Source organism: Polaribacter uvawellassae (genome assembly GCF_039748955.1).
GTDB classification, from domain to species: domain Bacteria; phylum Bacteroidota; class Bacteroidia; order Flavobacteriales; family Flavobacteriaceae; genus Polaribacter; species Polaribacter uvawellassae.
Map to the genome: position 1 here is coordinate 346,028 of NZ_JBDIZN010000001.1, position 57,671 is coordinate 403,698.

General features: G+C 29.2%; 55 protein-coding genes (2 of these 55 running past the window's edge). 33 read left to right on the forward strand and 22 right to left on the reverse strand.

Going from position 1 to position 57,671, the window contains the following annotated elements; genetic code table 11:
- The 3 genes from ABDX67_RS01600 to ABDX67_RS01610 form a co-directional block, all read right to left on the reverse strand.
- A protein-coding gene (locus tag ABDX67_RS01600) for a TonB-dependent receptor (protein WP_347173051.1) crosses the window boundary here: on the reverse strand, window positions 1-1,625 show its 5' portion. It extends 982 nt beyond the left edge of the window; only the first 1,625 of its 2,607 coding nucleotides appear in the window; the start codon lies at window positions 1,623-1,625; its stop codon lies off the left edge, out of view.
- 2 nt (window positions 1,626-1,627) lie between these two features.
- Window positions 1,628-2,536, reverse strand: a complete 909-nt coding sequence (locus ABDX67_RS01605; RefSeq protein WP_347173052.1) for a FecR family protein — start codon at window positions 2,534-2,536, stop codon at window positions 1,628-1,630.
- Window positions 2,537-2,598: 62 nt separating this feature from the next.
- Window positions 2,599-3,108 (reverse strand): RNA polymerase sigma factor, encoded by a 510-nt coding sequence (locus ABDX67_RS01610; RefSeq protein WP_347173053.1) that lies wholly within the window; start codon window positions 3,106-3,108, stop codon window positions 2,599-2,601.
- Window positions 3,109-3,218: 110 nt separating this feature from the next.
- Between ABDX67_RS01610 and ABDX67_RS01615 the strand changes: the two genes are divergently transcribed.
- On the forward strand, window positions 3,219-4,217 hold the full coding sequence (locus ABDX67_RS01615; RefSeq protein WP_347173054.1) for a hypothetical protein: 999 nt from the start codon (window positions 3,219-3,221) through the stop codon (window positions 4,215-4,217).
- A 112-nt stretch (window positions 4,218-4,329) separates the two neighbouring features.
- Window positions 4,330-4,728 (forward strand): DoxX family protein, encoded by a 399-nt coding sequence (locus ABDX67_RS01620; protein WP_347173055.1) that lies wholly within the window; start codon window positions 4,330-4,332, stop codon window positions 4,726-4,728.
- Window positions 4,729-4,873: 145 nt separating this feature from the next.
- Here the strand turns inward: ABDX67_RS01620 and ABDX67_RS01625 are convergent, their stop codons facing one another.
- The 4 genes from ABDX67_RS01625 to ABDX67_RS01640 are packed head-to-tail and all read right to left on the reverse strand — an operon-like array spanning window position 4,874 to window position 11,395.
- Complete coding sequence (locus tag ABDX67_RS01625) at window positions 4,874-5,743, reverse strand: class I SAM-dependent methyltransferase (RefSeq protein WP_347173056.1); 870 nt, start codon at window positions 5,741-5,743, stop codon at window positions 4,874-4,876.
- Window positions 5,744-5,784: 41 nt separating this feature from the next.
- Window positions 5,785-7,662, reverse strand: coding sequence for a tRNA uridine-5-carboxymethylaminomethyl(34) synthesis enzyme MnmG (mnmG, locus tag ABDX67_RS01630; RefSeq protein WP_347173057.1), 1,878 nt, complete (start codon window positions 7,660-7,662; stop codon window positions 5,785-5,787).
- A gap of 42 nt (window positions 7,663-7,704) precedes the next feature.
- Window positions 7,705-8,118 carry an rRNA maturation RNase YbeY gene (gene ybeY, locus ABDX67_RS01635; RefSeq protein ID WP_347173058.1) on the reverse strand — a complete coding sequence of 138 codons (414 nt, stop codon included), beginning with the start codon at window positions 8,116-8,118 and terminating at the stop codon, window positions 7,705-7,707.
- Window positions 8,111-11,395, reverse strand: a complete 3,285-nt coding sequence (locus ABDX67_RS01640) for a hypothetical protein (RefSeq protein ID WP_347173059.1) — start codon at window positions 11,393-11,395, stop codon at window positions 8,111-8,113. The genes ybeY and ABDX67_RS01640 overlap by 8 nt, the downstream gene beginning before the upstream one ends.
- A gap of 143 nt (window positions 11,396-11,538) precedes the next feature.
- Between ABDX67_RS01640 and gltX the strand changes: the two genes are divergently transcribed.
- From gltX to ABDX67_RS01665, 5 genes are all read left to right on the forward strand, one after another.
- Entirely contained in the window at window positions 11,539-13,086 is a 1,548-nt protein-coding gene (gltX, locus tag ABDX67_RS01645) for a glutamate--tRNA ligase (RefSeq protein WP_347173060.1), read from the forward strand.
- Window positions 13,087-13,109: 23 nt separating this feature from the next.
- Entirely contained in the window at window positions 13,110-13,853 is a 744-nt protein-coding gene (locus ABDX67_RS01650; protein ID WP_347173061.1) for a DUF481 domain-containing protein, read from the forward strand.
- 111 nt (window positions 13,854-13,964) lie between these two features.
- Window positions 13,965-14,879 carry an SPFH domain-containing protein gene (locus ABDX67_RS01655; protein ID WP_347173062.1) on the forward strand — a complete coding sequence of 305 codons (915 nt, stop codon included), beginning with the start codon at window positions 13,965-13,967 and terminating at the stop codon, window positions 14,877-14,879.
- A 4-nt stretch (window positions 14,880-14,883) separates the two neighbouring features.
- Entirely contained in the window at window positions 14,884-15,201 is a 318-nt protein-coding gene (locus ABDX67_RS01660) for a heavy metal-binding domain-containing protein (protein ID WP_347173064.1), read from the forward strand.
- 13 nt (window positions 15,202-15,214) lie between these two features.
- Window positions 15,215-16,084 carry a LytR/AlgR family response regulator transcription factor gene (locus ABDX67_RS01665; protein ID WP_347173066.1) on the forward strand — a complete coding sequence of 290 codons (870 nt, stop codon included), beginning with the start codon at window positions 15,215-15,217 and terminating at the stop codon, window positions 16,082-16,084.
- Between the two features lie 203 nt (window positions 16,085-16,287).
- On the opposite strand, the gene tatA is transcribed toward ABDX67_RS01665, so the two are convergent.
- From tatA to rnr, 3 genes are all read right to left on the reverse strand, one after another.
- Entirely contained in the window at window positions 16,288-16,479 is a 192-nt protein-coding gene (gene tatA, locus ABDX67_RS01670) for a twin-arginine translocase TatA/TatE family subunit (RefSeq protein WP_347173068.1), read from the reverse strand.
- A 75-nt stretch (window positions 16,480-16,554) separates the two neighbouring features.
- Window positions 16,555-17,898 carry a T9SS type A sorting domain-containing protein gene (locus ABDX67_RS01675; RefSeq protein WP_347173070.1) on the reverse strand — a complete coding sequence of 448 codons (1,344 nt, stop codon included), beginning with the start codon at window positions 17,896-17,898 and terminating at the stop codon, window positions 16,555-16,557.
- A gap of 91 nt (window positions 17,899-17,989) precedes the next feature.
- The gene (rnr, locus tag ABDX67_RS01680; RefSeq protein ID WP_347173072.1) at window positions 17,990-20,203 is read right to left on the reverse strand and encodes a ribonuclease R; all 2,214 of its coding nucleotides are present in this window, start codon (window positions 20,201-20,203) and stop codon (window positions 17,990-17,992) included.
- A 115-nt stretch (window positions 20,204-20,318) separates the two neighbouring features.
- Between rnr and ABDX67_RS01685 the strand changes: the two genes are divergently transcribed.
- From ABDX67_RS01685 to ABDX67_RS01700, 4 genes are all read left to right on the forward strand, one after another.
- Window positions 20,319-21,233: a diacylglycerol/lipid kinase family protein gene (locus ABDX67_RS01685; RefSeq protein ID WP_347173073.1), complete on the forward strand. Its 915-nt coding sequence runs from the start codon at window positions 20,319-20,321 to the stop codon at window positions 21,231-21,233.
- A gap of 104 nt (window positions 21,234-21,337) precedes the next feature.
- On the forward strand, window positions 21,338-21,508 hold the full coding sequence (locus ABDX67_RS01690; protein ID WP_347173075.1) for a hypothetical protein: 171 nt from the start codon (window positions 21,338-21,340) through the stop codon (window positions 21,506-21,508).
- A gap of 543 nt (window positions 21,509-22,051) precedes the next feature.
- Window positions 22,052-22,483 (forward strand): ribose 5-phosphate isomerase B, encoded by a 432-nt coding sequence (rpiB, locus tag ABDX67_RS01695; protein WP_347173077.1) that lies wholly within the window; start codon window positions 22,052-22,054, stop codon window positions 22,481-22,483.
- Between the two features lies 1 nt (window position 22,484).
- A complete protein-coding gene (locus tag ABDX67_RS01700) occupies window positions 22,485-22,925 on the forward strand; it encodes a GNAT family N-acetyltransferase (protein WP_347173079.1) in 441 nt (146 codons plus the stop codon).
- Window positions 22,926-23,488: 563 nt separating this feature from the next.
- Here ABDX67_RS01700 and ABDX67_RS01705 read toward each other — a convergent pair.
- Both ABDX67_RS01705 and ABDX67_RS01710 read right to left on the reverse strand, forming a co-directional pair.
- Window positions 23,489-24,058 carry a pseudouridine synthase gene (locus tag ABDX67_RS01705; RefSeq protein WP_347173081.1) on the reverse strand — a complete coding sequence of 190 codons (570 nt, stop codon included), beginning with the start codon at window positions 24,056-24,058 and terminating at the stop codon, window positions 23,489-23,491.
- Window positions 24,059-24,061: 3 nt separating this feature from the next.
- Window positions 24,062-26,869, reverse strand: coding sequence for a T9SS type A sorting domain-containing protein (locus tag ABDX67_RS01710; RefSeq protein ID WP_347173083.1), 2,808 nt, complete (start codon window positions 26,867-26,869; stop codon window positions 24,062-24,064).
- A 102-nt stretch (window positions 26,870-26,971) separates the two neighbouring features.
- Here ABDX67_RS01710 and recA point away from each other — a divergent pair, with 102 nt between their 5' ends.
- Window positions 26,972-27,979, forward strand: a complete 1,008-nt coding sequence (recA, locus tag ABDX67_RS01715; protein WP_347173085.1) for a recombinase RecA — start codon at window positions 26,972-26,974, stop codon at window positions 27,977-27,979.
- 72 nt (window positions 27,980-28,051) lie between these two features.
- On the forward strand, window positions 28,052-28,591 hold the full coding sequence (locus ABDX67_RS01720; protein ID WP_347173087.1) for a GNAT family N-acetyltransferase: 540 nt from the start codon (window positions 28,052-28,054) through the stop codon (window positions 28,589-28,591).
- Window positions 28,592-28,595: 4 nt separating this feature from the next.
- Here the strand turns inward: ABDX67_RS01720 and ABDX67_RS01725 are convergent, their stop codons facing one another.
- Genes ABDX67_RS01725 through ABDX67_RS01735 form a run of 3 tightly spaced genes read right to left on the reverse strand, consistent with a single transcriptional unit; the run spans window position 28,596 to window position 30,664 of the window.
- Complete coding sequence (locus ABDX67_RS01725) at window positions 28,596-28,745, reverse strand: PspC domain-containing protein (RefSeq protein WP_347173088.1); 150 nt, start codon at window positions 28,743-28,745, stop codon at window positions 28,596-28,598.
- 29 nt (window positions 28,746-28,774) lie between these two features.
- The gene (dut, locus tag ABDX67_RS01730; protein WP_347173090.1) at window positions 28,775-29,206 is read right to left on the reverse strand and encodes a dUTP diphosphatase; all 432 of its coding nucleotides are present in this window, start codon (window positions 29,204-29,206) and stop codon (window positions 28,775-28,777) included.
- Window positions 29,207-29,209: 3 nt separating this feature from the next.
- Complete coding sequence (locus tag ABDX67_RS01735; protein ID WP_347173091.1) at window positions 29,210-30,664, reverse strand: MATE family efflux transporter; 1,455 nt, start codon at window positions 30,662-30,664, stop codon at window positions 29,210-29,212.
- Between the two features lie 93 nt (window positions 30,665-30,757).
- Between ABDX67_RS01735 and ABDX67_RS01740 the strand changes: the two genes are divergently transcribed.
- Window positions 30,758-31,753, forward strand: coding sequence for an NAD(P)H-dependent glycerol-3-phosphate dehydrogenase (locus ABDX67_RS01740; RefSeq protein WP_347173092.1), 996 nt, complete (start codon window positions 30,758-30,760; stop codon window positions 31,751-31,753).
- Between the two features lie 45 nt (window positions 31,754-31,798).
- On the opposite strand, the gene ABDX67_RS01745 is transcribed toward ABDX67_RS01740, so the two are convergent.
- Window positions 31,799-33,151, reverse strand: coding sequence for an aspartate kinase (locus tag ABDX67_RS01745; RefSeq protein ID WP_347173094.1), 1,353 nt, complete (start codon window positions 33,149-33,151; stop codon window positions 31,799-31,801).
- 99 nt (window positions 33,152-33,250) lie between these two features.
- On the opposite strand from ABDX67_RS01745, the gene ABDX67_RS01750 reads away from it, so the two are divergent.
- Genes ABDX67_RS01750 through ABDX67_RS01760 form a run of 3 tightly spaced genes read left to right on the forward strand, consistent with a single transcriptional unit; the run spans window position 33,251 to window position 36,537 of the window.
- Entirely contained in the window at window positions 33,251-33,910 is a 660-nt protein-coding gene (locus tag ABDX67_RS01750; RefSeq protein WP_347173096.1) for a hypothetical protein, read from the forward strand.
- A 4-nt stretch (window positions 33,911-33,914) separates the two neighbouring features.
- The gene (locus ABDX67_RS01755; RefSeq protein ID WP_347173098.1) at window positions 33,915-35,192 is read left to right on the forward strand and encodes an MFS transporter; all 1,278 of its coding nucleotides are present in this window, start codon (window positions 33,915-33,917) and stop codon (window positions 35,190-35,192) included.
- 13 nt (window positions 35,193-35,205) lie between these two features.
- A complete protein-coding gene (locus ABDX67_RS01760) occupies window positions 35,206-36,537 on the forward strand; it encodes a Kelch repeat-containing protein (protein ID WP_347173100.1) in 1,332 nt (443 codons plus the stop codon).
- A gap of 11 nt (window positions 36,538-36,548) precedes the next feature.
- Here the strand turns inward: ABDX67_RS01760 and ABDX67_RS01765 are convergent, their stop codons facing one another.
- Window positions 36,549-37,091, reverse strand: coding sequence for a pyridoxamine 5'-phosphate oxidase family protein (locus ABDX67_RS01765; RefSeq protein WP_347173102.1), 543 nt, complete (start codon window positions 37,089-37,091; stop codon window positions 36,549-36,551).
- Between the two features lie 97 nt (window positions 37,092-37,188).
- Between ABDX67_RS01765 and ABDX67_RS01770 the strand changes: the two genes are divergently transcribed.
- Entirely contained in the window at window positions 37,189-38,664 is a 1,476-nt protein-coding gene (locus ABDX67_RS01770; RefSeq protein ID WP_347173103.1) for a Na+/H+ antiporter NhaC family protein, read from the forward strand.
- A 126-nt stretch (window positions 38,665-38,790) separates the two neighbouring features.
- On the opposite strand, the gene ABDX67_RS01775 is transcribed toward ABDX67_RS01770, so the two are convergent.
- Together ABDX67_RS01775 and pheS are read right to left on the reverse strand one after the other, a co-directional pair.
- Window positions 38,791-39,186, reverse strand: a complete 396-nt coding sequence (locus ABDX67_RS01775; RefSeq protein WP_347173105.1) for a hypothetical protein — start codon at window positions 39,184-39,186, stop codon at window positions 38,791-38,793.
- Between the two features lie 103 nt (window positions 39,187-39,289).
- On the reverse strand, window positions 39,290-40,309 hold the full coding sequence (pheS, locus tag ABDX67_RS01780; protein WP_347173106.1) for a phenylalanine--tRNA ligase subunit alpha: 1,020 nt from the start codon (window positions 40,307-40,309) through the stop codon (window positions 39,290-39,292).
- A gap of 182 nt (window positions 40,310-40,491) precedes the next feature.
- Here pheS and gdhA point away from each other — a divergent pair, with 182 nt between their 5' ends.
- The 7 genes from gdhA to ABDX67_RS01815 all read left to right on the forward strand — a co-directional run bounded on the left by gdhA (window position 40,492) and on the right by ABDX67_RS01815 (window position 46,769).
- Window positions 40,492-41,835, forward strand: a complete 1,344-nt coding sequence (gdhA, locus tag ABDX67_RS01785; RefSeq protein ID WP_347173107.1) for an NADP-specific glutamate dehydrogenase — start codon at window positions 40,492-40,494, stop codon at window positions 41,833-41,835.
- Between the two features lie 99 nt (window positions 41,836-41,934).
- Window positions 41,935-42,561 (forward strand): LysE family transporter, encoded by a 627-nt coding sequence (locus tag ABDX67_RS01790; protein WP_347173109.1) that lies wholly within the window; start codon window positions 41,935-41,937, stop codon window positions 42,559-42,561.
- A 6-nt stretch (window positions 42,562-42,567) separates the two neighbouring features.
- Window positions 42,568-43,407 carry an alpha/beta hydrolase family protein gene (locus ABDX67_RS01795; protein ID WP_347173110.1) on the forward strand — a complete coding sequence of 280 codons (840 nt, stop codon included), beginning with the start codon at window positions 42,568-42,570 and terminating at the stop codon, window positions 43,405-43,407.
- 116 nt (window positions 43,408-43,523) lie between these two features.
- Window positions 43,524-44,606, forward strand: coding sequence for a DNA polymerase IV (gene dinB / locus ABDX67_RS01800; protein WP_347173111.1), 1,083 nt, complete (start codon window positions 43,524-43,526; stop codon window positions 44,604-44,606).
- A gap of 62 nt (window positions 44,607-44,668) precedes the next feature.
- On the forward strand, window positions 44,669-45,124 hold the full coding sequence (locus ABDX67_RS01805; protein WP_347173112.1) for a GNAT family N-acetyltransferase: 456 nt from the start codon (window positions 44,669-44,671) through the stop codon (window positions 45,122-45,124).
- A 1-nt stretch (window position 45,125) separates the two neighbouring features.
- A complete protein-coding gene (locus ABDX67_RS01810; protein WP_347173113.1) occupies window positions 45,126-46,238 on the forward strand; it encodes an NAD(P)/FAD-dependent oxidoreductase in 1,113 nt (370 codons plus the stop codon).
- Between the two features lie 81 nt (window positions 46,239-46,319).
- Window positions 46,320-46,769 carry a 3-oxoacyl-ACP synthase gene (locus ABDX67_RS01815; RefSeq protein WP_347173115.1) on the forward strand — a complete coding sequence of 150 codons (450 nt, stop codon included), beginning with the start codon at window positions 46,320-46,322 and terminating at the stop codon, window positions 46,767-46,769.
- Window positions 46,770-46,781: 12 nt separating this feature from the next.
- Here ABDX67_RS01815 and ABDX67_RS01820 read toward each other — a convergent pair whose 3' ends face one another.
- Window positions 46,782-47,564 (reverse strand): hypothetical protein, encoded by a 783-nt coding sequence (locus ABDX67_RS01820; protein ID WP_347173117.1) that lies wholly within the window; start codon window positions 47,562-47,564, stop codon window positions 46,782-46,784.
- Window positions 47,565-47,686: 122 nt separating this feature from the next.
- Window positions 47,687-48,616 (reverse strand): ABC transporter ATP-binding protein, encoded by a 930-nt coding sequence (locus ABDX67_RS01825; RefSeq protein WP_347173118.1) that lies wholly within the window; start codon window positions 48,614-48,616, stop codon window positions 47,687-47,689.
- Window positions 48,617-48,724: 108 nt separating this feature from the next.
- Here ABDX67_RS01825 and trxA point away from each other — a divergent pair, with 108 nt between their 5' ends.
- Complete coding sequence (trxA, locus tag ABDX67_RS01830; RefSeq protein WP_347173119.1) at window positions 48,725-49,084, forward strand: thioredoxin; 360 nt, start codon at window positions 48,725-48,727, stop codon at window positions 49,082-49,084.
- A gap of 193 nt (window positions 49,085-49,277) precedes the next feature.
- Here the strand turns inward: trxA and ABDX67_RS01835 are convergent, their stop codons facing one another.
- Window positions 49,278-50,267, reverse strand: a complete 990-nt coding sequence (locus ABDX67_RS01835) for an aspartate-semialdehyde dehydrogenase (RefSeq protein ID WP_347173121.1) — start codon at window positions 50,265-50,267, stop codon at window positions 49,278-49,280.
- Between the two features lie 288 nt (window positions 50,268-50,555).
- On the opposite strand from ABDX67_RS01835, the gene trhO reads away from it, so the two are divergent.
- The 7 genes from trhO to ABDX67_RS01870 all read left to right on the forward strand — a co-directional run.
- Window positions 50,556-51,587 carry an oxygen-dependent tRNA uridine(34) hydroxylase TrhO gene (gene trhO, locus ABDX67_RS01840; RefSeq protein WP_347173122.1) on the forward strand — a complete coding sequence of 344 codons (1,032 nt, stop codon included), beginning with the start codon at window positions 50,556-50,558 and terminating at the stop codon, window positions 51,585-51,587.
- 65 nt (window positions 51,588-51,652) lie between these two features.
- On the forward strand, window positions 51,653-52,186 hold the full coding sequence (locus ABDX67_RS01845; RefSeq protein WP_347173123.1) for a hypothetical protein: 534 nt from the start codon (window positions 51,653-51,655) through the stop codon (window positions 52,184-52,186).
- 18 nt (window positions 52,187-52,204) lie between these two features.
- Window positions 52,205-52,834: a hypothetical protein gene (locus ABDX67_RS01850; RefSeq protein ID WP_347173125.1), complete on the forward strand. Its 630-nt coding sequence runs from the start codon at window positions 52,205-52,207 to the stop codon at window positions 52,832-52,834.
- Window positions 52,835-53,153: 319 nt separating this feature from the next.
- Window positions 53,154-54,491: a PSP1 domain-containing protein gene (locus ABDX67_RS01855; RefSeq protein WP_347173126.1), complete on the forward strand. Its 1,338-nt coding sequence runs from the start codon at window positions 53,154-53,156 to the stop codon at window positions 54,489-54,491.
- Window positions 54,472-54,963 carry a gliding motility lipoprotein GldH gene (locus ABDX67_RS01860; protein WP_347173128.1) on the forward strand — a complete coding sequence of 164 codons (492 nt, stop codon included), beginning with the start codon at window positions 54,472-54,474 and terminating at the stop codon, window positions 54,961-54,963. Before ABDX67_RS01855 ends, ABDX67_RS01860 begins: the two co-directional genes overlap by 20 nt.
- A 2-nt stretch (window positions 54,964-54,965) precedes the next feature.
- Window positions 54,966-57,269, forward strand: a complete 2,304-nt coding sequence (locus ABDX67_RS01865; protein WP_347173129.1) for a transglycosylase domain-containing protein — start codon at window positions 54,966-54,968, stop codon at window positions 57,267-57,269.
- A gap of 10 nt (window positions 57,270-57,279) precedes the next feature.
- Window positions 57,280-57,671, forward strand: partial view of a CoA transferase subunit A gene (locus ABDX67_RS01870; RefSeq protein ID WP_347173130.1) — the 5' portion only. 307 nt of this gene lie beyond the right edge of the window; the window shows 392 of its 699 coding nt (coding positions 1-392); its start codon is at window positions 57,280-57,282; the stop codon falls past the right edge of the window.

Sequence of the window (57,671 nt, forward strand, 5' to 3'; positions counted from 1 at the left end):
GTACTATTTTCTGCACTTAACAATTGGTTATTTGGAGTAGCAAAATTAGTGTTATACGTATATAAAATGTTTGTTTTAGAGATTTGATAACCTCCGCTAAATTGAAAATCAGTATTTAAATAATACGTAAAATCATAATTAATTCCGTTGTTTTTTACATGATTAACTATTTCAAATTCTCTGTTTCTGTTGTTGTTTGCATTGTTTCTTGTTTCTTCTCTATTTCCAAAATAATCAAACTCATAAGCCGATGTATGAAAATCGATGTTTTGTATAAAAATATCCGACGTTTTGTGATTCCATAGAATTCTAGTTCCTTTATTTTGATAGGTAATATTATCAACTATTTTTTCTCTAAATTTATTATTTTCAGAAGAGAATTCTAATTGATTTTTATTAAATAAATTACTAATAGAAAACTTGCTTTTTTCTGAAATATCTGCAACAAGTTTTAAGTTATAATCTTGAAAATAAAAATCGTTATTTACATTAGATAGTTTGTTTGAGTCATTAATTGCGCCATCTAAAATTCGTGTATTTTGAAAAACACTTTCAGAAAAGTTTTTATAGGTAATTGTTTCAACCAAATCTGTAATTGATCTTCTCATAGAAAAAACTAAACCTGCTTTATTATTAAACAAAGGTGTTTTAACAAAAGCATCTGCGTGTGTTAAATTTATACCAAAACCAGCTTCTAAAGTAGGAACATTATCGCCAGAAGAAATGTCTAAAACTCCACCAATTCTATCTCCATATTTTGCGTTTGTTCCGTTTCTATACAACGTAACTTTTTTAGTAACGTATGGATTAAAAGAAGAAATCAATCCAAAAAAATGTCCGCTTTGATACATTTTAATCCCATCGAACAAAACCAAGTTTTGATCTGGAGAACTTCCTCTAATTTGCAAACCAGAAGCGGTTTCTGACGGACTTTGAATTCCTGGTAATAATTGTAAACTCAATAAAACATCAGGTTCAATTAATCCTGGTAAAATACCTAACTTTTTTGGCGAAACTTCAACAGCGCCATCTTGCTTTTTAGAAATTCCTTGCGTAATATAATCGCTAATTAATACTTCTTCTAAATGTATATTATCTTCTACCAATTCTATCGTTAAGTTCGGTTGATTTAAAAATTGATAGACCGGAATTGTAATTGAATTAAAACCAATACTTTGAATTACAATTTGCTGATTTGAAGAAACATTATCGAGTATAAATTTTCCGTTTTCGTCTGCTGTTGTTCCACGTGTGGTTCCTTTAATTACCACGGATGAAAAAGAAGCGAATTCTTTGCTTTTAGCATTGATTAAAGTTCCACTAATTGTAAGGTTTTTTGTGATTTCTTTTTCTGCAATCACAATATATCTTGCATCAATTTGGTTGAAATTTAAATACGTTTGTTTACTTAGGATTTCTAGTTTTTCTTTTAGTGTTTTTTTATTCTTAAAAGGAAAACACAATGTGTTTTTTATCAAGTTAGAATTATATGAAAACTTTACATCGTGTTGCTTTTCAATAGACGTTAAAATTTCTACTAAAGGAATTTTTTGAGGTTGATTTTGCGCAAAAACAACTCCGACCACAAAAAGAAAACAGCTAGAAAAAAAGGTTTTTTTAAACATCCTTATTTTTTGGAAAGCACCACACTCGCATCATTAATTGTAAACTGAATCGCTAAAGGAGCACAGATTGTTTGCAGGGCTAAATTTAGGTTTTTATTTGTAAAAGTCCCTGTAAACAACGTATTTACATCAATATTTTTAGAAGTTATTTTTATTTGATATTGCTTTTCTAATTCTTTTAAAACAAATTGTAAAGGTGTGTTGTTAAAACTACTTTCTCCGTCGATCCAATTTGGTTTTGAGTTTGAAAAAGTTCCTTTTTCAGTTGCTTTATTTTCTATTTTCCTAAAGGACAAACCTTGAGTTAAAATAGCCGTTTCTGAGTTATTTTTAACTTGTACTTTTCCTTCATAACACAACACTTCAAAATAAGAAGGATTTGTTTTTACATTAAATTGTGTTCCTAAAACGCTTACTTTCCCGTTAATTGAATTTACACTAAAAGTAGATCCTTTTTTGACTTTAAAATAACCTTCTCCTTGTAGTTCTAACGTTCTTTTTCCATCAAACCAATTGCTTTTTTTATAGGAAATTGAAGATTTTGAGTTTAACAAAACTTCAGATCCGTCAGGTAAAACCAACGCTAATTGTTCTCCGAAAGACGTTGAAAAAGTTTCATTAGATCCAGTTAAATAAAACACAGTACTTAATAATATTACAACAGAAGCTGCTGTTGCATACATCCAATTCGGAATTAACTTTCTTACTTTTTTATTGGTAATTTTTTGAGTAATTATTTCGAAAACTTTCTGTTTATCAAAATTTGGCGCGTAAAAATTTTCTGTAGCATCAATAATTTTTTGATATTCTTTAAACTCTTTTGTTTTTTGAAAAGAAACCAATTCATCATTCGTTAAATCGTTATGTAACCAACGTGATAAAAATGTATCGTCTGTTTGTTCGTTTTTCATTTTTAGTTCCTTTGTAAGTATAACAGTTTAATTGTTAAATACCCTACTTTTATTTTTAATCATTAAATATTACCAACTTTTTCTCTTAATTGTATTAATGCTAGATGCATTCTTTTTTCAACAGCTTTTACAGATATAGAAAGCATTTCGGCTATTTCTTTATACGTTTTTTTGTCTATTCTACTTAATAAAAAAACTTCTCTTTGTCCTTCTTTTAAATCTGAAATGGCACTTTGAAGCTTATCCATAAACTCTTTTTCTTCCATTAAAAATTCTGGGCTTTCGTTTGTTGCTTCTTTTCCTCCATTTAAATTGTAGTTTAATACTACTTTTTGATGCGCAACTTGATTTAAAAATAAATTATTAACGACTGTAAATAGGAAGGATTTTGCTTTTTCAAAAATAATTTTAGCACAATTGTTCCACATTTTTATAAATGCTTCTTGAACTAAATCTTCAGATTTTGCTGAGTTTCCTGTTTTATAAAAAGCAAAATTATATACAGATTTTGAGTGCTGAGAATACAATTCTTCAAATACTTTTGACTCACAAACCGATTTTTTTTCTGACATGAAACCCTTATTATTTCTCAAAAATAGAAGAATTTTTTATTTTTTTTGATTTTTGGGTAGGGTATTCTTTTATTTAACTGTTTTATTAGTGAACATTAAAAATAAAAATCATGAAAGTATTTGTAAAAAAATTAATCGCTTTAACAATAATAGTTAGTTCAATGGTTGCTTGTCAAGATTCAACTATAGAAGATGCTGATATTTTTGAAGCACAAACATCACTTAATAAAGAAGAGGTTTTAAGCATGGTAGAAACCATGATTATTACATATCCAGTTACTGCAATAACTAATGCAGCAGCAACTACTACAATTAATAGTGATTACGATATGGAAGATTATGCTGCTAAAACAAATAGGCCAAAAATTACTTTTCCGTTTGAAATAACTATTGATAATGAAGTAATTACAGTAAATGATATGAGACAATTAAAATTGTTGATTAAAAAAAACAGAGGAAGAAAAAAACCTAAATTTGTTTTTCCAATCTCTGTGGTATTGGAAGATAATAGCACTCAAGAAATTGCAGATAAGGAAGCATTAAGAGCATATTTAGATGCTTTGGATGAAGGTGTAAAACCAGTATTTGTATTTCCTTTATCATTAACTATTAAAGGACAAACGGTAGAAGTTTCTGATGAAAACGAACTAATAGCGTTGATGGGAAAACCAGCAAAAGGAAGAAGACCTCATTTAATATTTCCATTATCTGTTGTTTTAGAAGACTCAAGCACTTTAGAAATAGCTAATAAAGAAGAGTTTAAAGCATATTTAGATACATTAGCTGATGGTGTAAAACCAGTATTTGTATTTCCAATCTCGGTTGAAAAAAATGGAGAAACCATTGTTGTAAACACTCAAGAAGAGTTTGATGCTTTGGTTAAAAAACCAAAAAAAGGGAAAAGACCAGAATTTGTATTTCCTATTTCTGTAACATTAGATGATAATACTACAAAAGAAATTGCCAATAAAGATGAGCTAAAAGCATATCACAAAAGTTTAGCAAAAGGAGTTAGACCAACTTATGTGTTTCCTCTATCAATAATTAAAGATGGATCTACAATTATGCTAAATAGCCAAGAAGAATTAGATGCGTTGTGTGGTAAATAATACATAAATGTAAATCATAAAAATATGTTTGGTGGTCAGAAAAGATGCGAGTTAATAAATATATTGCTCGCATCTTTCTTTTTAGTAGTTTTGCTAAATAACAAATCTACTTATGGAAGTATTAAAAAATTACCCAACAGAAATATTTATTCTCCTTTTTTTAATTGTCACTTTTTTACAATCTGGAATTGATAAACTTTTAGATTGGAATGGAAATTTATCTTTTATAAAAGGTCATTTTTCTAATTCTCCTTTAAAAAATATGGTTCCATTATTATTGGCTATAATTTTAATTGTAGAAATTATTGCAAGTTTTTTTATGATAATTGGAATTTATCAATTAGCAACAAACGGAACTAAAACCTACGCACTTTTAGGAGCAGAATTATCTGCCTTAACTTTGATCTTTTTATTAATTGGACAAAGGTTAGCAAAAGATTATGCTGGCGCGATGACATTAGCCGTTTATTTTGCAACAACAATTTTTGGAGTTTATTTATTAAGCAAATAACCTATATCAATTATATTTATTGTTGCTAACACCTAAAATAAATACAATCTATTTAAAAACGCCTTAAAAGCAATGTTTTAAGGCGTTTTTTTAATTTTCACAACAAATAACACTCTTAGGTGTCTGATTGTTTCTAAAAGGTGTTTTAAATGCTGTTTTCTGTGTTTTTAATCACATAAATAAGCGATGAATACTCAGATGTTGATTTAGCTTTTAAGTTTGAAAGAAATCCAATATAAAATGCTTTTATAAAATTAGTGCTACCAGATTTATATTTTTCACTCAACATAGAAACATAATACGAATCGTATTTCATCGGAATTGTTTTTTCTACTTTCATAGAAACCTTTGCAAATAATTTTTGTATCGATGTTTGAGAGAAATGCCAAAGATGTCTTGGAACATCAAAAGCTGCCCAAAACTCTTTATAATATTTTGCATCAAAGCTTTTGTAATTTGGAACCGCAATTAGTAAAATTCCATTTGGTTTTAATTTAGATTTTAAAATTTCTATATATTCTAATAAATTTTCTACATGTTCTAAAACATGCCAAAGTGTAATTACATCAAAATTAGTTTCTTTTAATTCTGAAATATCACTGATGGAATTTATTCCATTATCGTCAGAAATAGTTCTAGCATTTTCGTTTGGTTCCACTCCAAAAACATTCCAATTATTTTTTTTACAAGTTGCTAAAAAATCTCCTGTTCCGGACCCAACGTCTAAAACTTTTTTATCTATAAAATTAAATGAATTTAGAATTCTTAATTTATTTTGTAAAGTGCGCTTTCTTACTTTTTGGTATATTTTATCGACAAGACTTTTACTAGCATTTGTGTGAGAAATATACTCTTCACTTTTGTAATAATTTTCTAAATCTGATGGAACAGGCGAAGTAACCATCATGTCAAAATCTTCATTTAACAAAAGCTCATATGACTCTTTAGAAACGGTATGATCTACACAACTCATAAAAGATTTTAATCCTTTATATAGTTCTTTTTCTTTTTTCATTTTAAGCAATATTTATAATGTTCCACATGGAACTTACGTTTTTATCTTCCCATATACACCAATAAAACAGATACGTCACTTGGCGATACTCCACTAATTCTACTTGCTTGCGAAATAGAAGTTGGTTTAATTTTATTTAGTTTTTCTCTAGCTTCAAAGGAAAGAGATTTTACTTTTGTATAATCAAAAGTTTGTGGGATTGTAACGTCTTCAAGTCTATTTAACTTGTCTGCATTATTCTTTTCTTTTTCTATATAACCAGAATATTTTAAATATATTTCCACTTGTTCTATTACTTCTGCATCGATATTATTTTCAGAAATAAAGTTACTTAATTTATCAAGATGTATAAAATCTGAAAACGATAATTGTGGTCTGGCAGCAACTTTAAAAAGTTTCATTGATTGAGAAACTAAAGCTAAATTTTTCTTCTCTAAGATGCTATTTAAAGCTTCTTTTTTAACACTTAAGTTGGTTAAAAAATCAATTAATAAAGCTGTTTTTTCTCGCTTTTCTATCACGCGCTTCATACGTTCTTCAGAAGCCAAACCTAACTCATAAGACCTTGGGGTTAATCTTAAATCTGCATTATCTTGTCTTAATAAAGTTCTATATTCAGCTCTAGAAGTAAACATCCTATAAGGCTCTTCTGTTCCTTTTGTAATTAAATCATCAATTAAAACTCCAATATAAGCCTCGTTTCTTTTTAATATAAACGGCTCTTTATTATTGATTTTTAATACTGCATTTATTCCCGCCATTAATCCTTGAGAAGCAGCTTCTTCATAACCTGTTGTTCCGTTAATCTGACCTGCAAAAAATAAATTTTCTACTAACTTTGTTTCTAAAGAATGTGTTAATTGTGTTGGCGGAAAATAGTCATATTCTATTGCATAACCGTAACGTAAAAACTTTACATTTTCAAATCCTTCAACCGCTCGAATTGCTTTGTCTTGAATGTCTTCTGGTAAAGAAGTTGAAAATCCGTTTACATAGATTTCAACCGTATCCCAACCTTCAGGTTCAATAAACATTTGATGTCTTTCTTTTGAAGCAAAACGATCTACTTTATCTTCAACAGATGGACAATATCTTGGACCTGTAGATTGAATTCGACCATTAAACATTGGAGACCTATCAAAACCTTCTTTTAATAATTCATGAACTTTTGGATTTGTATAAGTCAAATAACAAGATCGTTGTTTTGTCAACGATTTTGTTGATGGTAAAAATGAAAATTTTTCAGGATTTTCATCACCAGGTTGTTCTATCATTTTAGAAAAATCTAAAGAACGAGCATCAACTCTTGGTGGCGTTCCTGTTTTCATTCTTCCAGATTCAAACCCTTTTTTCACTAAATCTTCTGTAATTCCTGTTGAAGCTCCTTCACCAGCTCTTCCTCCTCCAAACGTTTTGTCTCCAATATGAATTAGTCCATTTAAAAAAGTTCCTGCGGTAATAATTACCGTTTTTGATTTTATTTCTAAACCTAAAACCGTTTTTACACCAACAATTTTATCGCCATCAAACAATAATCCGTTTACAGAATCTTGATAAAAATCTAAATTATCTGTTTGCTCTAAAACTTTTCTCCATTCTTCAGAAAAACGCATTCTATCAGATTGAGCTCTCGGACTCCACATTGCTGGGCCTTTTGATTTGTTGAGCATTTTAAACTGAATTGCTGTTTTATCTGTAACAATTCCGCTAAATCCACCAAGTGCATCAATTTCTCGAACAATTTGTCCTTTTGCAATTCCTCCCATTGCAGGATTGCAACTCATTTGCGCAATCGTTTGCAAACTCATTGTTATTAGCAAAGTGTGTGCGCCCATATTTGCGCTTGCTGCCGCTGCTTCACTTCCTGCGTGACCACCGCCAACTACAATTACATCATATGTTGTTGAAAAAAGACTCATTTTACATGTTTCACGTGAAACTTTGTTTTATTTATTTGATTATCAATTATTTAATGTACTTAAACATTGATTTTCTTTATCTCGCATTATTAATTTTTCATCTGTTGTTTTATCTTTATAACCCATGTAATGCAAAATTCCATGAATCATAACACGATGTAATTCTGTATCAAAAGAAGTTTTATAAGTTGAGGCATTTTCCGCTACTCTTTCAACAGAAATAAAAATATCTCCACTTATAATTTTACCAAGCGTATTATCAAAACTGATAATATCTGTGTATGTATCGTGTTGTAAAAATTCAATATTTAATTTGTGCAAATAAGCATCATCAGAGAAAATATAATTAATTTCTCCAACTTTAAATTCTTCACCTTCAATACAGTTTACAATCCAATTTGTAAGTTGTATTTCATTAGATAATTTAAAATCTGTTTCGTAATTAAACTCAATCACTTTTCTTTTTGCTTTTCGAATTACTAAAATACTCTTGTACTTTCTTTTTGTAATTTTTTTGCAAAGGTAATGATTGTCTGTTTAATATTTCTGTTTGATTGTAAAACAGTTTTTTTATCAACAGTTTAGCGTTATTTGAGTTGTATTGTTGCTGATTAGAATTTGATTTTCTTTTGGTGTCTTTATCTTGTTCAAAAGCTGCTTTCTCTAATTTTAAAAGATTGTATTTAAGTAGCTGCATTTTTTGAAGTGTAGAATTATTAAAACCTTTTTCTAGAATTTCGTTTTCCAATTCTTCCATTGATTTTAGCACTTTTTTAGCTGCTGGATTATTTCCTAAACCTTTTTTTTGGAGTGCATCTTGCAACTCTTGTCTTAATTGAGATTGCTGTTGATAGGTTTTATACAAATCACCATCTAATTCATTAGTTCTATTTCCTTTACTTTCTCCTTTTTGATCGCCTTTCTTTTGTCCGTTTTGTTGTTCACCTTTTTTCTTTCCTTGCTGCATTTTTTTAACAATGTCTTCTTGCTTTTGAATAATATCTGGCAAGCTAAATGACTTTCCTCCTTTTTTTCCTTTTCCAGGTTTAGAGTTTTTAGGCTGTTGCATATTATCTAAAATATCACTTAAAAAATCTGCTAAATTATTTACAGAAGTCATAACGTATTGTTGGTTTGACAGTGCATTATTAAACCTATTTTCTGCAAAATTATCTAAAGTTTGATCTAAATTATAATGCGCACTTGTTAGATCTTTTTGCACAATTGGCGATATTTCTGGCAAACGCATAGACAAGACATATAAACTATCATCAATATGTTCAAAATAGGTTTTTAAGGTGTTCTGGCTTTTTAATTCTTTACCAAAATCTGGATGTTGAACACTTAGTTTTGAAAACGTATTCATCAGGTTTTCTTGCTTAAAAGAAAAATTTAAAAGGTTTTCTAAAATAATTCGTAACGATTTCTCATTCGCTTCTTTCATTTCTCCTTCCATATCAGACATTGCTTGTTGCATTTTCTGACTCATTTCTTGCATTTTTTGAGAAGCTTTTTTCTGACTTTTTTGCTGTTGGTTTTTATCTGACGAATTATTATCTTCTGCTTTATTTAATTGATTGTTAACTTCTTTTTGTGCTGCTTTTGTATCAGGAATTTGCATTGGTTCTTTTAGCGCTTTATTGTCTTTTTCTAAATTTTTAAGTTCTTTTTCAATTTCTTTAAATTCTTTCTTTATCTCTTTTTGTTGGTTTAAATCAAATTTTGGCGATGTAGCAACACTATCTTGTTTCTTTGAAAGTTCTTCTAATTTATTCGCAATTTGCATGGTTTTTTGCTCAACATAAAATCGTTTTGTAAGTTCTAATATTCTTTCTAAACTTCGTTCTTGTTGTTTGTTTTGCTCTGTTAATTGCTTTACTTTTTTAAGCAATTCATTTTTATTTAATTTTTCTGCTAATTTTTTTAATTCTTCTAACAATTTTTGTTCTTTTTCTAATTTTTTAAGCTCTTCTATTCTTTTTTTAAGTTGCTCTTTCTTTTCCTTAATTGTTTCAGAATCTTTTGGTAAATCTTTAATGTTTTCTTGCAGTTTGTCTGTTTGACGCTGCATCATTTGTTTGTATTGTTCTTGACGTTTTATATAATTGTCTATCTTCTTTTTATCGTTCCAGTTAACATTTTTATTATTCTGTAAATTTTGCTTTATTTCTTCTAATTCCTTCTTTTGATCTTTCTTTTTTTGAAGCGTATTTTCTATCGATTTAATTTGTTTACGTTGTTGTAAAACAGATTCTTCTTCAATTTCGTTATCCGTTTTTTTTCTAAAACTAAACTTTTTGCTTTCACTTTTTTTACTTCCATTTACAGCATCATTATCAAAAACCTGAAAATAAACTTCGTAATTAATCCCTTTATTGATTTTTAAATCTCCCGGGAAATTATAATAAAACGTTTGATTTTGTTCTTTATCAAAGGCTATTTTTTGAGTCCTTTTTTCTGTCGGATTTTCCTCATCATAAAAAACAATTTCTAGTTTTTTAATTCCATAATCATCAGAAAATTTTCCAGCAAATTGCGCTGTATTATTTAAACTATCAATATCAGACAACACTTCTATTTCTGGAAACTCATCTTTTACAACATCAATTGTAAAATAGAGTTTTTCAAACTCTTTTAATTCAGAATTTGATGTTGCAATTTGATACGTCAGCGGTTTTAAAATCCGTTTAGAAAAAGTGAATACATTGTTTTTAGACTCATTAAAAAACACTTTATTTTTTACAGAAATAAAAGCAACTGAATCAGTTTGATTTGTTGCAACGTTCCACGTGGTTTTTGTGCCTTCTGGAATTAAAATTGTTCCGGTATTATTAATAGTTTCGTTCTTTTTACCAATATATTTTGGATAGTTTAAATCAATAGAAATATGCTGAATTGTTGGTGTTTTGATCACATTTAATTCGTAATTTTCTGAAGTAATTCCGTTTGCTTCTACATAAAAATTAATATTATTTCTAGTATCTGTAAACGTGTACGAAAAAATTCCGTTTTGGTTTTGTAAAAAATAGCTTTGATTGTTGTAAAAAATCGTAACATCTGTTGGTGTTACTTTTCCTTTTGTTTCGACCTCTAGCGTAAACGGTTTTCCTTGAATTACTTTTAGATTTTGGTTAATCAAATGAAAAGAAAAAGGAGCTGGTGGCGCAAAAGCCGTTCTGTAATTCACAACTCTTTTAAAAGAAGTATCAAACATGTTAAAATTACCCGTAATTGTAATAATTAACCAAATAAAAACAGGAATTGCTGCATATTTTAAATACTTACTATTTTGTTTGTAATTAACTGCTTTTGTAAACGGAATTGGTTGTAATTCCTTGGATTTTTGCTCAATACTTGCAATTAATAAATCCGATTGATTCGTTGCTTCTTTAAGTTGTAAAACATTAATTAATTTATCTGCAACATTCGGAAAGTGATTTCCAATAATTTTTGAAGATTCTGTAAATGAAATTCCTTTTTTTAAACCAATCAATTTAAAAATTGGTGTTAAAATAAATCGAAATACCAAATACGATTCAACCAGGATAAAAAATACAAAAAGAATCGTTCTAGCTGTTGGCTTCAACCATAAAAAATATTCGATAAAAAGTGTGAAAAAAAAGTACAAAAAACCTAACGAAAGAAACAAAATAGTCCCTTTTATGAGTTCGTTTGTGTAAAATTTTCGCACAAACTGATGTAGTTTTTCTTCTATGTTTTTATATGAATCCATAATCTAACCAATAAAAATAGTCATTTTAAAAGATTTTGCTAGAAAGAAAGTGTTAAACCTTACTAAAAACCTATCTTTTTTCTTTTATCTTTTTCTCTTCTCATCTAATAAAAAGTATCTTTGCGGCATCAAAAAAAGAAAAAATGGAATCTACAGTTCGCGTTCGTTTTGCGCCAAGTCCAACCGGACCTTTACATATTGGTGGTGTAAGAACCGCTTTATTTAATTATTTATTTGCTAAAAAACATGGCGGAACTTTTGTGTTGCGCATCGAAGATACCGATCAAACTCGTTATGTTAAAAACGCAGAACAGTACATTATTGATGCACTAAATTGGTGTAACATTCCTTTTGATGAAGGTCCTGGAAAAAACGAAAAGTTTGGTCCTTACAGACAATCAGAACGTAAAGAATTGTACAAACAATATGCAGATATATTAATAGAAAATGGTTGGGCATATTATGCTTTTGATGCTGCAGAACAATTAGATTTTCATAGAAAAGATCACGAAGAAAAAGGGAAAACTTTTATCTACAATTGGCACAACAGATTAAAACTAAACAATTCGTTAAGTTTATCAAAAGAAGAAATTCATGCAAAATTAAATGCTGGCGATAAATATGTAATTCGTTTTAAAACACCACAAGACGAAACATTAATCATGAATGATGAAATTCGTGGAACAATAAAAATTGACACGAATACATTAGATGATAAAGTATTGTTTAAATCAGACGGAATGCCAACGTATCATTTAGCAAATATTGTAGATGATCATTTGATGGAAATTACACACGTAATTCGTGGTGAAGAATGGTTGCCTTCAATGCCGTTACACATTTTATTATACAAAGCTTTTGGTTGGGAATCTCCAAAATTTGCGCATTTACCGCTGATTTTAAAACCAGTCGGAAAAGGAAAATTAAGCAAACGTGATGGCGATAAATTAGGATTTCCTGTTTTTCCGTTAGCATATACAAACGAACAAACTGGCGAAGTTTCTCGTGGATATAAAGAAGATGGGTATTTTGCTGACGCATTTATAAATATGTTGGCGTTATTAGGTTGGAATCCAGGAACTGAACAAGAAATTTTTTCGTTAGAAGAATTGGTTAAAGCGTTTGATTTACAAAGAGTTAGTAAATCTGGAGCAAAATTTAGCCCAGAAAAAACAAACTGGTTTAATCAGCAATACATGCAAACAAAATCTGATGCAGAGTTAACAGAATTATTTTTACCAATTCTATCAGAAAAAGGAATTGTCATTGCGAGTGAAACGAAGCAATCTGTTTCTAATGACGAGAATTCTTACGTTCAAAAAGTAGTTTCATTAATTAAAGAACGTGCTGTTTTTGTCACAGATTTCTGGAATTTATCTGATTTCTTTTTTCAATCTCCAACAGAATATGATGCAAAAGCATCAAAAAAGAACTGGAAAGAAGGAACACCAGAATTAATGCAAGAATTAATTTCTATGATTTCAGATATTCAAGATTTTTCATCAGCAAACACAGAAACTGTAATTAAAGAATGGATTACTGCTAAAGAAATTGGTTTTGGTAAAGTGATGCAACCGTTACGCTTAAGTTTGGTTGGCGCTTTAAAAGGTCCACATTTGTTTGATATTATAGAAATGATTGGCAAAGAAGAAACAGTAAAAAGAATTGAAAACGCTATTCAAAAATTATAATTGGTGAAATCGTGTTTAAAAAAGTGCTTTTTTTAGGATTTTTAGGATGCAATTTTTTACTTAATGCACAAGTAATTAATGTTGAGGGTGTTAGAAATTCAGCTGATTCTGCACGTTTTATTGGTAAAGCAAGTTTAGATCTTGAGCTTACAAAAAATGTAAACAAAGAGTTTAATTTAAGTAGCGATTTAACGCTTCAGTATTCTTTTAAAAAAAACACTTTTCTTTTTCTTAATAAACTCGAATTTAAAGAAGCTAATGGTAAAAATTTTACCAATAAAAGTGTACAACATTTAAGGTATAATTATCGCTTTCATAAAAAAATTGCATTAGAAAGTTTTGTGCAATTTCAAAAAGACCAAGTTTCGTTTATCAATTATAGAACGTTAATTGGTTTAGGAACGCGCAATAAAATATATCAATCTAAAAAAAATACATTTTTTTTAGGTACATTAATAATGTATGAACATGAAAATTCTGTTGGTATAAATGCTGATGTTATTGAAAAAAATATGCGAGGTGATATTTATTTTTCATTTATTTTACGTCCAAAAAAAGTGCTTTCAATAACTAGTACAACTTATTATCAGCCAAAATTAGATGCATTTAGCGATTATAGAATTTCTAGTGAAACTTCATTAATAATATCGCTTTTTAAGAATTTAGATTTAACAACAACTTTTTCTTATCAGTTTGATACTTTTCCTGTAATTGGAATTCCTAAAGAACAATACAAATTAGAAAACGGAATTACTTTTAGCTTTTAACTAAAAGAAAAAGCACACTTTGTTGTAACAATTCTTAAAAATTGCGTCTCGTAAATGAGAGGTATTATTTTGTATCTTTAAGAAAAATTTCTAATTATAAAACAAAAAACCATGGATCCAACTCTTATAATAATTTTAGTTTTAACCATTTTATTTTTATTTGCTTCATTTTTTACCGTGAAACAGCAAACATCCGCAGTAATTGAGCGATTTGGAAGATTTCAAAGTATTCGTCAATCTGGTTTGCAATTAAAAATTCCTATTGTTGATAGAATTGCAGGAAGAATAAGTTTAAAAATTCAACAATTAGATGTAATTATAGAAACCAAAACCTTAGATGATGTTTTTGTAAAATTGAAAGTTTCTGTTCAATTTATGGTGATAAAAGATAAAGTATATGACGCTTTTTATAAGTTAGATTATCCACACGATCAAATAACTTCTTATGTATTTGATGTTGTAAGAGCAGAAGTTCCAAAAATGAAACTAGATGATGTTTTTGTAAAGAAAGATGATATTGCAATTGCAGTAAAAACAGAATTAAACGATGCGATGTTAAATTACGGATATGATATTATAAAAACTCTAGTTACAGATATTGATCCAGATGCGCAAGTAAAAGCTGCAATGAACAGAATTAATGCTGCAGATAGAGAAAAAACTGCCGCGCAATATGAAGGAGATGCACAACGTATATTAATTGTAGAACGTGCAAAAGCAGAAGCAGAAAGTAAACGTTTACAAGGAAAAGGTATTGCAGATCAACGAAGAGAAATTGCACGCGGTTTAGAAGAATCTGTAGATGTTTTAAATAAAGCAGGAATTAACTCACAAGAAGCATCTGCATTAATTGTAATTACACAACATTATGATACGCTACAATCTATTGGAGCAGATACTAATAGTAATTTAATTCTATTACCCAACAACCCAACAGCAGCGAGTAATATGTTAAATGATATGGTAACAAGTTTGGTTGCTGCTAATAAAATAAACGAGAGTTCTTCTAATTCAAAAAAATTATAATAAAATGATTGTATCAACAACAAATACACTAGAAACACATAAAATAAAACAATATTTAGGTATTGTAACTGGTGAAACCATTATTGGAGCAAACCTTTTTAAAGATTTTTTTGCAGGAATAAGAGATATTGTTGGGGGTAGATCTGGTTCTTATGAAAAAGTATTACGAGAAGCTAAAGATATTGCATTAAAAGAAATGCAAGACGAAGCAATGCGTTTAGGTGCTGATGCCGTAATTGGTGTTGATTTAGATTATGAAACTGTTGGTGGTTCTGGCGGAATGTTAATGGTTACAGCTTCTGGTACTGCAGTAAAAATCTAAAAAAATTGTATTTATGAAAACCATATTTTCTTGGCTTTCAGCTCCATATTATTTCAATCCTTCAATATTATTTAAGTTAAAAGTAAGTTTTTCTTTTGGTTTTTTTGTGTTTATATTTTTATATATTTTTAAACCTTTTAACTTATATTCTATAGTAGATTTCGTTTTAGAATACACAATCCTTTTAGGGATTATTACAACTTCTGGTGTATTTTTTATGTTAATTGTTCCGCCATTACTCTTTAAAAATTATTTTGATGAAGATAAATGGACTGTAGGAAGAAATCTTTTTGTAATACTAATTGGTTTAATTATTATTGGATCTTTTATGTGGTATTTAGGTAATTTATATAAAAGCACATTTGGAATTAAAGGTTTAAATTATATTACTTTTTTAACATATACTTTTTTAGTTGGTACAATTCCTTTGTTATTTTTTGTTTTTATAAATGAAAAAGGTTCAAGAGAAAGAAGAGAGAAAAAAGCGAATGAAATTAACGAACTTAAAAAAGAAAAATTAGTAGAAAAAGTACTTAAAAAAGAAGTAACTATTTGTTCTGATAATCAAAAAGAAAAAATTGTTTTTAAAGTTGATGATTTAGTGTATATATCATCTCAAGGTAATTATGCTAGTTTTTTTATCAGGAAGAATACAGATTTAAAAGAAAAGATATTAAGAGTTACTTTAACTAAAATAGACGAAGAATTACAAGATTATAGCAAAATTATACGTTGCCATAAGTCATATATTATAAATGTTAACTTTATTACAGATATTAATGGTAACGCAAGAGGATATTTATTAAAATCTGATATTATTCCTTTTGATATCCCTGTTTCTAGGAGTTTTAGTAAACAATCTTTAAAGAGTTTATTAAGTTAATTACTTTCCTTTTTATCCCAAAAACAAAAATTTTATTCCTTTTTATAACAAAATTTAAAAATGTGAGGAATTATATTTATTACAAATATATATTTGTAATCATAATTCAAGAATTAAAAGCATTGGGGGATATTTTTAATTTGATCAAAACAAAAAGCTCAACTTTACAGTTGAGCTTTTTTTATTTTTATTAAGGTAAAAATTTATTTTTTATCTTCTATTTTATCATTCTCTTCATCTTCTTCTTTGGATGCTTTTTTAAATTCTTTAATTCCGCCACCTAAACCTTTCATTAATTCAGGAATTTTTTTACCTCCAAAAAGTAATACCACTAATACAACTACGATAGCTATTTGCCATGGTCCTGCGAATAAAAATATATTTTGTGAAATCATTTATTTTAAATTTTAAAACAAAGATACAAAAAGCTTTTAATTAATTGTTTACTTCTAAGGTTCCTCTTAAAAAAATTATTTTTTAATTAATTTTTTAGTAATTTTTCCTTTTTCTGTTTCTAATTCTAAAAAATAAATTCCTGTAGAAAATGTAGAAATATTTATTTCTTTGTTTTTTGATTCCAATATTTTTTTTCCTTGTTGATTATAAATTACAGCTTTTTTTAAACTGTTTTCATTACTAAACGAAATAGTAAAATTATCTTTAACCGGATTTGGGTAAATGTTTGTAAACTCATTTAGTTTATACTTTTTAATATTTAATGTACTTTTAAAAGAATACACTCTTGGGAATGCATTTTCACTTCCAGCAATAAAAGTTTCTCCGTCTGCAGATAAAGCAATAGCTTCACCAAAATTACTACTTCTCCAAGTTTTTACATCAACTCCTCTTTGAGTCCAAATATTATTTTCGAAAATATAATTTCTAACGGTATAATCATATGGTGATGCAATTGCTATTTTTGTACCATCTGATGATAAAGAAGATGAACTCCCAAAATTAATTAAACTTCCTAAAAGATTCCATGTTCCCGCTGTGTTTTCATAAATTGAAACTCCAGATTTTGCTCCAATAGCAACTTTTTTTCCATCTGCAGATAAAGAAACACTAATATTTGCACGATTATCTGAAACCAAATCTGTAAACTCATTTCCTATTTGGCTCCAATCATTATTTTTAAATTCGTATACCATTGCTTTTCTTCTTCCTCTATTTCCAATAGCTAAAGTATTTCCATCATCAGATAAATCAATAGTAATTCCAAAATGATCTGAAGTAAATTCTCCTTCTAAAATTGTACCTTTTTGAGTCCAACTACCAGAAATATTTTCATAAACTTTTACATAACCTTTGTCAGCTTTATTATCAATTGTACTTACAGCAACAAATTTTGTGTCTGGTGTCATCACAACTTTATAACCAATACTGTGTTGTATTCCTGCTCCAATAATTTCATTTCCTAATTTTTGCCAAGAATCATTTTTAAATTCATAAAAACGAACACTCCCTTCATCTAAATTTCCTCCAGCGACAGCACCAATTGCTACAGTTTTTCCATCTGAAGATAATGAAACACTTGTTCCTATTTTTTCTAAAATAGCTTCATTTACAATATCTGTTCCTAATTGATTCCAAGTTGCATTTTCATATTTAAAAATTCTTACAAAACTATTTTCATTGTGTCCTGGTGCACCAATTGCAACTATAGTTCCATCATCAGAAATTGCAACAGCATTACCAAACCTACTTGGTTTTATAGAATTTTCATCTGGGTTGTTAAATTGATTACCTAATTGTGTTTGTGAAAAACTAAAAAAAGGAATTAAAAAGAATACTAAAAGTAGTTTTGTTTTCATAATATTTATGTTTTCTACAAATATCTGTTAGTTTTATAGCAAAAAAAATACGTCAGATGACGTATTTTATTGTTTTTAAGGTTTTTAGCTTTTATTCTTCTATTAAAGAAAAATCTAAATGTTTGCGTTCTAAATCGGTCTTTTTAACCTTTACAACTACATTATCTCCTAATTGATAAAGTTGTTTGGTTGATTGACCAACAATAGCATATTGTTTTTCATCAAAAATATAATAATCACTTTTTATATCTCTAATTCTAACCATTCCTTCACATTTATTTTCTTTAATTTCTACATAAATTCCCCATTCTGTAACTCCAGAAATAACGCCCTCAAATTCTTGATCTTTATGATCTTGCATGTATTTAACTTGCATATATTTTATAGAATCTCGTTCTGCTCTTGAAGCTAAATATTCCATTTCAGAAGAATATTTACATTTTTCTTCATAAATAGCAGCTGTAGGTGAATTTCCGCCATCTAAATAATGTTGTAGTAATCGATGTGTCATTACATCAGGATAACGTCTAATTGGTGATGTAAAATGACTGTAGTAATTAAATGCTAATCCGTAGTGACCAATATTCTGAGTTGTATATTCTGCCTTACTCATCGTTCTAATCGCCAAGGTTTCTACCATATTCGATTCTGCTTTACCATGAACATCAGAAAGTAATTTATTCAACGATTGAGAAATAACTTCTTTAGAATCTGTTTGTAAAGAATAGCCAAACTTACTTACAATACCTTGTAAGGCGTTTAGTTTATCAATATTTGGTTCGTCGTGTACACGATAAATAAAAGTTTTTTTACTTGGTCTTCCTTTTTCTTGACCAATAAATTCTGCTACTTTTCGGTTTGCTAATAACATAAATTCTTCAATTAATTTATTAGCATCTTTAGATTCTTTAAAGAAAACTCCTGTTGGATTTGCCTCTTCATCTAAATTAAACTTTACTTCTACTCTATCAAATGAAATTGCACCAGCTTTCATACGTTTTTTACGCATTTTTTTAGCCAATTCGTCTAATTTTAAAGTTGCTTCTACAATTTCTTTAGTTACCGTATATTCTTTATCTAAAATAGAAATATCTGCCGGCATTGTATATTCTTTAATTGCTAATAAATTACAATTTTCTATTACAGCTTGAGCTTCTTCGTATGCAAAACGTTGATCTGAATAGGTAACTGTTCTTCCAAACCATTTATGTACAACTTGTGCTTTTTCATTGATTTCAAAAACAGCAGAAAAAGTTAATTTTTCTTCATTTGGTCGTAAAGAACAAACTCCGTTTGATAACATTTCTGGTAACATTGGTACAACTCTATCAACTAAATAAACTGATGTTGCTCTTTCATAAGCTTCATCATCTAAGATTGTTTTTTCTTGTAAATAATGCGAAACATCTGCAATATGAATTCCGATTTCATAATTTCCGTTTTCTAATTTTGTAAACGACAACGCATCATCAAAATCTTTTGCATCTTTTGGGTCAATAGTAAATGTTAAATCGCTTCGCATATCTCTACGTTTTGCAATTTCTTTTTTTGTAATTTCTATTGGAAGTTTTTTAGCTTCATCTTCTACTTCTTTCGGAAACTCGTATGGTAAACCATATTCTACTAAAATAGAATGCATTTCTGTATTATGATCTCCTGGTTTTCCTAAAACTGTAGTAATTTTTCCAAACGGATTTTTAGAATTTGATGGCCAATCTGTTAGAGTTGCAACCACTTTATCTCCGTCTTCTGCACCATTAATTTTATTTTGAGATATAAAAATATCAGCATACATTTTATTGTCATCCGGAATTACAAATCCGAAGTTTTTATTGAGTTGTAACACACCAACAAATTCGGTTTTTGCTCTTTCTAACACTTCAACAACATCAGCTTCTAGTTTATTACTTCCACGTTTATTATACGTGTAAACTTTAACGGTATCTTTATGTAAACCTTTGTTTAAATTGATTGACGGAATAAAAATATCTTCTTCAAAATCATCAGAAATAAAGTACGCATTTCCGTTAGATGTAACATCTAAAGTTCCTACGTTGTATTTTCTATCCTGATTTATAGAAAATTTTCCTCTATCGATTTCTTTAATTTTTTTAGTAGCTGTAAGTTCAGCTAATTTTTTTAAAACTTGCGTTTTTCCGTCGGTATCAGAAATACCAATTTTAGATGCAATTTGTTTATAATTATAAGATGATGTAGCATCTTCGTTTAATATTCTAAATATATTTTTGGTTAAATCTTTAATGATTCTTCCTTTTTTTTTATAAAATTTCTTCTTTTTAGACATGTGTCTTTTATTGTTTTTATTGATGCAAATTACAGTATTTAAATTGTATTCTTTATTAATTTATTGTTATGAATTCAATTTTTGTATTTTGCTCTTTTATTAATTTATTATTTATATGAAAACGGATTGGTTTTTAATTATGAATCCAACTTCTGGAAACGGAAAATCTAAAAAAATTTGGAAAGAAATTTCAGATGAATTAAAAAAACAAAACATTTCGTTTTCGTTTGCTTTTACTGATTATTCTAAACACGAAGAAGAATTAGTAGAAACTGCTATTAAAAATGGTTTTACTAAAATAATTTCTGTTGGTGGAGATGGAACTTTACATCATGTTGTTAACGGAATAATGAAGCAAAAATTAGTAGAAACTAACACTATACAACTTGCTGTAATACCAATTGGTACTGGAAATGATTGGGTAAAAACTTATAATATTCCTGCAAAGATAGAGAATTCTATTGCAATAATCAGTAAAGAAAAAACAATACTGCAAGATATTGGTAAATTAGAAACAGAAAACAACACTATAAACTACTTTAATAATGTAGCAGGAATCGGTTATGACGGTTATGTTGTAAATAAACTTAAAAACTTAAAACGTTTTGGCGGAATTGCATATTTATTAAGTGGATTATATGGTTTGTTATTTTATAAAAAATCAATCTTTACTATTGAAATAAATAATAAAATAATCAAAGAAAAATGTTTAATGGTTGTTTTTGGAATCTGTAAATTTTCTGGCGGCGGAATGCAATTTACTAAAGATGTTAATACTTCGGATGGATTATTAGATGTTACAATTGCTAAAAAATTAACTTTATTTGATATGATTTTTAATTTACCAAAAATATACAATGGTAAAATTGTACATCATAAAAAAGTGGCAACTTATAAAACTACTTCATTAAAAATTACGCCAATTTCTAAAAAAGAAAAACCTTTTATTCAAGCTGATGGAGAATTAATTGGAACCGGATCTATTTCTATATCAATTATAGAAAAAGCTATTCAATTTATTATTCCTTAACTAGATACTAAAACGAGTTTAGTATAAAAAAGTTAAAGAAATCTTAAAATTTTTGTAACACTTTTTAAAAATACACGTCTTTATAGTGTAAGAAGTTTATAAAAATGAAACAATTTCTAAAAATAATAGCATTATTTATCTTTATATTTATAGCAGGTATTTTTATTACCGTTGTAAAGATAAATGCTCCTTTAAATTTAAATACTTCTCCAGAATCAGTAAAAATTAAAAAAGACTCAATCCATTTTAAACAATTAAATACTAAAACTATTTAATTTCTTTTTTCCTTTTTTTGAGTTATCAACACTTTATATAATTATAATGATATTCTTTAATTAAATTTAAAAAAAGATGATGTTAATGATATAGTGTTAACAGATACAATAAGTATTTTCTTAATTATTTTTTTATATCACTTATTAAATTTAATGAACAATGTATCTATTTTTTAAAAGCTTATAAATCAATTCTTTTTTTAGTTTATTAACAATTTTTATAAACAGTTATAAATAGATTTTCTTCATTGTTTAGTAAAAATTAAATGTAAAGAAAGGTGTTATTTTATGTTAATAAAATGCTATTAGAAAATCAAAAAAAAAGTTGGTAATTTCATTTACATTCTTGTATTGTAATAATTATTGAAACCATCAAAAAAAGTTTTAAAAAAATAAGAATACTTCTTAACATTCATATAAATTAGATAAAACTCTTATTTTTAAAAGGTTATTAAGATTTGTAAAAATTTAATTATTTATACCTGTTGATAACCATCTTTATACTTATTTTTGTGTACTTAATCCTATTAAAAACAACATATTATGACAATTGCAATTGGTAACGATCATGCAGGAACAGAATACAAATTCGAAATTATAAAAAAATTAGAAGCTGCTGGTTATACAGTTTTAAATTTTGGAACTGATACAAATGATTCTATGGATTATCCTGATGCAATTCATCCTACTGCAGAAGCAGTTGAAACAGGTAAAGCTACATTTGGAATTATTCTTTGTGGATCTGGAAACGGTGCTCAAATGACCGCAAATAAACACCAGGGAATTAGAGCAGCACTTTGTTGGAATAACGAATTAGTTGCTTTAACTCGTCAACATAACAATGCAAATATTTTAACCATTCCTGCTCGTTTTGTTTCTTTACAACAAGCATTGGGTTTTGTAGATATTTTTTTAAATACAGAGTTTGAAGGTGGTCGTCACACAACTAGAGTAGATAAAATTTCTTGTTCTTAAAATGGATTTTTTAGTAAAAAAATTTTCAGAATTAAATACATCAGAATTATATCAAATTCTTCAGTTACGATCAGAAATTTTTGTTGTAGAACAAAATTGTGTGTATCAAGATTTAGATTTTAAAGATCAAAAAGCATTACATGTAATTGGTCTTAAAAATGATAAAATAATTGCTTATACACGTATTTTTGGACCAGGAAATTATTTTAAAGAAGCAAGTATTGGTAGAGTTGTTGTAAAGAAATCAGAAAGAAAATTTGGTTACGGACATGATTTAATGAAAGCTTCTATTAATGCAATTGATTATTTTTATAGAGTTACTGAAATTACAATTTCCGCGCAAGTATATCTTAGAAAATTCTACGAAACTCACGGATTTAAAAAAGTTGGAGATAAATATTTAGAAGATGGAATTCCGCATATTGAAATGCTTAGAAATTAAAACTTACCAAAAAAAGAACTAATCTCAAAATATACTTCTTTTTCTATATTAGTTTTTACAATTTTAAATTTTAAAACATCATAAGGTTTGTTATTCTTATAATTTAAAGATTGTTGAATAAAAATCCAATCAACACCTCTTTTTCCATATGTTTTTTCTAAATATTCATATTCACTTCTAATTCCATTTATAGAATTTTTAGCAATAATTATTTTAGCTTTTTCATAACTAGAACCATCACCACCTTTAATAATTACACCATTACTTAAAGTAATTTGATTAGATTTAACAGTATTATTAGAAGTTTTTGGTACAGAAGAACAAGAGCTTATTATTAAAATAATAAATAGTAAAGAAGTAAGATTTTTTATAACGTTTAATTTTTATAAAAGTAAGATATTAAAACTACTTTTTATCTTCCTTTTTTGTCATTTTGTATATTAAATACCCAAAACCTACTAAAAAATGGAAAATAATTACAGCAGCTACAATATATAAAGTGGTGTTAGAGTTATTCATACCGTAAAATTGAGAAGATAATTTTTATTTTTTTGTGATAAATGTTACATTAACTCATAAACTTCTTTTACATCACCAAGTTTTAAATCGTTTAGAAAAATAGTTCCAATTCTTATTCTTATTAATCGTAAAGTTGGAAAACCAACTGCTGCTGTCATTTTTCTCACTTGTCTAAATTTTCCTTCGTTAATTGTAATAGAAATCCAACTTGTTGGTCCGTGACGTTCATCACGGATTTTTTGAGTTCTATTCGGAAAATTTGGTGGAGAAATCAAAGAAGCTTCACAAGGTTTAGTGATGTATTTTTTACCTTCAATACTAATTTCTACACCTTTTTTTAAGATTTCTATTTCTTTTTGAGTGATGCTTCCATCAACCTGAACATAATATTCTTTTTCTATTTTTTCACTTCTAATATGTTCGCTTACTTTTCCGTCTGTTGTTAGTAATAATAACCCTTCAGAGTTTACATCCAATCTTCCAATTGCCATAGTTCCTTCAGGAAAATCATACAATTCACCCAACATTTTTTTCTTTCTTTTTGTCTGATTATTGATAAACTGAGACAAATATCCATAAGGTTTGTGAAGTATAAAATGTTGGTGAGTTTTCAAAAGTTATTGTTTAAGAATTTTAGAGTTTATTATAGTTCCTTTTTCTGTAAATACTTTGAGTAAATATAATCCAGAAATAAAGTTTTCTAAATTAATTTTATTTTTAAAATAAGTATTTAAAAGTTGACCATTAATAGAGTATAATTCAATTTTCTTAATAGAATTATTAATTAGGTCAATTGTAAAAATATTATTTGTAGGGTTTGGATAAACTTTAATTACAGTGTTGTTGTTATTTATACTAATATCATCAATTGATAAGGTTGGATTGAAAGAGTATTTTGATAATAATCCTCGTGTCCATGAAACCCACGGTTTTAAATAAATACCATTACCATAAGTGTTTGTTGTTATTAAATTTTTTTCTTTATCAAACGTAAAATTTTTCTCAAATAAATTAGTAAAATTAAATTCATTTATAATTTCTAAATTTTCGTTTAAAAAAGCTGAATTATTTCCATCATCATTAGACCATTGAATAAAAATTTCATTATTAACTATAGAATAATTAAAACCACTACAACAGTTGTTAAAACTTTTATTACTTTTTTTAATTAAATTAAAATTTTCATCATAAACATTTAAATATTGATTTTTATCAGTAGCAAAAATTTTATTTTTAAAAGATACTAGTTTCCATAACTCCTCTTGAATAATAGAATTACTATATTCATTATTAATTGTGATTTTATGAAGTTTTCTTTGATAAATATTATTTGATGCATCGCTACTAAATATTATTGTACCATTATTTTTTATTATTGGTTTGTGAGGATTAATATTTAAATCATCTTTTAACCCTATTTTCTTTTCAAAAATTAATTCTCCTTCTTTATAGAGAGAAATAAGGCGGTCTTTAGAGTAATAATCTGCAGTACTAATATTTTGAAAATAAATATATAAATCTTCGTTTTTTATAAAATGGTTGAAATACTGTTTGTGATCATATTTAAAACTATTAATTAAATCACCATTAGTTAAATTAAATTTTTTTAATTCTGACCAAATAGAAGTTTTCCAAGTTGTTTGATCTGTAAAGCTTATATTATTACTTATAATATAAACTTTATTGTTAGTTTCATTAATAATTATTTCTTTAGATTTAATACTTTCCTTTTTATAAATAAGTTTACCATCTGCAGATATTTTATATAAATAACTATTATCTCTTTCTTTGTTTTCAAGGTTTAAATAAATATTATTGTTTACGTCTATTTTTATATTATCGCCATAATAATTTGAGGTTATATTATTTACTTGACCTGTTAAATCTAACTCCCATAAAACTTTTAACTCAGAGTTATATTTAATTATTTTTCCACTTAAAGGAGGTTGTGCACAACCTATAAATAAACATTTAGGGCCAAGCCATTCTGCAGATAATACTATATAATCATTATTATTATCAACACTAATAATTTGTTGAAAATTAGCGGAAGTACCTTCTCCAGAAAAAGAGTATTTATTAAGAATATCGGTAGAATTAATTTTCTCTGAAATAATATTTAATTCAGAATCTACATCAGATTCTGGAAACATTTTATTTACCTCAACCCCTAAAGAAGTAATAGTGTTGTCATCTATTTTAGAAAAATCTACAAGATTATATGAGTCAGAAGTATTAAATGAGTTGAACTCTTTTAAATCGTTAGAAAACAATCTTATATTAGAGTTACTTGTTGTTATAAAAAATGTACCATCTATATTCAATTTAAATCCCGTTCCTAAATATGAATCAATTTCTTTTAAAGTAATTATTTGATTTGTATCATCTACAGACAAGAAGACCAACTTGTCATTATCTAAGTCATTTGCTACGACAACAAGTTTGTTTGATGAATTAATAAAAGCATCAATTAAGTAGTATTTCTTATTACTACCTGTAGTTAAAACAAATTTTAGTAGATTGTCTTTATCAATTAATGAAATATTAATTTTTCCTTTTGTATCATTATCCGATTGGTTTAATGTTGTTATATATAAGTTCTTATTATTATCAACATTTATGTGAAAATTTTCATAATTGTTATTTAAATAATAATTATGAAAATCTGTATTTTCAATAGATAATAAATTTTCGTTTCCACCCTTATCTATCTTTAAAAAAGTATAAGAATATCCTTCATTAGTATTTTCTAGGTTTTTATAATTTCTTGAAAGAAAATAAAAAGTATCGTTTTCTATTTTACCACTTACGCCTTGGTTTTTAATTTCTCTAGTAAATAATTCTGTAGCATTTCCATTAGTATCTATTTCTAAAAAATGAAATATATTAGATCCATAACCACTGTATTTGTGCGGTGAGTAAACTAAATTTAAGGTGTCATCGCTATTTAGTTCAACATCAAAATAACCAAAATCATGATAATCTGAGCCGTCTATATTTCCAATAGTTTTTTTAAAAAGCTCATTACCATCTTTATCATATTTTATATAAAAAAGAATGCCATATATTTTTGTGGAATTAGTTTTAGTTGCTCCCAAAACATAAATATCATCATTTGAATTAACAAAAGCTTTTAATGGTAATTCATAAGATAAACTTGTAGAAAAAGAACTTGTTTTTTGCCAAACCAAATTATAGTTTTCATCTAATTTTGTAACTAAGACATCATTAAATGTAGAGTCTCTTTCTGTTGTTCCAATAAGAATTGAATTTTTTTCTTTGTCTATAAAAGAAAAATTAGGATAATCTCTATTTGTGTGATGGTTTAACCCAAAAGAAACACTTTTAGTTAAAGTAAAAGGATTTTGACCAAATGATAGAAAAGAAATAAAAAGAATAGAAAGAAAAATAAATATTTTTTTCATAGAATAAATTTTAAATCAAAAATAGTCAAAAAAACAATAAAATATTATTCTCATTTCGTAACTTAGTCGTTCTTATTTTAAAAAAATTTATAGCAGAAAGATATGGCAGCAGATAAAGAAAAAACAGCAAAATTAAAAGCATTACAATTAACCTTAGATAAGATGGATAAAGCTTATGGAAAAGGAGCTGTAATGAAAATGGGCGATAGTAAAGTAGAAGATATTGAAGCGATTTCTTCAGGATCTTTAGGATTAGATTTAGCATTAGGTGTTGGTGGATATCCAAGAGGAAGAGTAATAGAAATTTACGGACCAGAATCTTCTGGTAAAACAACGTTAACGCTTCATGCAATTGCAGAAGCTCAAAAAGCTGGCGGAATTGCAGCATTTATTGATGCAGAACATGCTTTTGATCGTTATTACGCAGAAAACTTAGGCGTAGATATAGAAAATTTAATTATTTCTCAACCAGATTATGGTGAGCAAGCATTAGAAATTGCAGATAATTTAATTAGCTCTGGAGCAATTGATATAGTTGTGATTGATTCTGTTGCAGCATTAACTCCAAAATCAGAAATTGAAGGCGAAATGGGTGATTCTAAAATGGGATTACATGCGCGTTTAATGTCGCAAGCATTACGTAAACTAACAGGAACCATTTCTAAAACAAAATGTACGGTAATTTTTATCAATCAGTTAAGAGAAAAAATTGGCGTGATGTTCGGTAATCCAGAAACAACAACAGGTGGAAATGCATTAAAATTTTACGCTTCTGTTCGTTTAGATATTCGTAGAAGAACTCAACTTAAAGATGGCGATCGTGTTATTGGAAATAGCACAAAAGTAAAAGTTGTAAAGAACAAAGTAGCTCCGCCTTTTCAAGTTGCAGAATTTGATATTATGTACGGACAAGGAATTTCTAAAGTTGGAGAAATTCTAGATATTGGTGTAGAATTAGGAATTGTAAAGAAAAGTGGTTCTTGGTTTAGCTACGGAGAAACAAAATTAGGGCAAGGAAGAGATGCGGTTAAAGGATTGATAAATGATAATCCAGAATTAGCTGAAGAATTAGAAACAAAAATTAAAGAAGCAATAAATAATCAAGAGTAAGTATTTTTAAAAGTTCTACGTTATTTAAAAAGCTATTTCAATTATTCGAAATAGCTTTTTTACATTTACATCATGATACAAATTACACCTCAAATTTCTTTACAACCTATAAAAAATTCTGATTGTGAATTGTTGTTTTCTTTAATGAAAGAAATCTACATACCAGTTTATTCTCATTTTTGGAAAGATAATGGAAGTTGGTATGTGGATTCTCAATATTCAGAATCTGCTGTTTTAAAAGATTTATTAGAAGTAAAAAACGATTATTATTTTATCCTTTTTAAGGATGAAATTGTTGGAAATTTTAGGATTGTTTGGGATAAAAAACTAGCAGGTTTAAAAGCGGAAAAGCAGGTTAAATTACATCGTATTTACATCCATCCAAAAACCCAGGGAAACGGAATTGGAAAAAAACTCCTTTTTTGGTTGGAAGAAAAAGCAAGAGAAAAGAACTATAAAGTGATTTGGTTAGATGCAATGAATAAGCAACCACAAGCATTTGAGTTTTATAAAAAACTCGGATTTCAATATCATTCACACGAATTTTTAAACTTTGACTTCTTGCGAGATGACGTTCGTAAAATGAGTCAATTATATAAAAATGTTGAGTAGTTTTCTATTTAGAAAACATTTTTACGAGCCACAAAATTAAATACAAACCAATACCAAAACCAGCGAATAAAACACATACAACAAAAGCAATTCTAATATTTTGTACTTTCCATCCTAATTTACCACTTAACCATTCTGATACTCCTAAAATCATAATTCTACTATTTTAATTGATATTAATTTTTACACTCCTGTACTTCCAAATCCGCCTGCACCACGTTCTGTTTCGTTTAAAACGTCAACTTCTTGCCAGTTTACACGTTCGTGTTTTGCAATGACCAATTGAGCAATACGTTCGCCATCGTTAATTACAAATTCTTCGTTTGATAAATTCACTAAAATCACACCGATTTCTCCACGATAATCTGCATCAACAGTTCCAGGAGAATTTAACACTGTAATTCCTTTTTTAGCAGCCAAACCACTTCTTGGTCTAACTTGCGCTTCAAAACCAATTGGTAGAGCGATAAACAAACCTGTTTTTACAATAGTTCTTTCTAAAGGTTTTAGTGTGATGGCTTCTTTAATATTTGCACGTAAATCCATTCCTGCAGAACCTTCGGTTTCGTAAGTTGGAGTTTGGTGTTTAGATGTATTGATAATTTGTACGTTCATAGTTTAGCGTTTCAAAAATTGTTTTATGGTTGATTTTTCTATCAAAAAGACAAGCCCAAAATAACTAAAAATTGTTGAAATTGAAAACCAAATATTCCCTCTAAACAAACTAAAAGAAATCCAACATAAAACTGTTGCGAAAAGCACATAAAATCCAACTTTTTTTAATTGATACGGAACCGGATAATGTTTTTTACCCACAAAATAAGATAGTATCATCATAAATCCGTAGGTAATTAAAGTTGCCCACGCAGAAGCCATAAATCCAATTTCAGGAATCATTATAATGTTAAATACAATGGTAATAATTGCACCTAAAACAGAAAAATACATTCCGAATTTTGTTTTATCTGTTAGTTTATACCAAATAGATAAGTTGTTGTAAATTCCTAAAAATAAATTTGCCAATAAGATGATTGGTACAATTTGTAAGGCTTCAAAATATTCTGGCTTTCCCAGTAGAATATGAGCAAAAACATCAATAAAAACAACAACAATTAACATAAATAACGCACCTAAAATAGTAAACCAAGTTAAAATTTTTGAATAGGTTTCTTTGGCGTTTTTTTTATCCGCTTGATTAAAGAAAAATGGTTCTGCTCCTAATCGAAAAGCCATAATATACAAGGTCATAAAAACGCCTAATTTATAACAAGCCGCATAAATTCCCATTTGAGATTCTCCAATTAAATCACCCAACAATAATTTGTCTAAATTTTCATTGGTTACAAAAGCCAAGCTTCCAATCATAATTGGTAAACTGTAACGCAACATTTTCTTTAAAAGCTGAAAATCAAAATCGATTTTAAACTTAAAAACAATTGGAAATAAAAGTAAAAATGTGGTGGCACTCGCAACAGTTCCGGCAACAAATATATGCATCACTTTAGGATACGAATTGTAATATTCTACGATAAAATTTGGTAAGTAAATAGTATTTTTAATTGCATACGGAACAAACCATAAAAAGAATACATTTAACAATGCAAAAATTAAAATATTTAAAATCTTATAAACGGTAAAACGCATTGGTTTGTTGGCAACACGTAAATATGCATACGGAATTACAACAAAAGTATCTAAAGTAATTGTCCAAACTAATAACTTAAAAAATAACGGATTTTTAAACCCGAAGAAATCAGAAATAGCTGTACTAAAAAACAACATTGTAATTAAAAACAACAAGCTTGTAATTAGCAAACTAATAAAAGAGGTTGAAACGATTTTCCCTTTGTCTTTCTCTTTCGAAAAAAAACGAAAAAAAGCCGTTTCCATTCCGTAAGTTAGTAACGCATTAAAATAAGCAGCATACACATAATAATCTGTGTTTACGGCATATTTATCTGCCTCTAAAGTTGAGGTGTGTAGTTTCACTAAAAAAATATTTATCGCTCTTGGCAAAACTGCCGCAATACCATAAATAATAGTGTCTTTAAAAAAGCGTTTTAAATTACTCAAAAGAAAAAGTCTTGTACAAATATAATAATTACCGCAAGTATTGGGCGTTAGAACTTTGTTTTATTACATTTGAATATAATAATTTACTTAAATATGAATTCAAACCCTAAAATAGCAGTTTTTGGCGGAGGAAGTTGGGCAACAGCAATTGTTAAAATGCTAACCGAAAACTTAGAAAATGTTGGTTGGTATATGCGTAATATTACTGCAATAGAACACATTAAAAAACACCAAAATAACCCAAACTATTTAAGTTCTGCCGAGCTATATCCAGAAAAATTAGATTTATCTAATGATATAAATTATTTTGTAAGTAATTATGATGTTTTAATATTTGTAATTCCGTCTGCTTTTTTAAAATCAGAATTAGAAAAACTAACAGTTTCATTAGAAGGAAAAACTATTTTTTCTGCGATTAAAGGAATTGTGCCAGAAACAGGATTAATTATTGGAGAACATTTTCATAAAATATATAATATTCCATTAGAAAATATTGGAGTGATTACAGGTCCTTGTCATGCAGAAGAAGTTGCAATGGAACGTTTATCGTATTTAACATTGGCGTGTTTAGACCAAGAAAAAGCCATTATGTTAAGTAAATATATTGCGAGTAGTTATATTAAAACAAAGATTTCTGATGATATTATTGGAACAGAATATGCTGCAATGTTAAAAAATATTTATGCGATTGCTGCCGGAATTGCTCATGGTTTAGGATATGGAGATAATTTTCAGTCGGTATTAATGAGCAATGCAATTAGAGAAATGAAACGCTTTATTAAAAAGGTTCATAAAATGAAGCGAAACATAAATAACTCTGCATATTTAGGAGATTTATTAGTAACAGGATATTCAACTTTTAGTAGAAACAGAATGTTTGGAAACATGATTGGAAAAGGATATACCGTAAAATCTGCACAAATGGAGATGAGTATGGTTGCTGAAGGATATTATGCTACAAAAAGTGCTTTTGAAATCAACCAAAAAAATGGAGCAAAAACTCCAATTATTGATGCCGTTTACAATGTTTTATATAACGGAAAAGAAGCAAAAGATCAGTTTGAAAAACTAACGCATAAGTTGAATTAGTTGTTTGTTACATTTAATAACTGAATAAAAAATTACGTTTTTAATTTAGCATTCAAACGTCTCGATTGCTTCCGACAACAAATATTTTTCTTTAAATAATTCGTTATTTAACAAATTTAATGCTGCTATTTTATCGGTTGTTTTTACCAAAAGCGAAATGTTATAATCACTTCCTCCGTAAGAAATCATTCTAACAGGAATATTTTTTAATGCATTAAAAACCAACGCACTAATTCCTTCTTTTTTCTGGGAAAAATCACCAGCAACACAAATTATACTTAAATCAGAATCTACATTTATTTTACCAAATGGTTCTAGTTCCGAAATTATTTCCGAAAGATAAGAAATATCATCGATAGTTAAAGAAATTGCAACTTCAGATGTTGTAATCATGTCAATAGGCGTTTTGTTGTTTTCAAAAACTTCAAAAACCTTTTTTAAGAAACCATAAGCCATTAACATTCTGTACGATTTTATTTTAATTGCTGTAATTCCGTCTTTAGCCGCAATTGCCGTAAAACCACTATTTATTGATTTATTTTTAATGATAGTTCCTTTAGAAAACGGACTAAATGTGTTCTTTAACAACACATTAATATTGTTTTCTTTAGCGGGAATTAAACTCTGCGGATGTAAAATTTTTGCACCGAAATATGCCAATTCAGCAGCTTCATCAAAAGAAATTTCTTTTAAAGAAAAAGTATTTTCTACAAAACGCGGATCATTATTATGCATTCCGTCAATATCTGTCCAAATCTGAATTTCATCAGCATTAATAGCAGCACCAATTAACGACGCTGTATAATCGCTTCCGCCACGTTGTAAATTTGAAATTTGCCCTTTTTCATTTTGACAGATAAAACCTTGAGTAATCCAAAGTTTTTCTGTTGAATTTTGATTAATTATTGCTGTTAATTGTTCTTTTATTTTTAAAATGTTTGGCTCATTATCATTCTTCACTTCCATAAAATCGAAAGCAGAAATTAAAGATGAAGAAATGTTAGATTCCTCTAAATACATAGAAACTAAATTGGTAGATAAAATTTCTCCTTGAGCTACAATTGTATTTTCTAAATTTAAATCAGTACTTGATAAACTTCTAAGAAAATTAAATTTTTCGACTATAAAAAAAAGCGCTTTGTCTTTAAATTGATTAGAAACAAATAGTTCATTTATTAAAACTTGATACTCATTTTCTAAACGTTGTATCAACTCTAAAGCTTGTTTTGGTTGCTTCGTTTTTATTGCTTTTGAAATAGCAAGTAAAGAGTTTGTTGTGCCAGAAACAGCTGATAAAACTACTATTTTTTGAGTCTTACATGCTGTAATAATTTCAACAACTTTTTTTATGTTTTCTGCATTTCCAACAGAAGTTCCACCAAATTTTAAAACAATCATTTTACTTATTTTCGCACAAAAAAACAACGAAATACAAACTGTGACAATTTTATTTAATATTTTTACATATTATAACACTGTGTTTAAAACTAAACAAATATGAAAACAATTCAAGAAGCAGTAGAAAGCACCATTCGTAAAACACCTTTTATAGAAGAAGCATTGAATGAAAAGTTAATCAATGTGTCGTCTTTAGCAAGAATTATAATGCCAGAAGTTTCTAAAATTTTAAAAAAAGAAGTAAAAATTGGCGCTGTAATGATGGCGATAAATCGTTTATCACCAGCAAATGAAATCAGAATTAGAAAAAATATAAAAAAGCTTGCTTCTAATTTAGGAGATTTTATTGTTCGTTCAGATTTATGTGATTTTACATTTAAAAATACACCTTCATTATTAAAAGAAATTGCAAAATTATTAAGCAAAGTTTCTGATAGTAATGACTATTTTTTAACTGTTTCTCAAGGAATTTTCGAAACCAATATCGTAATTAGTAAAAATTTACAAGAACATGTAGAAGATATTTTTAAAAACGAAACTTTAATTCATAGTGTGTTAGATTTGGCTTCAATTACCATAAAATTACCTAAGAATAATTTAGATCAATCAGGAATTTATTACTTTATTTTAAAACAATTAGCTTGGGAAAACATTCCTTTACAAGAAATAATTTCAACAACTCACGAAATGACAATTGTTGTTAAAGAAAAAGCTGTAAACCAAACTTTTGCTATTTTAATGGATCTAAAACTGAATTAAATTTGTGGAAAAAACAAAAAAAGATCCTTATGCCGCTTTGCGGATAAAAGAGTTCAATATTTTTTTATTGGTTCGTTTTGCGTTGGTTTTTGCGTGGTCAATGCAATTTATTATTATAGAATGGCAAGTTTATAGCATTACAAAAGATCCATTATCATTAGGAATTATTGGTTTAATGGAAGTTATTCCTGCGGTTTCTATGGCACTTTTTGCTGGTCATATTGTAGATCAAAAAGAAAAGCGAAATTTATTAGCAATTTGTACCGCTGCTTTTTCATTGATAAGTTTAGGATTGTTTTTCTTAACCTTGCCTAGTTTTGTGGAAGATTGGTCGCAAAAAACAGTATTGTTTTCAATTTATGCTTTGGTGTTTTTTGGCGGATTTTTACGATCATTTTTTGGACCAACTATTTTTTCTTTAATAGCTTTAATTGTTCCTAAAAAGTTGTATCCAAATGCAGCAACTTGGAGTAGTTCTACTTGGCAAATGGCATCTGTCTTAGGACCAGCTTTTGCTGGGCTTACTATTGCTTGGATTGGTGTACATTGGTCTTTAAGTATTGTGTTTTTTTTAGTTTTACTTTCTTTCTTTTTGGTGTTTTTAATCAAAAAGAAACCAATATTAAACCCGAAGATTGGCGAACCTATTTTTCAAAGTTTAAAAGAAGGAATTCAGTTTGTTTATAAAACAAAAGCAATTTTAGGAGCCATTACTTTAGACATGATTTCTGTACTTTTTGGTGGCGCCATCGCTTTATTACCAATTTATGCTCAAGATATTTTAAAAGTTGGTCCAGAAGGATTTGGCGCATTGCGAGCAGCACCAGCAATTGGCGCATTTTTAACTATGTTAATTACTGCATATATTCCTATCAGTAAAAATGCAGGAATGAAATTGTTAGCAGCTATTTTTGGTTTTGGAATTTGTATTATTGTCTTTGGATTGTCTTCCGTTTTTTGGATTTCGATTATTGCATTATTCTTTAGCGGCGTAACAGACGGAATTTCGATGGTTATTAGGCAAACAATTTTACAATTAAAAACGCCAGATAATATGAGAGGAAGAGTTGCCTCTGTAAATTCAATGTTTGTAGGTTCATCTAATGAATTGGGTGCTTTTGAAAGCGGATTAACAGCAAGATTAATGGGAACGGTTACAGCAGTTGTCTTTGGAGGAACAATGACTTTAATTACTGTTGTAACAACAGGTTTTGTAAATCCAACGTTAAGAAAATTAGACTTAACTAAAGATTTAGAAGCACATGAAAACTCAACACAATAAAAAATAGCTTACTATGAAAAAAATTACTTTAGTTTTTTTATTAAGTTTTGCAACCTCGTTAATTTACGGTCAAACCTTTGTTGTAAAAGTGTTAGATAGTGAAACAAATTTACCAATTGCAGAGGTGCATCTTAAATTTGGAAAAGAAGTTTTTTTAACGAATGTTGATGGACTTGCAACAATTTCTGGAATTACATCTACTAATTTAGAAGCTTCACATATAAAATATCACAGTAAGTTTATCCAGTTAAAAAACAGAAAAGATCTAACTATTTATCTTACTGAAAAAAATTTAAAATTAGATGAGGTTACCATCACTTCAAAAAGAGAATTAAAAAAGTATATTCAGTATACAAAACTTGCAGAATTACCTAAAAAAATACATTCTTTTGGTGCAGTTTTAATAGATGATAAACTATATACTTTTGGTGGAGATGCTTCTGATGTTCAGTTTTCTAATCAAAAGGGGTTAAGCGAATTAACGGACAGTAGTGATGGTAGTATTTTAAAGTTTTTAACAAAAAACAAACCAAGTAATTTTTATAAATATAGAGAGAAAGTTTTTTTCTATGATTTTAAAAGTAAAACTTGGCAAACAAGCTCCTTAGAACCAAAGGCAAGAGCTTATCATAAAGCAGTAGCATATAAAAATGAAGTGTATTTACTTGGAGGAAAACAACTTACTTTAAGTAAAATGAAAGAAATGTTAATGCCTCAAATTGAGGTTTTAAATATAAAAAAAGACTCAATAATAATTGATGAAATGAATCCACATCAAGGAGTAAACTTTGAAGCCTTGGTTTTTGAAGATAAACTACTTGTTATTGGAGGATCAACAAAATTGCAAGAGAATTTACTTAAAAAATATACAGATAAAATTCACCTTTATGATTTTAAAACAGGCTATTGGTACTTATTAACTACAATGTCTAAAGGAAAAGAAACAAGCGGAGTTATTTTAGATAAGAAACTGTATTTATTTGGTGGAAACGAAAATAGAAACCTAACAGAAATAGAAAGTTTTAATTTAATTACTGGTAAATGGGAAAAAGAAGGCGAGTTGTTTACCGCAATGGAAAAACCAGCAATCACTAAAAATAAAAACACCATTTATCTTTTTGAAAAAGATTTAATAGTTACTTATAACACAATAACAAAAGAGCTAAAAGAATTTAGAATTGATTTAGAATTGTACTTTTCGCAAATCCAATATAGAAATGATAAACTGTATATTATTGGAGGAACAAAAACTAAAAACTATCAAAATAGACCACAAAGAAGCTTTTTAGAAATTTCTTTAGACGAGTTTGAAAACACTAGAATTAAGAAAGTTAAAACGTTGTAATTATAGATAAATTAGTTTAAAAGATTTGTTGGTAAACCATCAATACTGGTTTGGTTTTTTTCTTTCCAATATTCTTTAATACCTGCCTTTCCTTTATCAGAAGCCCAATTATTTAACTCGTCTCGTTCACCTTTATAATCAAAAAACGGAATCGACATTCCGCAAGAAGTTTGTGCACTTTCTATATCAATCTCAAAAATTTGACGTGTTCCTGGAGTTTTCGGAAACAAAGAAATTACTTCGTTCCAATCAGCATCGTTTGGTTTAATTTCTTTTCCTTTTCCGTATAAGCGTAAAATATTTGGCGCACCTTCAAAAGAGCAAAACATCATCGTAATTCTATTATTTTCTTGCAAATGTGCAGCAGTTTCGTTTCCACTTCCAGTAACATTTAACCACAAAACCTTGTTTTCGTTTACAACTCTAAAAGAATCCATTCCTTTGGGCGATAAATTTATTCTACCATTTTTTGGAGCTGTTGCAACAAAAAATACCTTCTGTTTTTCTATAAAACTTTGAAGTCTTTTTGTAATTGATGTATAAAACTTTGCCATATTTTTTAGAATTTGAGAATAAAAATAGGAATAAACTTCAAAAGAACTCAGATTTTGTTTTAATTAGTATCTTTAAAAAAAATAAAAACTTTCTTTTATGGATTATGGTTTCTTGTCGGTAGTACCACCAATTGTTGCAATTATTTTAGCTTTAAGAACAAAACAAGTGTACATCGCTTTAATATTCGGAATTTGGTTTTCTTGGTTGATTATTAAAGGCTGGAATCCGTTAGAAGGAACATTAGCAATGATAGAAGGATTGGTAAATGTATTTCAATCCGAAGGAAACACAAGAACTATTATGTTTAGTGCTTTGGTTGGAGCGTTGTTAATTTTTATTCAATTTTCTAGAGGTGTAGAGGGCTTTATCAATATTTTAAATAAATTAATTGTTAAAGTTGAAAAAAAACAAGCTGGTTATAGCCGAGTAATGGTGCAGGTTTTAGCTACAGTAACAGGGTTGTTGTTGTTTGTAGAAACAAGTATTAGCTCATTAACAGTAGGAACATTATATCGTCCAATTTTTGATAAATTAAAAATTCCGAGAGAAAAACTCGCATACATTGCTGATTCAAGTTCGGCGCCATCATCCATTTTAATTCCGTTTAATGCATGGGGAGCATTTATTATGGGATTATTATTAACACAAGGAATTGACAAACCTTTTTCTGTGATGATAAGCTCAATTAAATATAATTTTTATCCGCTTTTAGCGATTACAATTGTATTCATTATCATTTTTACAAAGAAAGATTTTGGAGCAATGAAAAAAGCCGAAAAAAGAACCAAAGAAACCGGTTTGTTAATGAACGAAGGTTCAACACCAATGGTTTCTGACGCAGTAACTTCTTTTCCGCCAAAAGAAGGAATCGAAGCAAAAGCCTATAATATGATTGTTCCGTTAGCGGTGATGGTTTTTATGATGCCAATTAATTTAATATATACAGGTTGGGATGCAGTAAAAACATCTACTTCTTTTTTAGATCATGCTTCACAAGCAATCGGGAATGGTTCTGGTTCTTCGTCAGTTTTATACGCGGTAATTACTTCTTTATTAGTAGCAATGACGATGTATTTTATTCAAGGAATTATGAAACCAAAAGAAGCGGTAGATTTAACGCTAAAAGGAATTAGCGAATTAATGCCATTAGCATTGTTAATGTTATTGGCTTTTGCAATTGGAGACGCTTGTAAAGAATTAGAAACAGGTGTTTATGTTGCTAATGCAACTAAAGAATGGTTGTCGCCAGAATTATTGCCAGCAGTTGTTTTTATAATCAGTTCGTTTATTGCATTTTCTACCGGAACTTCTTGGGGAACTTTTGCTATTATGATGGCAATTTCAATTCCGATGGCAAATATTCATGGAGCAGAAATTCCGTTAATTGTTGCAGCAACGTTGGGTGGTGGAATTTTTGGAGATCATTGTTCACCAATTTCAGATACTTCTATAATTTCGTCCATGGCTTCTGCAAGTGATCATATAGATCACGTAAAAACACAAATGCCGTACGCATTAGTTGGTGGTGCAATTACAGTTTTGTTGTATTTAGCTTTTGGTTTTTTTGGATGATAATTAACTTTTCGATACAATTTTCTCATAAAATCGAAAATCACTCGAAGTAACATGAACTAAGTAAAACCACAATGTCATTTTTAAATGTGAGATTTCTCCTATCGTTGAAATGATAGATAGTTACTAGTTGGCTAAAATCCCACGTTTTTTAATCTCATCAATCATACGTAAACCACCTTCTTTAATGGTGTCTTTTTGAAAGATAAATGTTTTTTCATGTAAAGTATTTCCTTCAAAAAAAGTTACGTGAAAACGGTTGTGAAGTTTGAATAATTCTGGCTGAATAAACTCTACTTTAGCAAAAGCATTTGCAGGTAATTTATCGAGTTTCTTCCTTAATATTGATGTGGCTTTTGTTTCGTTAAATCCTTGAGAAACAATAACAACCAATTCTAAATCAATCTCTTTTTTGTTGATAATGTAAATGTTCCAATCATCCGTTTTATATTCATCGTTGAATTCATAAACAACAGCGATTTCTACATCGGTGACTTCTGGAATTTGAATGTCTTTTTTCATTTTTATTTTGATGATGTCACCTCGAGCGGAGTCGAGAGGTCAATAAACAAAGTAGTTCTCGACTCCGCTCGAACGAACTGACACTTTTTTTTTAATAAAAAAATTAAATCACCGACTTAAACTGTTCTAAGAAACGCTTATCATTTTCGTAAAACATTCTAATATCAGGAATTTGATATAACAACATGGCAATACGTTCAATTCCCATTCCGAATGCATAACCAGAATATACTGTTGGATCAATATTTGCGTTTTTTAGAACGTTTGGATCAACCATTCCACAACCCATAATTTCTAACCAACCAGTTCCTTTGGTAATTCTGTAGTCTGTTTCTGTTTCTAATCCCCAATAAATATCTACTTCTGCACTTGGCTCAGTAAACGGAAAATAAGAAGGACGTAAACGAATCTTAGACTTCCCAAACATTTCTTTTGTAAAGTACAAAAGCGTTTGTTTTAAATCGGCAAAAGAAACATCTGTATCTATATACAAACCTTCTACTTGATGAAAAATACAATGCGCACGCGCAGAAATATCTTCGTTTCTAAAAACTCTTCCAGGAGAAATTGTTCTAATAGGAGGTGTATTGTTTTCCATATATCTAACTTGCACAGAAGAAGTGTGTGTTCTTAATAAGATATCTGGATTTTGTTCTATAAAAAAAGTATCCTGCATGTCTCTTGCTGGATGATATTCTGGCAAGTTCAAGGCAGTAAAGTTATGCCAATCATCTTCAATCTCTGGACCTTCAGAAACGGTAAAACCAATTCTGTTAAATACTTCAACAATTTGATTTTTTACCAATGAAATTGGATGACGAGAACCTAATTCTATTGGCTCTGAAGGACGAGATAAATCGCCATAAATATTTTTTTCTTCAGTAGAATTATCTAAGTTTTCGTTTAATTCGGTTACTTTTTCTTCAGCAGATTTTTTAAGTGTGTTTAACGCTTGTCCAAAATCTTTACGCAAAGCAGCATCAACATTTTTAAATTCGGCAAACAATCCTTTTAACAAACCTTTGCTTCCTAAATATTTTATTCTGAAAGCTTCAACCTCTTCTTTAGAAGTAGCTTTAAAAGCTTTTACATCACCAATCAGTACTTTTACTTTATCTAACATTTTCTTTTTTAAAATAAGTAGTTTGCAAATTTATGATTTTTAAACGAAACTAAAACACAGCAAAGCGAAAGAGTTCGTTATAAGCAAAATAAAAATCAGATTTAAATTCAAAGGTTTGAAATTTAGTTATATTTGCTCCCTATTAATTAATCAAACTTTAAATAAAAATAGATTTAAAACCTATGGAATCTAAAATAAGTGCCTTTATGGATTACGTAAAAGAACGTAATTCTAACGAACCAGAATTTTTACAAGCTGTACATGAAGTTGCAGAAACGGTAATTCCATTTATAGAAAACAACCCAAAATATCAAGGAAAAAAATTGTTAGAAAGAATGGTAGAGCCAGAAAGGACAATTTTATTTAGAATACCTTGGGTTGATGATAATGGAGAAATACAAGTAAATAGAGGATATAGAGTTGAGTTTAACTCAGCAATTGGACCTTACAAAGGAGGTTTGCGTTTTCACCCATCTGTAAACTTATCAATTTTAAAGTTTTTAGGTTTTGAACAAGTGTTTAAAAATTCTTTAACAACGTTGCCAATGGGCGGCGGTAAAGGTGGTTCAGATTTCAATCCAAAAGGAAAATCAGATAGAGAAGTAATGGCGTTTTGCCAATCTTTTATGTCAGAATTATTCCGTCATATTGGTGCAAACACAGATGTTCCTGCTGGAGACATTGGAGTTGGAGGAAGAGAAATTGGATTTATGTTTGGTCAATATAAAAAATTACGCAACGAATTTGTTGGTGTTTTAACAGGAAAAGGAGCATCTTGGGGTGGATCTTTAATTAGACCAGAAGCAACAGGATATGGAGATGTGTATTTTGCACAAAACATGTTAAAAACAAAAGGAGATTCTTTTGAAGGAAAAACAGTTGTTGTTTCTGGATCTGGAAATGTTGCTCAATACGCAACTGAAAAAGCAACTGAATTAGGCGCAAAAGTAGTAACAATGTCTGATTCTTCTGGATATATTTATGATGCAGACGGAATAGACGCTGAGAAATTAGCACACATTATGGAAATTAAAAATGTTCGTAGAGCTAGAATCAACGAATATGTAGAGAAATATCCAAATGCAAAATTCTTTGCAGGAGAAAGACCTTGGTCGGTTACTTGTGATGTTGCTTTACCTTGCGCAACTCAAAACGAGCTAAATGGAGAAGAAGCAAAAGCATTATTAAAAAACGGATGTATTTGTGTTGCAGAAGGAGCAAACATGCCTTCTACACCAGAAGCTATTGAAGCATTTCAAGCAGCGAAAATTTTATTCGCTCCTGGAAAAGCTTCTAATGCTGGTGGAGTTGCAACTTCTGGTTTAGAAATGAGCCAAAACTCTTTACGTTTTAACTGGACAAGAGAAGAAGTTGATGCAAAACTGAATCAAATTATGAACGATATTCATGCTTCTTGTGTAGAATACGGAACACAAGCTGATGGATATGTAGATTACGTAAAAGGAGCAAATGTTGCAGGTTTTGTAAAAGTTGCCGATGCAATGTTAGATCAAGGAGTGGTTTAATAATTAACAAAATATAGTATAAAAACGCATCAAATTTTGATGCGTTTTTTGTTTTCACAAAATTAAAAGCAATCTTTGGCAAAATAACTATAATACATAATGAGTATTCTTTTACACTTTCTTTTTGGTTTTGCTTTTTCATTTTCAGGTTCAATTACACCAAGCATGTTAAACATGACAGCTTTAAAAATTAGCTTAGAAAAAAATGAAAAAGAAGCACAATTTTACTCATTAGGAGTTTCGTTGATTGTTTTTATACAAGCATTTATAGCAATTTTGTTAACGAAATATATTTATGAAAATCCAACAATTTTAGAAACCTTAGAAAAAGCAGGAATTGTAATTTTTATTCTATTATCTATTTACTTTTTCAAGCAATCTAAAAGTAATAAGAAAGAAGTAAAAGCAAGTAAAGATAGAAAAGGAAATTCGTTTCTATCTGGAGTTGTATTATCGATGTTAAACATGTTTGCTATTCCGTTTTTCTGTGGAGTTACTGCAACTTTAGAAGTGTTTAACTTAATGAGTTTTGATAGATTTCCAGTTGCATTTTTTATTATTGGTTCTACAATTGGTACTTTTTGTATTTTGTTTTTATATGGAAAATATGCAAAGAATATTCAGAAGAAAACGGGTAAATTAACAAAAGATATTAGTTTGATATTAAGCATTATAACAGGATTAGTTGCTGTTTTTATGTTGATAAAAACTGTTGTTTTAAATTAATAATTGATGAAGTTAATTAAGAATACAATCCTTGAAGGAAAATACAACAAGCCAATTTTGGTTGATGTTTTTTATACTGACAACAAGCAGCAAAAACCAGTCGTTATTTTTTGTCATGGTTACAAAGGTTTTAAAGATTGGGGCGCTTGGAATTTGATGGCAAAAGCCTTTGCTGATGCAAGATTTTTCTTTATAAAATTCAATTTTTCTCACAATGGCGGAACGGTAAATCAACCAATCGATTTTCCAGATTTAGAAGCATTTGGCAATAATAATTACACCAAAGAATTAGATGATTTAGAAACCGTAATTAATTGGGTTTCTTCAAATGCTGAATATCAAAAAGAAATAGATGTAAACAACATTTCCTTAATAGGACATAGTAGAGCGGGCGGGATTGTAACGATAAAATCGGAAGAAGATACAAGGATTTCTAAGGTGATTTCTTTGGCTGGAGTTTGTGATTTTGGAAAAAGAACAGCAACTTCTGGCGACTTAGAACAATGGAAAAAAGGCGGTGTAAAATATGTTGAAAACGGAAGAACAAAACAACAAATGCCACATTTTTATCAGTTTTATGAAGACTTTAAACAAAACGAAAACCGATTGACAATTCAGCGTGCAGTTACGAATTTGAAAATTCCGTATTTAATTATTCATGGCGATAACGACACATCTGTTTTTATTGACGAAGCTAAAAATTTGCATTCTTGGAATGCCAAAAGTCAGTTAAAAATTATTGAAAATGCCAATCATGTTTTTAACACTTCGCATCCTTGGGAAAAAGGTGTTTTATCTGAAGCATTAAAAAAAGTAACACAAATTTGTGTTGACTTTTTGAAATAATATTATTGTTATTCCGAACGAAGAATAAGGAGGAAACTATAAAAAACTGGATTCTCAATCGCTTAAAAAAGCTCATTTCGAAATGACAAACAGCAAGTTTTTTGTATTTTCGAAAGATGGAATTGCAACCGCCTTTTAGAAAGATTATTCATGTAGATATGGACGCCTTTTATGCGTCTGTTGAGCAATTGGATAATCCAGATTTAAGAGGAAAACCATTGGCTGTTGGCGGAAACGAAATTCGTGGAGTGGTTTCTGCGGCAAGTTATGAAGCTCGAAAATTTGGGGTAAGATCTGCAATGAGCGGTGTGTTGGCAAAACAAAAATGTCCGCATTTACTATTTGTTCCACCACGTTTTTCTCGCTATAAAGAAATTTCAAAAAAAATTAGAGAAATCTTTTATGAATATACTGATTTGGTAGAACCACTTTCGTTGGATGAAGCGTATTTGGATGTAACAGAAAATAAAAAAGGAAATCCGTCTGCGAGTTTAATCGCAGAAGAAATTAGACAACGCATTTGGGACGAATTGGAATTACGAGCATCCGCAGGAGTTTCTATCAATAAATTTATAGCAAAAGTAGCTTCAGACATCAACAAGCCAAACGGACAAAAAACGGTAAATCCAGAAGAGGTTATTCCGTTTTTAGAAGAATTATCTATCAATAAATTTTACGGTATCGGAAAAGTGACTGCCGCAAAAATGCACAATCATGGAATTTTTAAAGGCAGCGACTTAAAGCAAAAAACACAAGAAGAATTGATTGCTTTGTTTGGTAAATCTGGTGGTAGTTATTATCATATTGTTAGAGGAATTCATAACAGTGAAGTAAAGGTAAATCGTGTTCAAAAATCAATAGCGGCAGAACGTACTTTTAATGAAAATATTTCATCAGAAGTCTTTCTATTAGAGCGATTAGAGAACATTGCAAAAGAATTGGAACGACGGATGATGAAGTCAAATACCAAAGGAAAAACAATCACGTTAAAGATAAAGTATAGCGATTTTACACAGCAAACAAGAAGCAAAACAGTTGGGTTTTTTATGCAAAAAAAAGAAGAGTTTTTCCCAGTTGTAAAAGAATTATTATATCAAGAAAAGTTAAAAAACTCGGTTCGATTATTAGGATTATCTTTCGGTAATTTAAACACAGAAAAAAAAGATCCAGTTTTTGTCCAATTAAAATTTGATTTTTAAATCACATCGTTTTTAAGTAATACAACTAAATGTCAAGTTGAGCGGAGTCGAAACCTAATGAAATGAAACTAGAAATAAAAAGAACAAATTCAGAAAACAATCATTTTATCAATTTGATAAAAGACTTAGACGCATATTTAAAAATTACTGATGGAGAAGATCATGATTTTTACAACCAGTACAATCATATTGATGTAATAAAACATGTTGTTTTGGTTTATTTAGAAACAATTCCTGTTGGTTGTGGCGCTATTAAACATTTTGATGCTGATACTGTTGAGGTAAAAAGAATGTTTGTAAATAAGAAGCAAAGAGGAAAAGGAATTGCTGTAAAAATTTTGAACGAATTAGAAAAGTGGGCAAAAGAATTAGGCTATAAAAAGGTTATTTTAGAAACTGGAGAACGACAGGTTGAAGCGGTAAAATTATATCAAAAATGTAATTACAAACGAATGAATACAAATTACGGACAATATGAAGGTGTTGTAAATAGCTTGTGTTTTGATAAAAATATTTAAAATGAATTATAGTTATTGGGAACTCAAAGAATGGTTTACTGGCATTGATTTTACAATTATTGGAAGCGGAATTGTAGGTTTAAACTGCGCTTTAACATTGATAAAGAGGTATCCGTATGCCAATATTTTAATTTTAGAAAAAGGAATGTTGCCACAAGGAGCAAGTACAAAAAACGCAGGTTTTGCTTGCTTTGGAAGCTTGTCAGAATTGATTGACGATTTAAAAACACACTCAGAACAAGAAGTTTTTAATTTGGTAAAAAAGCGTTGGGAAGGATTGCATTTATTGCGTCAAAATTTAGGTGATAAAAACATTGATTTTCAACAAAACAAAGGGTATGAATTGTTTAGGGATGAAGGTTTTTATTACAGATGTATGGCTAGAAAAAAAGAAATTAATTTGCTTTTAGAGCCAATTTTTAAAGAAGCTACTTTTACGAATGATTACAACTTTTTTGGTTTTCAAGATATTCATGAAAACTATATTACAAACAATTTTGAGGGACAAATAGATACTGGAAGAATGGTTGCAGAATTACTGCAAAAAGTTCAAAAATTAGGTGTTAAAATCCTGAACAATATTACTGTAGAAAAATTTGTGGATAACGGAACTTTCGTTTCGGTAAAAACCAATAAATATGAATTTTGCACAGATAAAGTATTTATTGCAACCAATGGTTTTGCAAAAGAGTTATTTGATGAAAATGTAAAACCTGCAAGAGCGCAAGTTGTCATAACAAAACCAATTAAAAACTTACACATAAAAGGAACTTTCCACTTAGATAAAGGCTATTATTATTTTAGAAACATCGACAATAGAATTTTGTTAGGAGGCGGAAGAAATTTAGATTTTAAAACAGAAGAAACTACAGAATTCGGACAAACGGAAATCGTACAAAACTCTTTAGAAACCATTTTAAAAGAAATTATTTTACCAGATTCAGATGTTGAAATTGAACTTTCTTGGAGCGGAATTATGGGCGTTGGCAATCAGAAAAAAGCCATTGTAAAACAATTGTCTAACAATGTTTTTTGTGGTGTTCGTTTGGGCGGAATGGGTGTTGCCATTGGTAGTTTAATTGGTAAAGAATTAGCTGCGTTTGTAAATGATTAATATCATTTCAAGTAAAACAAAGCAACCTGTTAATTTAAGAAAGGTTTGCTTCACGTTATCCGTAATGACAAAAGAAATCTTATGAATGTAAAACAAGAATTATACAATCAATGTGAAAAATTTGTAAACAACCGCTTACAAACTATTCAAGAAATTATATCTTCCAACCTAAAAGCATTGCAATCAGAAACCAAAAGTTCTGCCGGTGATAAACACGAAACTGGCCGCGCCATGTTGCAATTAGAAATGGAAAAAGCAGGACAACAATTACAAGGTGTTTTACAAATGAAAGAAACCTTAGCTAAAATTGATGTATCTAAAAATTCTACTATTGCACATGTAGGAAGTTTGGTAAAAACCAATGATGCAGCCTATTTTTTAAGCATTAGCGCCGGGCAATTGGTTGTTGCAAACGAACACTATTTTGCAGTTTCTGTTTCTTCTCCGATTGGTAAATTAATGTTGGGTAAAAAAGAAAAAGATACTTTTGTTTTTAGTGGAAAACAGGTTGAGATTAATATTATAAATTAAGCTATAAAGTTCTTATTTCATTAATTCAATTTGAAATTTTGTTGCATTAAATGCCATTTCTAAACCCTTTAAATTTGTCTTTGATTTATTGGCTACAAATAACTCATTCAAATGGTTGACTTGTTTATTTACATCATCACTATTTCTCAAGTAAATAAGATATTTTAAAAGAATTAAATTAGTCATTATAGTATCTTTTATAGCTTGATTTTGTTCTTTCATTGCTTCATCAATAGTGCTTTTTATCTTTGAATCATTTTCTGTTAATTCATCAAACAAATATGAATTTGCTAAGTCAGTTTTATTCATGTTGGAATAATCATTTTGATCGGACATATCTTTTCTGTATGTCATTTTGTTACCATTCAGAAAATACCACCTTGTATATGAATCATTCTCCACTTTAATTTCTTTCTCAAACTTCCTTTTTTTTACACTCCAATTTGTAAATGCGATTAATAATTTGGTTCCGTCACTTTTCACTAAAATTGTAACTTTGATTTTATAATTTCTATTACCAGGTTTTTCAATTTCAATTTCCAAAGGTGTTTCAACAGAAACATACTTTTTTATAGCTTTTGTTATAGAGGAAACATCCTCAGAATTTGCACCTGGAAATAAATTTTCTCTTAAGAATAAATCGATATATAAATAGTGAGTCAAATAAAAATCATCCACTTTAAGATAATTTGATTCATTAAGGTTATCGGATTTTATTTTTATTTTATCAGATTGAGCATGACCTAAACCTGTTATTAAAATTAATAATGAAACTATAAACTTTCTTTTACTCATTTTCCATGTTTTAAATAATATATAATTAACGAATATCGTTCCATTTTATTGAACTAAATTCCGAGTTAGCCAAGTTACCCAAAAACAATTTTAATAACAAGTAAAATTAAAAAAGCGCACTTTTAACTTAATAAGAACTCTAAATCTACTTTTTCTCCTTTTTCTAACTCAGCAATATGATTTATAAACACTTTTTCTCCATCAAAATCAGCTTCTATCAACCAAAAAGAACCTTTGTAGTAAGCATTAAACACTTTTGCTTTTAATTCAGATTTTTCTACAATCTTAATTTGATGAGGATACAACAAATGTGTTTTATTATTGATAGTAATTTCATTAACATCATCAAATAAAGAAGCAACATATTTTAGTTGCGGATTTTGATATAAACTATCTGGCGTATCATTTGCAATGACTTGATTGTTCTGAATTACCAACATTTTATCTGCAAAAGAAAGTGCATCATTTCCATCGTGCGTTGCAACAATACAGGCAATATTTTTTTCTTTTAAGTAGGCAAATAACTTTCTTCGTAAAGAATTCTTTTTAAAATTATCAATCTGACTAAAAGGTTCGTCTAATAAAATTAATTTTGGTTCTTTTGCCAAGGCTCTCGCAATGGCAACACGTTGTTGTTGTCCGCCGCTTAACGTTTTTACTTTCACATTGGCAAAAGCAGTCATTTCAATAACTTCTAATAATTCTTGGGTTCTTTTTTCGGCTTCTTCAGGATAAAATCGCGATAAGAACTTCTTTATGTTTTCTGAAACAGAAGTGTACGGCATCAAATCAAAATCTTGCGCAACATGTTTCATAAAATCCATTCCAGGAACTAAATGATGTTTTGGACCCAATACTTCTGTATCGTCCCAAAAAATAGTTCCATTGTTTAGATCTAACAAACCGTAAATAGCTTTCAATAAAGTAGATTTTCCGCAACCACTTTCGCCCATCACACACAAGTGTTCTCCTTTGTTTAGTTGAAAAGAGATGTCTTTTAAAACAGGTTTTTTGGATTGATATTGAAAAGAAATACTAGTTACAGAAAGCATAATATATTTAGATTTTTCATTAGAAAAATAAGCACAAATGTACTATTTTTTAGAGTGTAATTTGGTTTAAAAAAATACGTCTAACTTTGTAAATTAAATAATCATGGAATGACAGAAAATTTAACAAAAGCAACCTTTTTAGAAAAGGTTTTTAATTTCGAAGAAAACAAAGAATGGAAGTTTGAAGGAAACGTTCCTGCACTTATAGATTTTTACGCAGATTGGTGTGGACCTTGTAAAATGATTGCTCCGATTTTAGAAGAATTAAGTGAAGAATATGGCGATAAAATCAATATTTATAAAGTTGATACAGAAGCAGAACAAGAATTGTCTGCGGCATTCGGAATAAGAAGTATTCCGTCGATGTTATTTTGCCCGATGGATGCTGAACCGCAAATGGCAAATGGCGCTTTGCCAAAAGCAGAATTAGAACGCATTATTGCAGACGTTTTAAAAGTAACTAAGTAAAAAAAAACCCGAGTAAGAACTCGGGTTTTTTTGTGATATTGTGTCTTGTAATAAAGGCTTTAATCTTGTCATTCACTTGAAAAAGGGAACCCATACTAAATAAGTAGTTTTTCAGAGAATTAAAGAACTGTAACAAAGTAAGTTTGGATTCACGCTTTCGCGAGAATGACAAAAACGGGTAATAACGTATAGCTTAAACCAAATTATTAGCCACCAAATATTCTGCAATTTGTATGGTATTTGTAGCAGCACCTTTTCGTAAGTTGTCTGCAACAATCCATAAATTTAAGGTGTTTTCTTGCGATTCATCTCTACGGATTCTCCCCACAAAAACCTCGTCTTTATCGTGTGCAGTAATTGGCATTGGATACACGTTGTTCGCCAAATCATCTTGTACAATAACTCCTGTTGTATTTCTTAAAATTTCACGAACTTCATGCAGGTCAAAATCGTTTTCAAACTGCACATTTACCGCTTCTGAATGTCCGCCTGCAGTCGGAATTCTAACCGCAGTTGCTGTAACAGAAAAAGAATCGTCACGTAAAATTTTCTTAGGTTCTTTTACTAATTTCATTTCTTCTTTGGTGTAACCATTTTCTAAAAAAACATCACAATGCGGCAAGGCATTTCTTCCAATTTTATGAGGATATGCCATTTCGCCATCAATTCCGGCTTCTTCATTATCTAATTGTTGAACAGCTTTTACGCCAGTTCCAGAAACAGATTGGTAGGTAGAAATTACAACACGTTTCATTGTATATTTTAAATGCAAAGGCGCTAACGCCATCACCAATTGAATGGTAGAACAATTAGGGTTTGCAATAATTTTATCATCCGCAGTTAATACATCTCCATTAATTTCTGGCACAACTAATTTTTTTGTTGGATCCATTCTCCAAGCAGAAGAATTATCGATGACTGTTGTTCCCACTTCGGCAAATTTTGGAGCCCATTCTAAAGAAGTTTCTCCACCAGCAGAAAATAACGCAATATCTGGTCTCATTTGTATTGCGTCTTGTAAAGTAACAATGGTGTATTCTGTACCATTATACGATAATTTTTTTCCAGCAGATCTTTCTGAAGCAACAGGAATCAACTCAGAAATAGGGAAATTCCTTTCTGCTAATACTTTTAACATCACACTTCCTACCATTCCGGTAGCGCCAACAATAGCAACTTTCATTTTTTTTGTTTTTTAATTTTAATTGAAAGTGCAAAGATTATGAAAAAACCAATTAGTTGTATTTTAAAAAGGCAATAAGTTGTAGAGTTGTTTAAAAAGCTACAAGAAACATAGATTTGTTAAGTTTTCAACGTAATTATTTACATCAATACTAAGAAGTATGACGAAGTAATCTGTTTATATTTTATTTCTATTTAAGAGATTACTTGGTTTTTCGCTATGATTAGCTTTAAGATAAAAGCTGTACTTTTGCAATTCGATAATTTTGTTTAACCTAATTCGTATAGCATGCAACTGTACAATAAGTTAAGCGCAAAAGAACGCGCTGTTTTAATAGACGAGGCCGGTAAGGATCGTTTAACCATTTCATTCTATCAATATCACAAGATAGAAAACCCACAAATTTTTAGAGATAAATTATTCCTTGAATGGAATGCATTGGATGTTTTAGGACGTATTTACGTTTCTTACGAAGGCATTAATGCGCAATTGTCTGTTCCTTCGGATAGAATGCTTGAACTGAAAGAGCAATTAGACGGGATTCCGTTTTTAAAAGACATCCGATTAAATGTTGCGATTGAGCAAGACAATAAATCGTTTTTAAAACTGAAAGTAAAAGTTAGAAACAAAATTGTTGCCGATGGTTTAAATGATGACACCTTTGATGTTACTGATAAAGGGATTCATTTAAACGCAAAAGAATTCAATGAAATGCTAGCAAACCCTAACACAATTTGTGTAGATATGCGAAATCATTACGAAAGTGAAATTGGACATTTTGATGGTGCTATAACTCCAGATGTGGATACGTTTAGAGATTCGTTAGATATTATTGAAGAAGATTTAAAAGACAACAAAGAAGATAAAAATTTATTGATGTATTGTACGGGTGGAATTCGTTGCGAAAAAGCATCAGCCTATTACAAACACAAAGGATTTAAAAACGTTTTTCAGTTAGAAGGCGGAATTATAGAATACACTCGTCAAGTAAAATCAGAAGGTATTGAAAATAAGTTTTTAGGAAAGAATTTTGTGTTTGATCACCGACGCGCAGAAAAAATTTCTGATGATGTAGTTTCTAATTGTCATCAATGTGGAGAAGCTTGCGATGAACATGTAAACTGCGATAATGAAGCTTGTCATTTATTATTTATTCAGTGTAAATCGTGTCAAGAAAAAATGAATACTTGCTGCTCAGAAGAGTGTAAAGAAGTTGCCGCACTGCCTTTTGAAGTTCAAAAAGAATTGAGAAAAGGAAAAGGAAATAGCAATAAAATCTTTAAAAAAGGAAGGTCAGAAGTGTTGACTTTTAAGAAGTAAATATTTTTCCTCTGGTCTTTGGTATAAAACTTGAGTCAATCAACGAAACAAAAAAACAATTATTTATGAAAAGAAATCTTTTTTTTCTTGCTACTATTTTATTTTCGATATCAATTTATTCACAAACAGAAAAAGTTTGGAGAATTAATATTCTAAATCCAGCAATAGAGTTAGAAATTCCAACAGGGGAAAACGCTTCGTTATCTACAGCGTTAGGAATAGGATATGGAGGTTCATATCCTCGCACCTCTTTTGGAGGTGGAACAGGATTTAGATATTCTATTAACCCTTTTTTGGATTTACAGTACAAGCGTTTTTATAATTTAGAAAAAAGGAAAAATAAAAATTTATCAATTGAAAACAATTCAGGAAATTTTATTTCTGCTAGATTGTTGATAAGAGGAAATACAATAAAAAGTAACTTTAGCAGAACATCTATTTATGATTTTTCAATTGGACCAACTTGGGGATTACAAAGAAAATATGGAAAAAACTTTCATTTATTATTTGATGTAGGGCCTATTTATTATTTTGATTCTAACGGAAAAGGAAATATTTTTCCAATCATGCTCCAGCTAAATTTAGGATTTGATTTGTAAAAAAAGGAAAAGATTTTTATGAAAAACTCTATTTTACTTTTATTTTTACTCGCAGGCATTAGTTTGCAAGCTCAAATAAACATTAATGATGTTGTAAATGCAGGGAAACAAATTTCTAACGGAACAGATTATACTTTAGATAAAAAATGGTTTTCAACAGCAGAAGTAGAGTTTTTGATTCCAAGTAAAGTTAGGTATAATCACTTTTTTATAAACAATAATCAACCAAAATACTCTGAAGATGAATTAACAAAAGGAATCTCTTTTGGACTAACGTACTCAATAAATTATCCGATTTTTAACAAACTTTCTTTGGGTGTTGTTAGTAATTTTGAACATCAAACAGTTTATAATATTACAGCATTAAAATTTGGCGGAAAAATAAATTATTATTTTACAAATTACGAAAATGCTACATTTTATTTGATGGTTTTACACAATACAATCAGTAATAAAGCAAAAAGTGAAATGGGAAATGTTAGGCTTGGTTTAGCTTTTCCTATTGCAGAATTGGATGAAAATAATATTACACTTAATTTCTTTTGGGATCACGATTTTTATCGACTTAAAAATGCGTTAATTTCAAATGAGATTCCCAATAGTGTTACTTATACTTCTTTTGGAGCAAGTATTGGAATTCAGTTTTAAAATATAAAAACAAGAAAAAGACCTCAGATTTGAGGTCTTTTTTTATGCTTAAAAAACAATTTTTTTACGAATTCTAATTAAACCTTCACGAATTCTAAAAGGTTGATAAATAAAACAAATTTTCAAAACTATATTTGGTCTATAATCAAATAAAAAAGTAGTTCTAAGAACTTTCAAAATCCTGTTTTTTCATTCTTTGAGAATGCGTATATTTACAGATTCATCAACTTTAAGTTGATTTTCAAAATTATTTAAGAACCCAATAAAAACAAGAGTTGCCACAAAAAGCACATTTGTTTTTTAAAAATATATACATACTATGAGCTGTACAAGTTGCTCAACAAAAGACGGCGGCGTTCCAAAAGGCTGTAAAAGTAACGGAAATTGTGGAACCGGTGGATCTTGCGGAAGCGGAAGTAAATTAGCTGTTTTTGATTGGTTATCAAACATGACTTTGCCAAATGGTGAAGCTCCTTTTAATATTTACGAAGTTCGATTTAAAAACGGACGGAAACATTTTTTTAAAAACACAGAAAACTTAACACTTTCTATGGGCGATGTTGTTGCAGTAGAAAGTTCTCCAGGACACGATATTGGAACAATTTCTTTAGGAGGAGAATTGGTAAAAGTGCAATTAAAAAAGAAAAACCTAAAAGAAGATAGCGAAGAAATTTTAAAAATTTACAGAAAAGCGTCTCAAAAAGATATTGATGTTTGGCAATCTTACAGAGAAAAAGAACAAGAAACACAACGTAGAGGAAGAGAAATAATAGGTCGCTTAAACTTAAAAATGAAACTTTCTGATGTAGAATATCAAGGCGATGGAAACAAAGCAACTTTTTATTATACTGCAGATGAACGTGTAGATTTTAGACAATTAATTAGAGATTTAGCAAGTGCATTTTCTATTAGAGTAGAAATGAAACAAGTTGGTTTGCGTCAAGAAGCAGCACGTTTAGGAGGTGTTGGCTCTTGTGGTAGAGAATTATGTTGCTCTACATGGTTAACAGATTTTAGAAAAGTAAATACCGCTGCGGCGAGATATCAACAATTATCGTTAAATCCGTTAAAATTAGCCGGACAATGTGGAAAATTAAAATGTTGTTTAAATTTTGAGTTGGATACCTATTTAGATGCTTTAAAAGCGTTTCCGAAGCAAGATAAAGTGTTGAAAACAGAAAACGGTGATGCTGTTTTTGTAAAAATGGATATCTTTAAAAAGGCATTGTGGTACACTTATAAAGACAATAGTTTTAAATGGTTTCAATTAACATTAGATCAAGTAAATGAAATAATTGAACTGAATAAAAACAAAGAAGATGCTGCGCCGTTAGAAGATTACGAATCAGATGTTATTGTTGAGACTAAAGTAGATTTCGAAAATGTTGTTGGTCAAGATAGTTTAACACGTTTTGATGCTCCTAAACAGAAAAAAGGCCGTAGAAAAAACAACAGAAACAGAAAAAAACAAGGAATAAAACCTCAAAATACAAATCAACAAAACAAATCAAAACAAAAGAGAAAACCGAATCAAAATAAAAAGGTTTCAGCAACTAATGTTGCAGAAAATAAACAAACTAAAAAACCGTTTCGTAAGAACAATAATAGAAACAAAAATCAAAATAGAAACAAACCAAATGAAAACAAGCAGGAGTAAAATTATTGTATTTGTTTTGGTTGCTTTTAGCATCATTTCGTGCGATTCTAAAAGAGAATACGATTCTATTGTTACAATTGCTGATAATGCTTGGGAAAGTAAAAACGGAGTTTCTTTTAATTTTGATGTTAAAGATACCATCAACAAAAAAGACTTGTTTTTAACGATTAGAAACAATGAAAAATACGGTTATAGTAATTTGTTTTTAATTACTACATTAAGTTTTCCGGATGGCAAGAAAATTGTAGATACATTAGAATACGAAATGGCAGATAATTCTGGGCGTTTTTTAGGAAAAGGATTTACAGGAATAAAAGAAAATAAACTGTTTTATAAAGAAAATGTTGTTTTTCCTATGTCTGGAGAATATGCTGTTTTAGTAAATCAAGCGATGCGTAAAAACGGAGCAATAAACGGAATAGAAAGTTTAGAAGGAATTACAGAAGTTGGGTTTAGAATAGAAAAGAATTAAAAATGACTAAGAAAAAAATAACAAATTTTAAAAAATATATAAGGTGGTTCTGGGGAATTGTAATTGGCGGATTTGCATTCGTTTTATTATTATTTTTATTAGCATCTATAGGCACTTTTGGTCCATTACCAACATTTGAAGAATTAGAAAACCCTGATAATAACTTAGCAACAGAAATTATTTCTTTTGATGGTAAAACCTTGGGAACATTTGCTTATGAAAACAGAACTCCAATAAAATTTAAAGATTTACCAGACAACTTGGTTAACGCAGTTGTAGCTACAGAAGATGAGCGTTTTTATGAACACTCTGGTATCGATTTTAGAGGTTTAGCCAGAGCTATTTCTAAATTCGGAAAAGGTGGTGGTGCAAGTACAATTACACAACAATTAGCCAAAAATCTTTTCACAAAAAGAGCTTCTAGCAATTCATTTAAAAGAATAGCACAAAAATTAAAAGAATGGGTTGTTTCTATCAAATTAGAAAGACAATACACAAAGCAAGAAATTATTGCAATGTATTTAAATACGCAAGGATTTTTATTTAATGCATCAGGAATTCGTTCTGCATCAAGAATTTATTTTGGAAAAGAACCGATGGATTTAAAAGTAGAAGAGTCAGCAATTTTAGCTGCAATGTTAAAGAATCCAAGACAATTTAATCCAAACAGAAGTATTTCTAGAGACAAATCATTTAATAGAAGAAATGTTGTTTTTAAACAAATGGAAAAGAATGGTTTTTTAACAACTCAAGAAAAAGATTCTTTACAAAAATTACCACTTGAAATAAACTACACTCCAGAAAGTCATAGCGATGGATATGCTACGTATTTTAGAGAACATTTAAGAGATTATCTAAAGCAATGGGTAAAAACAAATCCAAAACCAAACGGAGAAGAATATAATATTTATGCTGACGGATTAAAAATATATGTAACAATAGATTCTCGCATGCAAAAATATGCAGAAGAAGCTGTGCAGGCACATATTTCAAATCTACAATCTTATTTTAACGAGGAACAAAAAAGTAATAAAACAGCTCCTTTTTATGATTTAGAACCTGAGCAAATAGAAATGATTTTAACCAGAGCTAAGAAAAACTCTGATCGTTGGAGAGAAATGAAGAGATTGGGAACACCAGAAAAAGAAATAGAAGCTTCTTTTCTTAGAAAAAGAAAGATGAAAATCTTTACTTGGAAAGGAGATCAAGACACCATAATGACACCGGCAGATTCAATAAAATATTATAAGTATTTTTTACATTCTGGATTGATGTCAATGGAGCCACAAACAGGTCATATAAAAGCGTGGGTTGGTGGAATTAATAATAAACATTTTAAATACGATCATGTTGAGCAAGGAAAAAGACAAGTTGGTTCTACATTTAAACCATTTGTGTATGCAACTGCAATTAATCAGTTAAAATTATCTCCTTGTGATAGGTATCCAATTTCTTTATATACAATTCCAGAAGGAAAATATGGAAATATGAAATCTTGGACACCAGAAAATTCTGGAGGAAATCCTTTTTCAAGATACAAAGGAGAATTAAACTTAAAAGAAGGGTTAGCAGGTTCAGTAAACACAATGTCTGCAAGATTGATAGACATGGTTGGACCAAAAAATGTTTCAAGATTAGCAAAACAATCTCTTGGAATTACAAGAACAATTCCAGAAACACCAGCAATTGCACTTGGTACGGTTGAGTTATCTTTATATGAAATGGTAAGTGCATACGCAATGTTTGCAAACAAAGGTCTGCGAGTAGAACCAATGATTATTACCAGAATTGAAGATAAAAACGGAACAGTTTTAACACAGTTTACACCAAAAACTCAAGAAGTACTAAGTGAAGAATCTGCTTATGTTGTTTTAGATTTATTAAAAGGAGTAACAACAGCTGGATCTGGAATTCGATTAAGAACTACAGCACCAAGACCAGATTATGTAACAGGTTATCCGTATGGATTTGACAATGCAATCGCAGGAAAAACAGGAACTACTCAAAATCATACAGATGGTTGGTTTATGGGAGTTGTACCAAATTTAGCAACAGGAGTTTGGACTGGAGGAGAAGACAATGCAATTCATTTTGAACAAATTGGAAAGGGACAAGGAGCTTCAATGGCGTTGCCAACTTGGGCAATCTTTATGAGAAAATGCTATGAAGACCCAACATTAAATATCAGTAAAGAAGATTTTGAAAAACCAGAAAACCCAATTTCTATTCGTTTAGATTGTGGTGATGTTAAAAAAATTGATGAGGAAGAAAAACCAGTAATTAAAAAAGGAGATACAGACTTTTAATCTTATTAAAATGATAAATAAAGTAGTAAAAAATGTAACAGAAGCTTTGCACGGAGTTGAAAATGGAATGACATTTATGTTAGGTGGTTTTGGATTGTGTGGAATTCCAGAAAACTGCATTTCAGAGTTAGTACGATTAGGAACCACAGATTTAACGTGTATTTCTAACAACGCAGGTGTAGATGATTTTGGATTAGGATTGTTATTGCAAAAACGTCAAATAAAAAAAATGATTTCTTCTTATGTTGGAGAAAACGATGAGTTTGAACGTCAAATGTTATCTGGAGAATTAGAAGTTGATTTAATTCCGCAAGGAACATTGGCAGAACGCTGTAGAGCAACAGGCGCAGGAATTCCGGCTTTTTATACGCCAGCTGGTTACGGAACCGAAGTTGCAGAAGG

Bases quoted from the DNA above. Each gene is read 5' to 3' on its own strand.
- ABDX67_RS01605 (WP_347173052.1), bottom strand. From the start codon at position 2,536: ATGAAAAACGAACAAACAGACGATACATTTTTATCACGTTGGTTACAT.
- ABDX67_RS01610 (WP_347173053.1), bottom strand. From the start codon at position 3,108: ATGTCAGAAAAAAAATCGGTTTGTGAGTCAAAAGTATTTGAAGAATTG.
- ABDX67_RS01615 (WP_347173054.1), top strand. From the start codon at position 3,219: ATGAAAGTATTTGTAAAAAAATTAATCGCTTTAACAATAATAGTTAGT.
- ABDX67_RS01620 (WP_347173055.1), top strand. From the start codon at position 4,330: ATGGAAGTATTAAAAAATTACCCAACAGAAATATTTATTCTCCTTTTT.
- ABDX67_RS01625 (WP_347173056.1), bottom strand. From the start codon at position 5,743: ATGAAAAAAGAAAAAGAACTATATAAAGGATTAAAATCTTTTATGAGT.
- mnmG (WP_347173057.1), bottom strand. From the start codon at position 7,662: ATGAGTCTTTTTTCAACAACATATGATGTAATTGTAGTTGGCGGTGGT.
- ABDX67_RS01640 (WP_347173059.1), bottom strand. From the start codon at position 11,395: ATGGATTCATATAAAAACATAGAAGAAAAACTACATCAGTTTGTGCGA.
- gltX (WP_347173060.1), top strand. From the start codon at position 11,539: ATGGAATCTACAGTTCGCGTTCGTTTTGCGCCAAGTCCAACCGGACCT.
- ABDX67_RS01655 (WP_347173062.1), top strand. From the start codon at position 13,965: ATGGATCCAACTCTTATAATAATTTTAGTTTTAACCATTTTATTTTTA.
- ABDX67_RS01660 (WP_347173064.1), top strand. From the start codon at position 14,884: ATGATTGTATCAACAACAAATACACTAGAAACACATAAAATAAAACAA.
- ABDX67_RS01665 (WP_347173066.1), top strand. From the start codon at position 15,215: ATGAAAACCATATTTTCTTGGCTTTCAGCTCCATATTATTTCAATCCT.
- tatA (WP_347173068.1), bottom strand. From the start codon at position 16,479: ATGATTTCACAAAATATATTTTTATTCGCAGGACCATGGCAAATAGCT.
- ABDX67_RS01675 (WP_347173070.1), bottom strand. From the start codon at position 17,898: ATGAAAACAAAACTACTTTTAGTATTCTTTTTAATTCCTTTTTTTAGT.
- rnr (WP_347173072.1), bottom strand. From the start codon at position 20,203: ATGTCTAAAAAGAAGAAATTTTATAAAAAAAAAGGAAGAATCATTAAA.
- ABDX67_RS01685 (WP_347173073.1), top strand. From the start codon at position 20,319: ATGAAAACGGATTGGTTTTTAATTATGAATCCAACTTCTGGAAACGGA.
- ABDX67_RS01690 (WP_347173075.1), top strand. From the start codon at position 21,338: ATGAAACAATTTCTAAAAATAATAGCATTATTTATCTTTATATTTATA.
- rpiB (WP_347173077.1), top strand. From the start codon at position 22,052: ATGACAATTGCAATTGGTAACGATCATGCAGGAACAGAATACAAATTC.
- ABDX67_RS01700 (WP_347173079.1), top strand. From the start codon at position 22,485: ATGGATTTTTTAGTAAAAAAATTTTCAGAATTAAATACATCAGAATTA.
- ABDX67_RS01710 (WP_347173083.1), bottom strand. From the start codon at position 26,869: ATGAAAAAAATATTTATTTTTCTTTCTATTCTTTTTATTTCTTTTCTA.
- recA (WP_347173085.1), top strand. From the start codon at position 26,972: ATGGCAGCAGATAAAGAAAAAACAGCAAAATTAAAAGCATTACAATTA.
- ABDX67_RS01720 (WP_347173087.1), top strand. From the start codon at position 28,052: ATGATACAAATTACACCTCAAATTTCTTTACAACCTATAAAAAATTCT.
- ABDX67_RS01725 (WP_347173088.1), bottom strand. From the start codon at position 28,745: ATGATTTTAGGAGTATCAGAATGGTTAAGTGGTAAATTAGGATGGAAA.
- dut (WP_347173090.1), bottom strand. From the start codon at position 29,206: ATGAACGTACAAATTATCAATACATCTAAACACCAAACTCCAACTTAC.
- ABDX67_RS01740 (WP_347173092.1), top strand. From the start codon at position 30,758: ATGAATTCAAACCCTAAAATAGCAGTTTTTGGCGGAGGAAGTTGGGCA.
- ABDX67_RS01745 (WP_347173094.1), bottom strand. From the start codon at position 33,151: ATGATTGTTTTAAAATTTGGTGGAACTTCTGTTGGAAATGCAGAAAAC.
- ABDX67_RS01750 (WP_347173096.1), top strand. From the start codon at position 33,251: ATGAAAACAATTCAAGAAGCAGTAGAAAGCACCATTCGTAAAACACCT.
- ABDX67_RS01760 (WP_347173100.1), top strand. From the start codon at position 35,206: ATGAAAAAAATTACTTTAGTTTTTTTATTAAGTTTTGCAACCTCGTTA.
- ABDX67_RS01765 (WP_347173102.1), bottom strand. From the start codon at position 37,091: ATGGCAAAGTTTTATACATCAATTACAAAAAGACTTCAAAGTTTTATA.
- ABDX67_RS01770 (WP_347173103.1), top strand. From the start codon at position 37,189: ATGGATTATGGTTTCTTGTCGGTAGTACCACCAATTGTTGCAATTATT.
- ABDX67_RS01775 (WP_347173105.1), bottom strand. From the start codon at position 39,186: ATGAAAAAAGACATTCAAATTCCAGAAGTCACCGATGTAGAAATCGCT.
- pheS (WP_347173106.1), bottom strand. From the start codon at position 40,309: ATGTTAGATAAAGTAAAAGTACTGATTGGTGATGTAAAAGCTTTTAAA.
- gdhA (WP_347173107.1), top strand. From the start codon at position 40,492: ATGGAATCTAAAATAAGTGCCTTTATGGATTACGTAAAAGAACGTAAT.
- ABDX67_RS01790 (WP_347173109.1), top strand. From the start codon at position 41,935: ATGAGTATTCTTTTACACTTTCTTTTTGGTTTTGCTTTTTCATTTTCA.
- ABDX67_RS01795 (WP_347173110.1), top strand. From the start codon at position 42,568: ATGAAGTTAATTAAGAATACAATCCTTGAAGGAAAATACAACAAGCCA.
- dinB (WP_347173111.1), top strand. From the start codon at position 43,524: ATGGAATTGCAACCGCCTTTTAGAAAGATTATTCATGTAGATATGGAC.
- ABDX67_RS01805 (WP_347173112.1), top strand. From the start codon at position 44,669: ATGAAACTAGAAATAAAAAGAACAAATTCAGAAAACAATCATTTTATC.
- ABDX67_RS01810 (WP_347173113.1), top strand. From the start codon at position 45,126: ATGAATTATAGTTATTGGGAACTCAAAGAATGGTTTACTGGCATTGAT.
- ABDX67_RS01815 (WP_347173115.1), top strand. From the start codon at position 46,320: ATGAATGTAAAACAAGAATTATACAATCAATGTGAAAAATTTGTAAAC.
- ABDX67_RS01820 (WP_347173117.1), bottom strand. From the start codon at position 47,564: ATGAGTAAAAGAAAGTTTATAGTTTCATTATTAATTTTAATAACAGGT.
- ABDX67_RS01825 (WP_347173118.1), bottom strand. From the start codon at position 48,616: ATGCTTTCTGTAACTAGTATTTCTTTTCAATATCAATCCAAAAAACCT.
- trxA (WP_347173119.1), top strand. From the start codon at position 48,725: ATGACAGAAAATTTAACAAAAGCAACCTTTTTAGAAAAGGTTTTTAAT.
- ABDX67_RS01835 (WP_347173121.1), bottom strand. From the start codon at position 50,267: ATGAAAGTTGCTATTGTTGGCGCTACCGGAATGGTAGGAAGTGTGATG.
- trhO (WP_347173122.1), top strand. From the start codon at position 50,556: ATGCAACTGTACAATAAGTTAAGCGCAAAAGAACGCGCTGTTTTAATA.
- ABDX67_RS01845 (WP_347173123.1), top strand. From the start codon at position 51,653: ATGAAAAGAAATCTTTTTTTTCTTGCTACTATTTTATTTTCGATATCA.
- ABDX67_RS01850 (WP_347173125.1), top strand. From the start codon at position 52,205: ATGAAAAACTCTATTTTACTTTTATTTTTACTCGCAGGCATTAGTTTG.
- ABDX67_RS01855 (WP_347173126.1), top strand. From the start codon at position 53,154: ATGAGCTGTACAAGTTGCTCAACAAAAGACGGCGGCGTTCCAAAAGGC.
- ABDX67_RS01860 (WP_347173128.1), top strand. From the start codon at position 54,472: ATGAAAACAAGCAGGAGTAAAATTATTGTATTTGTTTTGGTTGCTTTT.
- ABDX67_RS01865 (WP_347173129.1), top strand. From the start codon at position 54,966: ATGACTAAGAAAAAAATAACAAATTTTAAAAAATATATAAGGTGGTTC.